General features: G+C 73.3%; 53 protein-coding genes, 1 tRNA gene and 1 pseudogene (1 of these 55 running past the window's edge). 45 read left to right on the top strand and 10 right to left on the bottom strand.

The genetic code is table 11. The features are described 5' to 3' along the window. The 11 genes from CRP30_RS18190 to CRP30_RS18140 all read left to right on the top strand — a co-directional run. Nucleotides 1-483: the end of a DUF4032 domain-containing protein gene (locus CRP30_RS18190; RefSeq protein ID WP_097185435.1), read on the top strand. The gene continues 756 nt to the left of window position 1, outside the view; the window shows 483 of its 1,239 coding nt (coding positions 757-1,239); the start codon falls outside the window, past its left edge; it ends in the stop codon at nucleotides 481-483. A 164-nt stretch (nucleotides 484-647) separates the two neighbouring features. Further along, entirely contained in the window at nucleotides 648-1,988 is a 1,341-nt protein-coding gene (locus tag CRP30_RS18185; RefSeq protein ID WP_097185434.1) for an extracellular solute-binding protein, read from the top strand. Continuing rightward, a complete protein-coding gene (locus CRP30_RS18180; RefSeq protein WP_097185433.1) occupies nucleotides 1,985-2,944 on the top strand; it encodes a carbohydrate ABC transporter permease in 960 nt (319 codons plus the stop codon). Before CRP30_RS18185 ends, CRP30_RS18180 begins: the two co-directional genes overlap by 4 nt. Before the next feature lie 3 nt (nucleotides 2,945-2,947). Further along, on the top strand, nucleotides 2,948-3,781 hold the full coding sequence (locus CRP30_RS18175) for a carbohydrate ABC transporter permease (protein WP_097185432.1): 834 nt from the start codon (nucleotides 2,948-2,950) through the stop codon (nucleotides 3,779-3,781). 67 nt (nucleotides 3,782-3,848) lie between these two features. Next, nucleotides 3,849-5,150, top strand: a complete 1,302-nt coding sequence (locus CRP30_RS18170) for an ABC transporter ATP-binding protein (RefSeq protein WP_097185431.1) — start codon at nucleotides 3,849-3,851, stop codon at nucleotides 5,148-5,150. An 18-nt stretch (nucleotides 5,151-5,168) separates the two neighbouring features. Next, a complete protein-coding gene (lspA, locus tag CRP30_RS18165; RefSeq protein ID WP_369406769.1) occupies nucleotides 5,169-5,819 on the top strand; it encodes a signal peptidase II in 651 nt (216 codons plus the stop codon). 67 nt (nucleotides 5,820-5,886) lie between these two features. After that, nucleotides 5,887-6,834, top strand: a complete 948-nt coding sequence (locus CRP30_RS18160) for an RluA family pseudouridine synthase (RefSeq protein ID WP_235003526.1) — start codon at nucleotides 5,887-5,889, stop codon at nucleotides 6,832-6,834. Nucleotides 6,835-6,844: 10 nt separating this feature from the next. Then, nucleotides 6,845-7,642 carry a CPBP family intramembrane glutamic endopeptidase gene (locus CRP30_RS18155; protein ID WP_097185429.1) on the top strand — a complete coding sequence of 266 codons (798 nt, stop codon included), beginning with the start codon at nucleotides 6,845-6,847 and terminating at the stop codon, nucleotides 7,640-7,642. Beyond that, nucleotides 7,639-8,073 (top strand): GNAT family N-acetyltransferase, encoded by a 435-nt coding sequence (locus CRP30_RS18150; RefSeq protein WP_235003525.1) that lies wholly within the window; start codon nucleotides 7,639-7,641, stop codon nucleotides 8,071-8,073. Before CRP30_RS18155 ends, CRP30_RS18150 begins: the two co-directional genes overlap by 4 nt. 206 nt (nucleotides 8,074-8,279) lie before the next feature. Further along, entirely contained in the window at nucleotides 8,280-11,837 is a 3,558-nt protein-coding gene (dnaE, locus tag CRP30_RS18145) for a DNA polymerase III subunit alpha (RefSeq protein WP_097185428.1), read from the top strand. A gap of 181 nt (nucleotides 11,838-12,018) precedes the next feature. Beyond that, nucleotides 12,019-12,654, top strand: coding sequence for a DUF2567 domain-containing protein (locus tag CRP30_RS18140; protein ID WP_159961793.1), 636 nt, complete (start codon nucleotides 12,019-12,021; stop codon nucleotides 12,652-12,654). Here the strand turns inward: CRP30_RS18140 and CRP30_RS18135 are convergent. Beyond that, on the bottom strand, nucleotides 12,647-13,504 hold the full coding sequence (locus CRP30_RS18135) for an LON peptidase substrate-binding domain-containing protein (RefSeq protein ID WP_097185426.1): 858 nt from the start codon (nucleotides 13,502-13,504) through the stop codon (nucleotides 12,647-12,649). The genes CRP30_RS18140 and CRP30_RS18135 overlap by 8 nt on opposite strands. Nucleotides 13,505-13,634: 130 nt before the next feature. Between CRP30_RS18135 and hisD the strand changes: the two genes are divergently transcribed. The 8 genes from hisD to CRP30_RS22835 are packed head-to-tail and all read left to right on the top strand — an operon-like array spanning nucleotide 13,635 to nucleotide 20,733. Then, nucleotides 13,635-14,939: a histidinol dehydrogenase gene (gene hisD, locus CRP30_RS18130; RefSeq protein WP_097185425.1), complete on the top strand. Its 1,305-nt coding sequence runs from the start codon at nucleotides 13,635-13,637 to the stop codon at nucleotides 14,937-14,939. Then, nucleotides 14,939-16,051 carry a histidinol-phosphate transaminase gene (locus tag CRP30_RS18125; RefSeq protein WP_097185424.1) on the top strand — a complete coding sequence of 371 codons (1,113 nt, stop codon included), beginning with the start codon at nucleotides 14,939-14,941 and terminating at the stop codon, nucleotides 16,049-16,051. Before hisD ends, CRP30_RS18125 begins: the two co-directional genes overlap by 1 nt. A 4-nt stretch (nucleotides 16,052-16,055) precedes the next feature. After that, a complete protein-coding gene (gene hisB, locus CRP30_RS18120) occupies nucleotides 16,056-16,664 on the top strand; it encodes an imidazoleglycerol-phosphate dehydratase HisB (protein ID WP_097185423.1) in 609 nt (202 codons plus the stop codon). A 3-nt stretch (nucleotides 16,665-16,667) separates the two neighbouring features. Next, nucleotides 16,668-16,844 carry a hypothetical protein gene (locus CRP30_RS22840; RefSeq protein WP_200814846.1) on the top strand — a complete coding sequence of 59 codons (177 nt, stop codon included), beginning with the start codon at nucleotides 16,668-16,670 and terminating at the stop codon, nucleotides 16,842-16,844. A gap of 4 nt (nucleotides 16,845-16,848) precedes the next feature. Further along, nucleotides 16,849-17,457 (top strand): nucleotidyltransferase family protein, encoded by a 609-nt coding sequence (locus CRP30_RS18115; protein ID WP_097185422.1) that lies wholly within the window; start codon nucleotides 16,849-16,851, stop codon nucleotides 17,455-17,457. A gap of 10 nt (nucleotides 17,458-17,467) precedes the next feature. Next, a complete protein-coding gene (gene hisH, locus CRP30_RS18110; protein ID WP_097185658.1) occupies nucleotides 17,468-18,106 on the top strand; it encodes an imidazole glycerol phosphate synthase subunit HisH in 639 nt (212 codons plus the stop codon). A 40-nt stretch (nucleotides 18,107-18,146) separates the two neighbouring features. Continuing rightward, on the top strand, nucleotides 18,147-20,477 hold the full coding sequence (locus tag CRP30_RS18105) for a M20/M25/M40 family metallo-hydrolase (protein WP_097185421.1): 2,331 nt from the start codon (nucleotides 18,147-18,149) through the stop codon (nucleotides 20,475-20,477). A gap of 13 nt (nucleotides 20,478-20,490) precedes the next feature. Then, nucleotides 20,491-20,733, top strand: a complete 243-nt coding sequence (locus tag CRP30_RS22835; protein ID WP_200814845.1) for a hypothetical protein — start codon at nucleotides 20,491-20,493, stop codon at nucleotides 20,731-20,733. Between the two features lie 35 nt (nucleotides 20,734-20,768). On the opposite strand, the gene CRP30_RS18095 is transcribed toward CRP30_RS22835, so the two are convergent. From CRP30_RS18095 to CRP30_RS18085, 3 genes are read right to left on the bottom strand one after another with little or no spacing between them, the layout of a single operon-like run. Then, complete coding sequence (locus tag CRP30_RS18095; protein WP_097185420.1) at nucleotides 20,769-21,530, bottom strand: SDR family NAD(P)-dependent oxidoreductase; 762 nt, start codon at nucleotides 21,528-21,530, stop codon at nucleotides 20,769-20,771. Next, the gene (locus CRP30_RS18090) at nucleotides 21,517-22,116 is read right to left on the bottom strand and encodes a nitroreductase family protein (RefSeq protein WP_097185419.1); all 600 of its coding nucleotides are present in this window, start codon (nucleotides 22,114-22,116) and stop codon (nucleotides 21,517-21,519) included. Before CRP30_RS18090 ends, CRP30_RS18095 begins: the two co-directional genes overlap by 14 nt. 43 nt (nucleotides 22,117-22,159) lie before the next feature. After that, nucleotides 22,160-22,708, bottom strand: a complete 549-nt coding sequence (locus CRP30_RS18085; protein ID WP_097185657.1) for a TIGR03086 family metal-binding protein — start codon at nucleotides 22,706-22,708, stop codon at nucleotides 22,160-22,162. Between the two features lie 37 nt (nucleotides 22,709-22,745). Here CRP30_RS18085 and CRP30_RS18080 point away from each other — a divergent pair, with 37 nt between their 5' ends. Genes CRP30_RS18080 through hisF form a run of 4 tightly spaced genes read left to right on the top strand, consistent with a single transcriptional unit; the run spans nucleotide 22,746 to nucleotide 25,564 of the window. Beyond that, complete coding sequence (locus tag CRP30_RS18080; protein WP_097185418.1) at nucleotides 22,746-23,585, top strand: helix-turn-helix domain-containing protein; 840 nt, start codon at nucleotides 22,746-22,748, stop codon at nucleotides 23,583-23,585. Between the two features lie 37 nt (nucleotides 23,586-23,622). After that, nucleotides 23,623-24,354: a bifunctional 1-(5-phosphoribosyl)-5-((5-phosphoribosylamino)methylideneamino)imidazole-4-carboxamide isomerase/phosphoribosylanthranilate isomerase PriA gene (priA, locus tag CRP30_RS18075; RefSeq protein WP_097185417.1), complete on the top strand. Its 732-nt coding sequence runs from the start codon at nucleotides 23,623-23,625 to the stop codon at nucleotides 24,352-24,354. Further along, complete coding sequence (locus CRP30_RS18070) at nucleotides 24,351-24,743, top strand: RidA family protein (RefSeq protein ID WP_097185416.1); 393 nt, start codon at nucleotides 24,351-24,353, stop codon at nucleotides 24,741-24,743. Before priA ends, CRP30_RS18070 begins: the two co-directional genes overlap by 4 nt. Continuing rightward, complete coding sequence (hisF, locus tag CRP30_RS18065) at nucleotides 24,740-25,564, top strand: imidazole glycerol phosphate synthase subunit HisF (protein WP_235003524.1); 825 nt, start codon at nucleotides 24,740-24,742, stop codon at nucleotides 25,562-25,564. The genes CRP30_RS18070 and hisF overlap by 4 nt, the downstream gene beginning before the upstream one ends. Here hisF and CRP30_RS18060 read toward each other — a convergent pair. The 3 genes from CRP30_RS18060 to CRP30_RS18050 all read right to left on the bottom strand — a co-directional run bounded on the left by CRP30_RS18060 (nucleotide 25,557) and on the right by CRP30_RS18050 (nucleotide 27,271). Beyond that, nucleotides 25,557-25,973: a hypothetical protein gene (locus CRP30_RS18060; protein ID WP_097185415.1), complete on the bottom strand. Its 417-nt coding sequence runs from the start codon at nucleotides 25,971-25,973 to the stop codon at nucleotides 25,557-25,559. The genes hisF and CRP30_RS18060 overlap by 8 nt on opposite strands. A 93-nt stretch (nucleotides 25,974-26,066) precedes the next feature. Then, on the bottom strand, nucleotides 26,067-26,579 hold the full coding sequence (locus CRP30_RS18055) for a hypothetical protein (RefSeq protein WP_097185414.1): 513 nt from the start codon (nucleotides 26,577-26,579) through the stop codon (nucleotides 26,067-26,069). An 80-nt stretch (nucleotides 26,580-26,659) separates the two neighbouring features. Continuing rightward, nucleotides 26,660-27,271, bottom strand: coding sequence for a TIGR03085 family metal-binding protein (locus CRP30_RS18050; RefSeq protein ID WP_097185413.1), 612 nt, complete (start codon nucleotides 27,269-27,271; stop codon nucleotides 26,660-26,662). Between the two features lie 102 nt (nucleotides 27,272-27,373). Here CRP30_RS18050 and CRP30_RS18045 point away from each other — a divergent pair, with 102 nt between their 5' ends. From CRP30_RS18045 to lgt, 15 genes and pseudogenes are all read left to right on the top strand, one after another. Continuing rightward, nucleotides 27,374-29,149: an ABC transporter ATP-binding protein gene (locus CRP30_RS18045; RefSeq protein WP_097185412.1), complete on the top strand. Its 1,776-nt coding sequence runs from the start codon at nucleotides 27,374-27,376 to the stop codon at nucleotides 29,147-29,149. Beyond that, nucleotides 29,146-30,990 (top strand): ABC transporter ATP-binding protein, encoded by a 1,845-nt coding sequence (locus tag CRP30_RS18040; RefSeq protein WP_097185411.1) that lies wholly within the window; start codon nucleotides 29,146-29,148, stop codon nucleotides 30,988-30,990. Before CRP30_RS18045 ends, CRP30_RS18040 begins: the two co-directional genes overlap by 4 nt. Nucleotides 30,991-31,006: 16 nt before the next feature. Then, complete coding sequence (locus CRP30_RS18035; protein WP_143278493.1) at nucleotides 31,007-31,435, top strand: hypothetical protein; 429 nt, start codon at nucleotides 31,007-31,009, stop codon at nucleotides 31,433-31,435. Nucleotides 31,436-31,586: 151 nt separating this feature from the next. Continuing rightward, nucleotides 31,587-31,667 (top strand): annotated as a pseudogene (locus CRP30_RS23130) (hypothetical protein); the annotation flags it as partial. A 320-nt stretch (nucleotides 31,668-31,987) separates the two neighbouring features. Continuing rightward, nucleotides 31,988-32,584: a hypothetical protein gene (locus CRP30_RS23125; RefSeq protein ID WP_235003564.1), complete on the top strand. Its 597-nt coding sequence runs from the start codon at nucleotides 31,988-31,990 to the stop codon at nucleotides 32,582-32,584. A 91-nt stretch (nucleotides 32,585-32,675) separates the two neighbouring features. Beyond that, complete coding sequence (locus CRP30_RS18025; RefSeq protein WP_097185409.1) at nucleotides 32,676-33,179, top strand: hypothetical protein; 504 nt, start codon at nucleotides 32,676-32,678, stop codon at nucleotides 33,177-33,179. A 10-nt stretch (nucleotides 33,180-33,189) separates the two neighbouring features. After that, nucleotides 33,190-34,848, top strand: a complete 1,659-nt coding sequence (locus CRP30_RS18020) for an FAD-binding dehydrogenase (RefSeq protein ID WP_097185655.1) — start codon at nucleotides 33,190-33,192, stop codon at nucleotides 34,846-34,848. Continuing rightward, the gene (locus CRP30_RS18015) at nucleotides 34,845-35,570 is read left to right on the top strand and encodes a DUF4064 domain-containing protein (protein ID WP_097185408.1); all 726 of its coding nucleotides are present in this window, start codon (nucleotides 34,845-34,847) and stop codon (nucleotides 35,568-35,570) included. Before CRP30_RS18020 ends, CRP30_RS18015 begins: the two co-directional genes overlap by 4 nt. A gap of 26 nt (nucleotides 35,571-35,596) precedes the next feature. Further along, entirely contained in the window at nucleotides 35,597-35,977 is a 381-nt protein-coding gene (hisI, locus tag CRP30_RS18010; RefSeq protein ID WP_097185407.1) for a phosphoribosyl-AMP cyclohydrolase, read from the top strand. Next, the gene (locus CRP30_RS18005) at nucleotides 35,974-37,482 is read left to right on the top strand and encodes an anthranilate synthase component I (protein WP_097185406.1); all 1,509 of its coding nucleotides are present in this window, start codon (nucleotides 35,974-35,976) and stop codon (nucleotides 37,480-37,482) included. Before hisI ends, CRP30_RS18005 begins: the two co-directional genes overlap by 4 nt. Nucleotides 37,483-37,502: 20 nt before the next feature. After that, nucleotides 37,503-38,078 carry a Trp biosynthesis-associated membrane protein gene (locus CRP30_RS18000; protein ID WP_097185405.1) on the top strand — a complete coding sequence of 192 codons (576 nt, stop codon included), beginning with the start codon at nucleotides 37,503-37,505 and terminating at the stop codon, nucleotides 38,076-38,078. Between the two features lie 155 nt (nucleotides 38,079-38,233). Then, nucleotides 38,234-39,043, top strand: coding sequence for an indole-3-glycerol phosphate synthase TrpC (gene trpC, locus CRP30_RS17995; RefSeq protein WP_097185404.1), 810 nt, complete (start codon nucleotides 38,234-38,236; stop codon nucleotides 39,041-39,043). A gap of 44 nt (nucleotides 39,044-39,087) precedes the next feature. Next, entirely contained in the window at nucleotides 39,088-40,440 is a 1,353-nt protein-coding gene (trpB, locus tag CRP30_RS17990; RefSeq protein WP_097185403.1) for a tryptophan synthase subunit beta, read from the top strand. 23 nt (nucleotides 40,441-40,463) lie between these two features. Beyond that, entirely contained in the window at nucleotides 40,464-41,318 is an 855-nt protein-coding gene (gene trpA / locus CRP30_RS17985; protein ID WP_235003523.1) for a tryptophan synthase subunit alpha, read from the top strand. Continuing rightward, the gene (gene lgt / locus CRP30_RS17980; protein ID WP_235003522.1) at nucleotides 41,315-42,262 is read left to right on the top strand and encodes a prolipoprotein diacylglyceryl transferase; all 948 of its coding nucleotides are present in this window, start codon (nucleotides 41,315-41,317) and stop codon (nucleotides 42,260-42,262) included. The genes trpA and lgt overlap by 4 nt, the downstream gene beginning before the upstream one ends. Nucleotides 42,263-42,355: 93 nt before the next feature. Here the strand turns inward: lgt and CRP30_RS17975 are convergent, their stop codons facing one another. Beyond that, nucleotides 42,356-42,745, bottom strand: coding sequence for a DUF1801 domain-containing protein (locus tag CRP30_RS17975; RefSeq protein ID WP_200814844.1), 390 nt, complete (start codon nucleotides 42,743-42,745; stop codon nucleotides 42,356-42,358). 487 nt (nucleotides 42,746-43,232) lie between these two features. Between CRP30_RS17975 and gltB the strand changes: the two genes are divergently transcribed. The 4 genes from gltB to CRP30_RS17955 all read left to right on the top strand — a co-directional run bounded on the left by gltB (nucleotide 43,233) and on the right by CRP30_RS17955 (nucleotide 51,839). Beyond that, entirely contained in the window at nucleotides 43,233-47,888 is a 4,656-nt protein-coding gene (gene gltB, locus CRP30_RS17970) for a glutamate synthase large subunit (protein WP_097185401.1), read from the top strand. After that, the gene (locus CRP30_RS17965) at nucleotides 47,881-49,371 is read left to right on the top strand and encodes a glutamate synthase subunit beta (protein WP_097185400.1); all 1,491 of its coding nucleotides are present in this window, start codon (nucleotides 47,881-47,883) and stop codon (nucleotides 49,369-49,371) included. Before gltB ends, CRP30_RS17965 begins: the two co-directional genes overlap by 8 nt. Before the next feature lie 168 nt (nucleotides 49,372-49,539). Beyond that, complete coding sequence (gene pyk, locus CRP30_RS17960) at nucleotides 49,540-50,955, top strand: pyruvate kinase (RefSeq protein ID WP_097185399.1); 1,416 nt, start codon at nucleotides 49,540-49,542, stop codon at nucleotides 50,953-50,955. Then, on the top strand, nucleotides 50,952-51,839 hold the full coding sequence (locus CRP30_RS17955; protein ID WP_235003521.1) for an acyl-CoA thioesterase: 888 nt from the start codon (nucleotides 50,952-50,954) through the stop codon (nucleotides 51,837-51,839). The genes pyk and CRP30_RS17955 overlap by 4 nt, the downstream gene beginning before the upstream one ends. Here the strand turns inward: CRP30_RS17955 and CRP30_RS17950 are convergent. Together CRP30_RS17950 and CRP30_RS17945 are read right to left on the bottom strand one after the other, a co-directional pair. Next, nucleotides 51,817-53,454, bottom strand: a complete 1,638-nt coding sequence (locus CRP30_RS17950; protein WP_235003520.1) for an aminotransferase class V-fold PLP-dependent enzyme — start codon at nucleotides 53,452-53,454, stop codon at nucleotides 51,817-51,819. The two genes, CRP30_RS17955 and CRP30_RS17950, sit on opposite strands and share 23 nt — an antisense overlap. Nucleotides 53,455-53,669: 215 nt before the next feature. After that, nucleotides 53,670-53,743: transfer RNA gene (locus CRP30_RS17945), tRNA-Leu, on the bottom strand. A gap of 74 nt (nucleotides 53,744-53,817) precedes the next feature. Here CRP30_RS17945 and CRP30_RS17940 point away from each other — a divergent pair. The 3 genes from CRP30_RS17940 to CRP30_RS17930 form a co-directional block, all read left to right on the top strand. After that, complete coding sequence (locus CRP30_RS17940; RefSeq protein ID WP_097185397.1) at nucleotides 53,818-54,441, top strand: ANTAR domain-containing response regulator; 624 nt, start codon at nucleotides 53,818-53,820, stop codon at nucleotides 54,439-54,441. 211 nt (nucleotides 54,442-54,652) lie between these two features. Then, nucleotides 54,653-55,981 (top strand): ABC transporter substrate-binding protein, encoded by a 1,329-nt coding sequence (locus CRP30_RS17935; protein ID WP_097185396.1) that lies wholly within the window; start codon nucleotides 54,653-54,655, stop codon nucleotides 55,979-55,981. A 255-nt stretch (nucleotides 55,982-56,236) separates the two neighbouring features. Beyond that, on the top strand, nucleotides 56,237-57,671 hold a 1,435-nt coding region (locus CRP30_RS17930), incomplete at its 3' end, for a 13E12 repeat family protein (RefSeq protein WP_143278492.1).

The raw sequence follows: 57,671 nt of genomic DNA, 5'->3' as shown, positions 1-57,671 counted from the left end.
CTCAACGACCTCGGGTTCGACGTCGGCGAGGTCGAGCTGATCACCTCGGCGGAGGGCGCCCGGCTGCGGGTGGAGACGCGGGTGGCCGAGCCGGGGCAGCACCGGCGGGAGCTGCTGCGGCTCACGGGGCTCGAGGTGCAGGAGCGCCAGGCACGGCGCCTGCTCAACGACATCGTGGCGTTCCGGGCGCATCTGGAGCAGAAGACGGGGCGGCCGGTGGCCGAGTCGCTGGCCGCACAGCGCTGGCTGGCGGAGGTGTACCAGCCGGTCGTGGAGGCCATCCCGCGCGAGCTCGCCGGTCGGCTGGCCCCGGCCGAGGTGTTCCACGAGGTCCTGGAGCACCGCTGGTTCCTGTCGGAGAAGGCCCGGCGCGACGTCGGGACGGCGGAGGCCGCCCGCTCCTACTTCGCCACCGTCCTGCCGCAGACACCCGCGGAGGTCACCACTCCGTCGGTGCGGGCGGGCCTCTCGCCGGACGCCTGAGCGGCCGTCCGGAGCGCCGATGTCACGGTCCGGTCGCGGGGCAGCGGATCCGTACCGGTTCGAATTGACACCCCTGGTGAGCTGCACCACGCTCCGATGACCGCGGTGATCACCCATCACCGTCGCGCCAACGGAGGCGATGCGCAGTGCCCTACGCGGCTGACATGGAAGAGCCCCAGACCCGGGCGACCACGGTCCGGCCGGCCGCGTGGGGGAGGTCCAGGAGAAGTCTCGCCGGGGCCGCCGCCCTGCTCGTGACCGCGGGGACGCTGGCCGCGTGCGGCTCCGACGGCGGGGGCGCGTCCTCCCTCACCTGGTACATCAATCCGGACGCCGGCGGCCAGGCGGAGATCGCCTCCCGCTGCACGGAGGCCTCCGGCGGCCGGTACACGATCGAGACGGCGGTCCTGCCCCGCGACGCGGCGTCGCAGCGGGAGCAGCTGATCCGGCGCCTGGCCGCGAACGACGCCTCGATCGACCTGATGAGCCTCGACCCGCCGTTCATCCCCGAGTTCGCGGAGGCGGGCTTCCTCGCCCCCGTGCCCGAGGACGTCGCCGAGCGGGTGACCGAGGACGTCGTCGAGAGCGCGATCGAGGGCTCGACGTGGCGGGACGAGCTGGTCGCCGTCCCGTTCTGGGCCAACACGCAGGTGCTCTGGTACCGGACGTCGGTCGCCGAGGCCGCGGGGCTGGACATGTCGCAGCCGGTGACCTGGGAGCAGATCGTCGAGGCGGCGGAGTCCCAGGGCAAGCTCGTCGGGGCGCAGGGCGCACGCGCGGAGTCGCTGACCGTGTGGTTCAACGCGCTCATCGAGTCCGCCGGGGGCTCGATCATCGCGGAGAACGCCGAGGACCCGGAGGACATCCAGCTCGGGCTGGACACCCCGGAGGGCCAGCGGGCCACCGAGATCATGCAGCTCGTGGCCGAGTCGGAGGCGGCCGGCGCGGCCTTCTCCACCTCGAACGAGGACTCCTCCGCCACCGGCTTCGAGAGCGAGAACGGCGGCTTCAACGTCAACTACCCGTTCGTCTACCCCCGCGCCCTCGGAGCGGTGGAGGCCGGGACGATGGACGCCTCGGTCCCGGAGGACTACGCCGCGGCGGTCTACCCCCGGGTCGACGAGGACACCGAGGCCGCGCCGCCCTACGGCGGCATCAACCTCGGTGTCGGCGCCTTCAGCGAGAGCCCGGAGCTCGCCTACGAGGCCGCCGAGTGCATCGTCGAGGACGAGAACCAGGCGTACTACTTCGTGACCAACGGCAACCCTGCCTCGGCCACGTCGGTCTACGACGACGAGGAGGTCCTGGAGGCCTTCCCGATGGCACCGGTGATCCGGGAGTCCCTCGAGCTGGCCGCCCCCCGGCCGCAGTCGCCCTACTACAACGAGATCTCCGTCGGCATCCAGCGCTCCTACCACCCGCCGTCCACCGTGGACCCGGGGAGCACGGGGGAGCAGGCCAACGAGCTGATCACCGCGGTTCTGGCGAAGGAGGACCTGCTGTGACGACGACGACGCTGCCTCCGGGCAAGAAGACCGAACCGGTCTCGGCACCGAAGGGCGGCATCAGCGACCGCGCCCGCAGCGAGCGCAAGCTCGGCTGGCTGCTGGCCGGCCCGGCGTTCCTGGTCATGCTGCTGGTGACCGCCTACCCGATCCTGCAGGCCACCTACGAGTCGCTGTTCGACTTCCGGCTCACCGACCCCGACAACCGCGCGTTCGTCGGGCTCGGCAACTACGGCGTGATCCTCAGCGACCCGCTGTGGTGGCAGTCGATCGGCGTCACGGCCTTCATCACGGTGGTCACCGTCGCCGTCGAGCTGGTGCTGGGCTTCGGCCTCGCGCTCGTGATGGTCAAGGCACTCCGGGCACTGCGGCCGGTCCTGCGCGCGGCCATCCTCATCCCGTACGCGGTCATCACCGTGGTGTCGGCGTTCGCCTGGCAGTTCGCCTTCGACATCAACTCCGGCTTCGTGAACTCCTGGTTCACCTGGCTGCCCGGGGTGGCCGCCGACACCGACTGGTTCGGCGACAAGTGGACGTCGCTGCTGGTCATCTGCCTCGCCGAGATCTGGAAGACCACGCCGTTCATCTCGCTGCTGCTGCTGGCGGGTCTGGCCCAGGTGCCCGAGGTGCTCCAGGAAGCGGCCAAGGTCGACGGGGCGACCCGGTGGCAGCGCATGTGGAAGGTGACGATCCCGAACATGAAGGCGGCGATCATGGTCGCCCTGCTGTTCCGCACCCTGGACGCGTTCCGCGTCTTCGACACCATCTTCATCATGACCAACGGCGCCAACGGCACCGAGTCGGTCTCGTTCCTGGCCTACCGCCAGACCATCGCGCGGCTGGAGATCGGCCTCGGGTCGGCGGTGTCGGTGCTGCTGTTCCTCGCCGTCGTGCTGATCGCCTTCACCTTCATCAAGTTGTTCAAGGTCGACCTGGCCCAGGCGCGGGGGGAGTAGTCCATGTCCACACGCAAGAAGGTTCTCTGGGGCGTCGCAGGGGCGGTCATCATCGTCTACTGCCTGTTCCCGATCGCCTGGATCGTCTCCGTCTCGTTCAAGGCCCCGAGCGACCTGGCCAACAAGAGCTTCCTGCCGAGCGAGCTGACCTGGCAGAACTACGAGCTGATCCTCACCGGCGGCGCTAGCGAGCTGTTCCTCCCCGCGCTGCGCAACTCGTTCGCCATCTGCCTGATCGCCACGGCGATCTCGTGCCTGCTGGCGATGTTCGCCGCCTACGCCATCGCGCGGCTGGACTTCCCCGGCAAGAAGCTGATCCTCTCCACCGCCCTGGTGGTCGCGATCTTCCCGGTCATCTCGATCGTCACGCCGCTGTTCAACCTGTGGCGGCAGATCGGCCTGTACGACACCTGGCCCGGGCTGATCATCCCGTACCTGTCGCTGACCCTGCCCATCTCGATCTGGACGATGTCGGCGTTCTTCCGGGAGATCCCGTGGGAGATGGAGCAGGCCGCACAGGTGGACGGCGCCACGACGTGGCAGGCGTTCCGCAAGGTGATCGTCCCGCTGGCGGCGCCGGGCGTGTTCACCACGGCGATCATCGCCTTCTTCATCGCCTGGAACGACTTCATCTACGGCATCTCGCTGACCTCCACGGAGGCGGCCCGACCGGTCCCCGCGGCCCTCGGTCTGTTCACCGGGGCCTCGCAGTTCGAGGAACCGACCGGCGCCATCTCCGCGGCGGCGGTCATCGTCACGATCCCCGTCGTCGTCCTGGTGCTGCTGTTCCAGCGCCGGATCGTCGCCGGCCTCACCAACGGTGCGGTGAAGGGATGACCCGCGCCCCCGGCACCGCCCTCCACACGAACCGCCTGGCACCCACCCACCGAGGGGACGAGATCTGATGGCCGCCATCGAGATGAAGAACATCGTCAAGCAGTACGGCGACGGGTTCCCGGCAGTGAACGACGTCAGCCTGGACATCGCCGACGGCGAGTTCATGATCCTCGTCGGCCCGTCCGGCTGCGGGAAGTCGACGCTGCTCCGGATGATCGTCGGGCTCGAGGACATCACCAGCGGCGACATGCTGATCGGTGGCAAGCGGGTCAACGACCTGGCCCCGCGCGACCGCAACCTGTCGATGGTGTTCCAGAACTACGCCCTGTACCCGCACATGACGGTGTACGAGAACATCGCCTTCCCGCTGCGGCTGTCGAAGACCCCGGACGACGAGGTGCGCCGTCGCGTGACCGAGGCCTCCGACGTCCTGGAGCTCAAGGACCACCTCGAGCGCAAGCCCGCCAACCTCTCCGGTGGCCAGCGCCAGCGCGTCGCGATGGGCCGCGCGATCGTCCGCCAGGCGGAGGCGTTCCTCTTCGACGAGCCCCTGTCGAACCTGGACGCCAAGCTGCGCGGGCAGATGCGCACCGAGATCTCCCGCCTGCAGCGGCGCCTGGGCATCACCACGGTCTACGTGACCCACGACCAGACCGAGGCCATGACCCTGGGCGACCGGGTCTGCGTGCTCCGCAAGGGCAAGATCCAGCAGGTCGCCTCGCCCCGGGAGCTGTACGAGCAGCCGGTCAACCTCTTCGTGGCCGGCTTCATCGGGTCGCCGCCGATGAACTTCCTGCCCGCCGTCCCCAAGGGGAACCGGCTCGAGACGCCGTTCGGCGACATCGAGATCGACCCCGCGCGGGCCGGCAAGCTGGCCGGCCACGACCTGCTGATGGTCGGCATCCGGCCGGAGTCCTTCGAGGACGCGACACTGGTCGAGGAGAGCAAGCGCCACCTGGGCTCCACCTTCCGGGCGCGCGTGGACGTGACGGAGTGGCTGGGCGACTCGCAGTTCGCCTACATCCCCTACGAGGCGCCCGAGGCGATCACGACCCAGCTGCGCGACCTCTCCCGCGAGCTCGACGCGGAGGATCTGCGGACCCAGGCGATCGTGTCGATCGACTCCACGAGCCGGATGCGGGAGGGGCGCGAGGCGGAGTTCTGGCTCGACAGCCGCAAGGTGCACGTCTTCGACCCGGAGACGGGGGAGAACCTGACCCGGGATGCCGAAGCCGGCGCCGAGCTCACCCGGCTGGCCACCCAGGACCGGGTGGAGCAGGTCGAGGAGTCCCAGCAGCGGGCGTCCGCCGACGGCGGGCAGCGGGACGGCGGCCGGCGAGGCGGCGCGACCGCGGTCGGCTCGGCCTAGCGACGGGGGCGCGCGGCTATCGTCGACGACGGTGGCCGCGCGGTCACCCGCCGTCCAGCCGAGGAGAACGTCCTGTCCGAGCAGTCGCATCCGGCCGACACCCCGGCGGAGCACCCGGGCGACGGCCCGGCCGCCGTCCCCGGGCGCCGGCCCCGGACCCGCCTGCTGCTCACCCTGGCGGCGGCCGTGCTCGCCGCCGACCTGGCGACGAAGCTGCTGGTGGTCGCCACCATCGAGCCGGGCGAGGACATCCGCGTCCTCGGTGGGGCGCTGTACCTGACGAACCTGCGCAACACCGGTGCCGCCTTCTCCTTCGCGGAGGGCTTCACCGTGCTGTTCACCCTGGTCGCTGCGGTCGTCGCCGTCGTCATCGTGCGGACCGCCCGGCGGCTGTTCTCCACCGGCTGGGCGGTGACGCTCGGCCTCGTCCTGGGCGGCGCGGTCGGCAACCTGATCGACCGGGTCTTCCGGGATCCCGGTTTCCTGCGCGGAGGAGTCGTCGACTTCCTGTCCGTGTTCGGCCCCGACGGCAGCGTCTTCCCGGTCTTCAACGTGGCGGACTCCGCGATCGTCTGCGGCGGCATCCTCGGCGCACTGCTGGCCCTGCGCGGCATCGAGTTCGACGGCTCGCGGCCGACGAAGGAGTCGTCGGCCCGCGACGTCGCCTGACGCCGGCCCCGTCCAGAGGCTCGCCGCGAGCGGGCGAGCGGTGAGGAGGACGGGGTCCTTCTGCACAATGGGTGCCGTGACCCCTCCTCCCGGCATGCACCGTGCCCTGCCGGTGCCCGACGGACTCGAGGGGCAACGGGTCGACCAGGCTCTCTCCCGGCTCTTCGGGTTGTCCCGGACGGCCGCGGCCGACGTCGCCGACGCCGGCAACGTGCTGGTCGACGGTCGCGTGCGCGGCAAGGGCGACCGGCTCTCCGGCGGCAGCTGGCTGGAGGTCGAGCTCCCGCCCCCGCCGGGCGAACCCGTCGCGCCCCGACCGGTCGTGGGCATGACGATCCTGCACGACGACGACGACCTGGTGGTGGTGGACAAGCCCGTCGGCGTCGCCGCCCATCCGAGCCCTGGCTGGGACGGTCCCACGGTCATCGGTGGGCTCGCCGCTGCCGGGTACCGCATCTCCACGTCCGGTGCTGCCGAGCGCCAGGGCGTGGTGCACCGGCTGGACGCAGCGACCACCGGCGTGATGGTCGTGGCGAAGAGCGAACGCGCCTACACCGCGCTCAAGGCCGCCTTCAAGGAACGCACCGTCGAGAAGGGCTACCACGCGCTGGTCCAGGGGCACCCGGATCCCTCGCGCGGCACCATCGACGCGCCCATCGACCGGCACCCGAAGCACGACTGGCGCTTCGCCGTGGTCCAGGGCGGCCGGCCGTCGGTGACCCACTACGAGGTGACGGAGGCGTTCCCGGCGGCCAGCCTCGTCGACATCCGGCTGGAGACCGGCCGCACGCACCAGATCCGGGTTCACTTCTCCGCGCTGCGGCACCCGTGCGTCGGCGACACGACCTACGGCGCCGATCCGACGCTGGCGGCGCGGCTGGGCGTGCAACGGCAGTGGCTGCACGCCGTCCGGCTCGGCTTCCCGCACCCCGCCGACGGGCGCTGGGTCGAGTACACGAGCGAGTACCCGGCCGACCTCGCCGGCGCTCTGGCGATCCTGCGCGCCGAGGCCTGAACGGCCGTCGATGACGGGGCTGCCGGGATCCCTGGACGACTTCGGTCCCGCGGCCCTGGCCGCGGTGGTGGTCGCGGGCTACCTGGTCGTCGGTGAGCCGCTGGTCGGGCACGTCCTGCACCGGCGGTTCGAGGGCCGGCTGCGCACCGACCCCGGCGCCCGGCGGTCGTTCTACCGCCGGCTGCTCGTCCTGGAATGGGGGCTGGCGGTGCTCGCCCTCGTGGTCTGGCTGTCGGCTCCGGGGGTGGAGGCCGGGCAGGTGGGGCTCCGCTGGCCGCAGCAGTGGCCGGGCCCGGTGACCGCGGTGATCGTCGTGCTCGTGCTGGTCTTCGTGGTGGCCTCCACCCGCGCGCTGCGCTCGGGAGCCCTGCTCGAGGCCGCCGCCCCGGTGCGCCGGCCGGGTTCCTCCCCGCCTGCCCACGGGCGCCATGCCGAGCCCCCCGGCCACGCCACCCTCGCGCTCCTGCCGCGCACGACCACGGAACGGCGGCTCTTCACGGTGGTGGGTGTGACCGCCGGCGTCTGCGAGGAATGGCTCTACCGGGGCTTCTTCCTCGCGGTGGTCGCCGCGCTGGCCGGGGGTCCGCCCACGGGGGTGCTCGTCGTCGTGGCGGCGCTGGCCTTCGGGCTGGCGCACGCCTACCAGGGGCTGGTCGGCGTCGTCACCACCGGGCTGCTGGGCGGGATCATGGCCGCCGTCTACCTGCAGACCGGCTCGCTCCTGCTTCCCGTCCTGCTGCACGCGGTCATCGACCTCCGGTTCCTGCTCGTCCCTGCGCGTGCGCTGCCCGCCGGGCACCCGGCGTGAGCGACGTGCGGGCCTCCGTGGCGGGGCCGGCCGACTGGCCCGAGGTGGTCGCCCTGCGCACCCGGGTGTTCGTCGACGAGCAGGGCGTCCCACCGGAGATCGAGCAGGACGACGCCGACGCGACGGCGGTGCACGGGATCGCCCGGGACGCGGCGGGGGCGGTCGTCGCCACCGGCCGGCTGCTGCTGCGCGGCGACGGCACCGCCACCATCGGTCGCATGGCCACCGACGCTGCCGCCCGCGGGCGGGGGCACGGCGCGGCCGTGCTCGCGGAACTCGAGCGCCAGGCAGCGGCGCGCGGGGTGGTCGCCGTCGAGCTGCACGCCCAGGTGACAGCGCGCAGGTTCTACGAGCGAGCCGGCTACGCGGCGGTCGGGGACGAGTACGTGGAGGCCGGCATCCGGCACGTGACGATGCGCCGCCGGCTGTGAGTGGCCCCCTGCAGGGCCCCGCGGCGAGCGTGCGAGTCGTGGGGGGCAGGGGGTCCCTACTGTGAGGAGACACGTCCTGTCAGACCCTCGGAGTAGACCTCCGGGAGTGCGAGGATCGAACCCGCCGGACCGTGTCTTCCCCGCCGGTCGCCTGCCGGAGAACTGCCGGCCGGGCACGCACGACCACTGAGGAGCACCGACCACCCGTGAGCAGCTCGTCCGATTCGTTCGCGCACCTGCACGTCCACACCGAGTACTCGATGCTGGACGGTGCGGCCAAGCTCCCCGAGGTCACCGCGGCCGCGGCCGCTCAGGGCATGCCGGCCCTGGCGATGACCGACCACGGCAACGTCTTCGGTGCCTACGACTTCTACAAGCAGGCGACGAACGCGGGCGTGAAGCCGATCATCGGCATGGAGGGCTACTACACGCCCGGCTCACGCTTCGACCGCGCCCCGTTCGACTTCGGCGACAAGCTCCTCGACGAGGAGGGCGACGGCGGGAACAACCGCGGCAAGGCCGCCTACACGCACATGACGCTGCTGGCCCGGACGACGGAGGGGATGCACAACCTCTTCCGCATCTCCTCGCTGGCCAGCCTCGAGGGCCAGTACCGCAAGCCCCGGTTCGACCGCGACCTGCTGGAGCGCTACGGGAAGGGCCTCATCGCGACGACCGGGTGCCCGTCGGGCGAGGTCAACATGTGGCTGCGGGCCGGCAAGGAGGACCGCGCCCGGCAGGCGGCCGCCGACTTCCAGGACATCTTCGGGCGGGAGAACTTCTACGCCGAGATCATGGATCACGGCCTGTCGATCGAGAAGAAGACCAAGCCGGCACTGCTGGCCATCGCCAAGGACCTCGGCATCCCGCTGCTGGCCACCAACGACCTGCACTACACGCACAAGGAGGACGCGCAGGCGCACGACGCGCTGCTGTGCATCCAGACCGGGTCGCGGCTCAACGAGACCAACCGCTTCCGCTTCAACGGCGACGGCTACTACCTCAAGAGCGCGGCCGAGATGCGCGCGCTGTTCGCCGACCTGCCCGAGGCCTGCGACAACACACTGCTGGTGGCCGAGCAGTGCGAGACCACCTTCACCGAGGGGGCGGACCTCATGCCGCGGTTCCCCCTGCCCCCGGGGGAGGACGAGACCTCCTGGTTCGTCAAGGAGGTCGAGCGCGGGCTGCACAAGCGCTGGCCCGGCGGCATCCCCGACCACGTGCGCAAGCAGGCCGACTACGAGACCGGGATCATCTGCCAGATGGGCTTCCCGGGGTACTTCCTCGTGGTCGCCGACTTCATCAACTGGGCCAAGGACCAGGGCATCCGGGTCGGGCCGGGCCGTGGCTCGGCCGCCGGTTCGCTCGCCGCCTACGCGATGGGCATCACCGACCTCGACCCGCTGGCCCACGGCCTGATCTTCGAGCGCTTCCTCAACCCCGAGCGCGTCTCCATGCCCGACGTCGACATCGACTTCGACGACCGCCGCCGCGGCGAGGTCATCCGGTACGTGTCGGAGAAGTACGGCGAGGAGCGGGTCAGCCAGATCGTCACCTACGGGACGATCAAGGCCAAGGCCGCGATCAAGGACGCCGCCCGGGTGCTCGACCGCCCGTACTCCGTCGGCGACGAGCTGACCAAGCTCATGCCGCCGGGCGTGATGGGCAAGGACATCCCGCTGTCGGGGATCTTCGACCCGGCCCACCCGCGGTACAAGGAGGCCACCGAGTTCCGGGCCCGCTACGAGTCCGACCCCGGCGCGGCAGAGGTCGTCGACCAGGCCCGCAAGCTCGAGGGGCTGAAGCGGCAGTGGGGCGTGCACGCCGCCGGCGTGATCATCGGCCGGCACCCGCTCATCGACAGCATCCCGATCATGCGCCGCGAGGCCGACGGCGCCGTCATCACGCAGTTCGACTACCCGACCTGCGAGACGCTCGGTCTGCTCAAGATGGACTTCCTGGGCCTGCGCAACCTGACCGTCCTCGACGACGCGCTGCGCAACATCGTGCTGAACGGCAAGGAGCCGATCGACCTCGACGAGCTCAGCAAGGACCTCACCGACAAGGCCACCTACGAGCTGCTGGGCCGCGGGGACACCCTGGGCGTCTTCCAGTTCGACGGCGGCCCGATGCGGTCGCTGCTGCGGCTGATGCGGCCGGACAACTTCGAGGACATCTCCGCCGTCGGCGCCCTGTACCGGCCCGGTCCGATGGGCGCGAACTCGCACACCAACTACGCGCTGCGCAAGAACGGCCAGCAGGAGATCACCCCGATCCACCCGGAGCTCGCCGAGCCGCTGGAGGAGATCCTCGGCCAGACCTACGGACTGATCGTCTACCAGGAGCAGGTCATGGCGATCGCGCAGAAGGTCGCCGGGTACTCCCTCGGCAAGGCCGACCTGCTGCGCCGCGCGATGGGCAAGAAGAAGAAGTCGGTCCTGGACGCGGAGTTCGTGGGCTTCGAGGCCGGCATGCAGGCCAACGGCTTCTCCGCCGCCGCGATCAAGACGCTCTGGGACATCCTCGTCCCGTTCGCCGACTACGCGTTCAACAAGGCGCACTCGGCGGCCTACGGGCTGATCTCCTACTGGACGGCCTACCTCAAGGCCAACTACCCGGCCGAGTACATGGCCGGGCTGCTCACCAGCGTCGGCGACGACAAGGACCGGCGGCCGATCTACCTGGCCGAATGCCGCCGGATGGGCATCAAGGTGCTGCCGCCGGACGTCAACGAGTCCTCCTGGGACTTCACCGCCGTCGGCACCGACATCCGTTTCGGCATGGCCTCGGTGCGCAACGTCGGGCACAACGTCGTCGACTCGATCGTGCGGGCGCGGGAGGAGAAGGGCGCGTTCAAGGACTTCGCGGACTTCATGCGCAAGATCGACACCGTGGCCTGCAACAAGAAGGTCATCGAGTCCCTGGCCAAGGCCGGTGCCTTCGACTCGCTCGGCCACTCCCGCCAGGGCATCGTCGCCATCCACGCCCAGGCCGTCGACTCCGCGATGGGGCTCAAGCGCAAGGAGGCCGAGGGTCAGTTCGACCTGTTCGGCAGCTTCGGTGACGGGCCGGCCGAGGACGACCCCTTCGGGAACGCCCTCGACATCACCATCCCCACGGCGGACTGGTCGAAGAGCGAGCGGCTGGTGTTCGAGCGGGACATGCTCGGCCTCTACGTGTCCGACCACCCGTTGCACGGCGTCGAGCACGTGCTCACCTCGCACGCCGACACCCCGATCGCGGAGATCAACGCCGGCGGGGTGGAGGACGGCGCGAACGTCACCATCGCGGGCATCCTCACCGCCGTCGGCCCGCGCACCAACAAGCAGGGCGCGCCCTGGGCGATCGCCACGCTGGAGGACCTCGAGTCGGGCATCGAGGTGCTGCTCTTCCCGAAGACCTGGGCCGAGTACTCCGACAAGGTGGTCCGCGACCAGATCGTCGTGATCAAGGGGCGGATCAGCCGCCGGGACGACCAGCCGTCGCTGTTCGCCTCCGAGGTGACCGTCCCCGAGATCTCCGAGGGGCCGCGCGGACCCGTTCTCGTGTCCATGCCCGCGGCGCGCTGCACGCCCCCGGTGGTGGAGCGGCTGCGCGAGGTGCTGGGCAGCCACCCCGGGACGACCGAGGTGCAGTTGAAGCTGATCAACGGCAGCCGCGAGACGGTGCTACGGCTCGACCAGGGCCTCCGGGTGCGGCCGAGCACCGCGCTCATGGGTGACATCAAGGCGCTGCTGGGGCCCACCAGCGTCGCCCTCCTGTGAGCACGGACCTCGACCCCCGCACCCCTCGCACCGTCGGGGCGGGCCGCGGGACGAGGCCGCGCTGACGACCGGCGCCGCGGGAGACGCGGCCCCGGGTCCGGCGCCTGCCAGGAAGCCGTTGTTCACTGAAGCGGTGAGCCACCCCGCACCGTCCGTCGATCCACCGGCTCCGCATCCGCCCGTGGCGGCACCGGACGCGCTCCCCGCGTCCTCCGGGCGTGGTCGCCGGACGGTCCCGACGGCATCGGCCTACTGGCGGGGCTGGCCGGAGGTCCGGGCGGACCTGCGCAGCTCGGCCGGCATCGTGCTCGGCCTGGCGCTCGCCGGGATCCCCGCCGGGCTGCTGTGGTTCTGGCTCGCGCCGCGCGCGGACTTCGAGGTGACCGAGGCCGGCCCCGTACCGGTCGGCAGACCGTCGGAGGAGCTGCTGGTCGCCGACGACGCCGTCTTCGCCTTCGTGGTGCTCGGCGTCGGCCTGCTGGCCGGTGCCGCCGCCTGGTTCCTGCGCCGCCGCCGTGGCGTCGCCACCGTGCTCGCCCTCGCGGTCGGGGCGTGTCTCACCGCCGTCGTCGCGTGGCAGCTCGGTGAGCTCCTCGGCCCCGGGCCGACGGAGCAGGAGCTCGCCGACGTCGGCAGCCGGGTGACCACGTCGCTCACCCTGGGCTCCTGGGCGGCCATGGCGCTGGCCCCGTTCGGCGCCCTGCTCTCCTACGTCGCGGCCGTGCTGTACGCACCGCACGACGACCTGGGGCGCATCCCGCCGCCGGCCCCGCCGGCGGCGGTCCTCGCCGGAACGGACGAGCCGCCGCTCAGTTGACCGTCATCGGGGTGGCGAACTGCTGCAACGGCACGGGAACGGCGCCCAGCGTCTGCAGCAGGGTCAGCTCCCGGCGGAGCAGGCGCGCCTCCAGCGCCAGCCGGCGTCGGGTCGCCGACTCGGCCAGCAGCGCCTGCCGGTCCTCCGTCGTCAGCAGCGCGGCCGACGCGACGAGGTAGGACAGCGCCGCGGGGTCGTCGCTGACCGCGTCGAGCAGGACGGTCGTCTCCGCGTCGACGGTCGGCTCTCCCGCACCTCCGCGGTCACCGCCTCCCCGGTCACCGTCCCCGCCGCTGCCCAAGTCGGACACCTCGGCCACGTAGCGGGTGAACAGGTCGCGGACTCCGCGGGTGAGCAGCTCCAGCGACCCGCGGGCCACGGAGGCGACGACGTCGTCGAGGCCGTCGTCGCACGGGGGGGCCGTTTCGGCGGTGCCGGGGACGGCGAGGCCGTCGGTGTCCCCGGCCGCCTCCTCGGCGGCCTCCTCGTCGGCCAGCCACTCGACCTCGGCCTGCAGGTACGGCGGGTCGTCCCCGACGACCACGTCCAGCACCCGGAACCTCTCGCCGCCCACCGTGACGATGCGGAAGCCCCCGTCGGACTGCGGCCGCACCGCCTGGACGCGCGCCGTGCAGCCGATGTCGTACAACGCCTCCGCCGGCGCCACCCGCTCCACCTCCCACCCCTGCCGGATGGCCACGACGCCGAAGAACCGCCGGTCGCCGGCCTCCGGATGGGCGAGCAGGTCGCGCATGAGTCGGCGGTAGCGCGGCTCGAAGATCTGCAACGGCAGGACGATGCCGGGGAACAGGGGTGTCCCGAGCGGGAACAGCGGGATGAGGTCACCCATGGGCCCCACCGTACGGGCGAAGCGGAGCGGTGGACCGGCGCTGGCTACCCTGGAACCTCAGTCGGGCCCCGCGCCCGGCTCCGCCCACCGTGCTCTGCCTGCCACCCACCCACCATCCCGGAGGCAACCCGTGCTCGCCCGCATCGACCTGCGCGGATCCGCGCTGCCGGGCTTCCGTGACCTGGTCGGCCTGCTGCCGCGTGCCGGCACGGACATCGACTCGGTCATGGCCACCGTCCGCCCGCTGTGCGAGGACGTCCGCATCCGGGGGGCCCAGGCCGTCCGCGAGATCACCGCCCGCCTCGACGGCGTGGACAACGAGGACTTCGCCGTTCCGCAGGACGCCCTCGACCGCGCGCTGGCCCAGTGCGATCCGACGCTGCGCGCCGCCCTCGAGGACGCGATCGCCCGGGTGCGCAAGGTGCACGCAGACCAGCGTCGCACCGACGTCACGACCGAGGTCGTCCCCGGCGGGACGGTGACCGAGCGCTGGGTGCCGGTGCGCCGCGTCGGCCTCTATGTGCCCGGCGGTCTGGCCCCGCTGCTGTCGAGCGTGGTCATGAACGTCGTCCCCGCGCAGATCGCCGGCGTGGAGTCGATCGCCGTCGCCTCCCCGCCGCAGCGCGACCACGGCGGGCTGCCCGACCCCGGCGTCCTGGCCGCCTGCGCCCTGCTCGGCATCACCGAGGTGTACGCCGTCGGCGGCGCCCAGGCGGTCGCGGTGTTCGGCTACGGCGCCGGTTCCTGCGAGCCGGTCGACATGGTCACCGGCCCAGGGAACGTCTACGTCACGGCGGCCAAGCGCCTGCTGCGCGGCATCATCGGCATCGACTCGGAGGCGGGCCCGACCGAGGTCGCGATCCTGGCCGACGACACGGCCGACCCCGCCCACGTCGCGGCCGACCTGATCAGCCAGGCCGAGCACGACCCGCTCGCCGGAGCGGTCCTCGTGACCACCAGCGAGGCGCTCGCCGACGCCGTCCTCGCGCTCGTCCCGGGGCAGGTCTCGGCCACCAAGCACTCCGACCGCATCACCACCGCGCTGAACGGCACCCAGTCGGGCATCGTGCTGGTCGACGACATCGACGCGGGCCTCCGCGTGGTCGACGCCTACGCCGCCGAGCACCTGGAGATCCAGACTCGGCGACCGCGCGAGGTGGCCGCACGGGTGCGGAACGCCGGCGCGATCTTCGTCGGCGCGTGGTCGCCGGTCTCCCTCGGCGACTACGCCGCCGGCTCCAACCACGTGCTGCCCACCGGTGGCTGTGCTCGCTTCTCCAGCGGGCTGTCGGTGCAGTCGTTCCTGCGCGGGATCCACGTCGTCGAGTACGACGAGCAGGCCCTGGCCGGGGTCGCCGGGCACATCGACGCACTCGCCGGCGCCGAGGACCTGCCGGCCCACGCAGCCGCGGTCAGGATCCGGCAGACCCGCTGATGTCCGGTATCGAGGAGCTCCCGCTGCGGCCGGAGCTGCGGGGCCGCACGCCCTACGGCGCCCCGCAGGTGCCTGCCACCCACCGGCTCAACACCAACGAGAACCCCCACCCGCTGCCGGCGGAGCTGCTGGCCGACCTCGGCGCGGCGCTGGGCTCCGCGGCCCTGGAACTCAACCGCTACCCCGACCGGGACGCGGTCGCGCTGCGCACCGACCTGGCGGTCTACCTGTCCCGCACCAGCGGGACGCAGGTCGTGCCGGAGCAGGTCTGGGCGGCCAACGGGTCCAACGAGGTCCTCCAGCAGATCCTGCAGGCCTTCGGCGGGGCCGGCCGGACGGCGCTGGGCTTCACGCCGTCCTACTCGATGCACCCGATCATCTCCGCGGGCACCGGCACGGCCTGGGTCGACGGCCACCGGCGGGCCGACTTCACCATCGATGCCGCCGCGGCCGCGGAGCAGATCCGCGAGGTCGATCCGGCTGTCGTCTTCGTGACCAGCCCCAACAACCCGACCGGCACCGCCGTCGCGCTGGAGACCATCGAGGCGCTCTACGCGGCCACCACCGGCGTGCTCGTCGTCGACGAGGCCTACACCGAGTTCGCGCGCACCGGGACGGCGTCGGCGCTCACCCTGCTGCCCGGCCGTCCCCGGCTGATCGTCAGCCGCACGATGAGCAAGGCCTTCGGCATGGCCGGGCTGCGGCTGGGCTACCTGGCCGCCGATCCCGCGGTCGTCGACGCACTGCAACTCGTCCGGCTGCCCTACCACCTGAGCTCGCTGACCCAGGCCGCCGCCCGCACCGCCCTGGCGCACACCGACGCGCTGCTGGCCACCGTCGACGCGGTGAAGGCGCAGCGCGACCGCATCGTCGATGCGCTGCCCGCCCTCGGGCTGACCAGCGTGCCGAGCGACGCCAACTTCGTCCTGTTCGGCCACTTCGCCGACGCACCCGCCGCCTGGCAGGCGCTGCTCGACCGCGGTGTCCTCGTGCGCGACGTCGGGCTGCCCGGCTGGCTGCGGGTGACGGCGGGGACGACCGCGGAGACCGACGCCTTCCTCACCGCGCTGGGTGAGATCGCGCCGGATCACCGCACCACTCTGGGAGACTGACCGCATGAGCCTGACCGCACGCCGTACCGCCCGGGTGGAGCGCGAGACCAGCGAGACGAAGCTGGTCGTCGAGCTCGACCTCGACGGCACCGGCACCAGCTCGATCAGCACGGGCGTGGGGTTCTACGACCACATGCTCACCGCGCTGTCCAAGCACAGCGGCATCGACCTCACCGTCCGGGCCGACGGCGACCTGCACATCGACGCCCACCACACGGTCGAGGACGTCGCGATCGCGCTGGGCCAGGCGTTCGCGCAGGCGCTGGGCGACAAGCGCGGCATCACCCGTTACGGCGACGCGACCATCCCCATGGACGAGGTGCTCGCCCAGGCGGCCGTCGACCTGTCCGGCCGGCCGTACTTCGTGCACGCCGAGCCCGAGAACATGACGCCGATGATCGGGCCCGACTACCCGACCAGCCTGACCAAGCACGTGCTGGAGACCTTCGCCTTCAACGCGAAGATCAGCCTGCACGTGCGGGTGCTGTACGCCGGCCGGGACGCCCACCACATCGTCGAGGGGCAGTTCAAGGCGCTGGCCCGGGCGCTGCGTCAGGCGGTGGCCCTCGACCCGCGGGTTACCGACGTGCCCTCCACCAAGGGCGCCCTGTAACCGGTGGACTTCGGCCTGGTCCTGCTGCTCCTGGGCGGCTTCCTGCTCGGCGGCGCCTGGAGCATCTGGCGGTCGGACGACGACGAGAAGGGTCGCACGGGTCCGCAGGTGGTCTTCGCCGTCATCCTGCTGGTCGCGGCCCTGCTCGCCAGCGCCTCGGGCCTGCTCCGGCTCGTCTGACCCGGTGCGGGACCGGGCAGAGGAGCGGTTCCTCGGCATCGTGCTGGCCGACTCGACGGTGCGGGCGGTGCTGGAGCGCGCGCCCGCGCTCGGCGTCGGAGACTGGTGGCTCACCGCCGGGGTGCTGTTCCAGACGGTGTGGAACGACCTCACCGGCCGCCCAGCGGGCACCGGCATCCGCGACGCGGACCTCTTCTACTTCGACCCGGACACCTCCTGGGACGCCGAGGACGCCGTCATCCGGGCCGGTGCGGAGCTGTTCGCCGACCTCCCCGTGCCGGTGGAGATCCGCAACGAGGCCCGGGTGCACCTCTGGTACGCCGACCGGTTCGGGACGCCGGCGCCGCCCTTCCGGGACTGCGCGGACGCGATCGACTCCTTCGCGGCGGTGTGCTGCTGCTACGGCCTGACCGTGGACGCCGAGGGGGTGCCGCACGTCTACGCACCGCACGGCTACGACGACCTGTTCTCGATGACCGTGCGTCCGAACGGGCGGCTGGCCCCACGGCACGTCTACGAGAGCAAGGCGGCGCGCTGGCTGGGGGAGTGGCCCGAGCTCACGGTGCTGCCCTGGGACGGGAACAGACCGGGGCCCGATCTCGCTGCTGGGTAGCGTGGGAGACGTGAAGAAGGTGGCGATCCTCGACTACGGGTCGGGGAACCTCCGGTCGGCCGAGCGGGCGCTCGCCCGGGTAGGCGCGGACGTGACGGTGACCGCCGATCCGCAGACGGTGCTGGACGCCGACGGACTCGTCGTCCCCGGTGTCGGGGCGTTCGCGGCCTGCATGGACGGACTGCGCGCCGTCGACGGCCCTCGGATGATCGGCCGCCGTCTCGCCGGCGGCCGGCCGGTGCTGGGCATCTGCGTCGGCATGCAGGTCCTCTTCGACCGCGGCGTCGAGCACGGGCACGACGCCGAGGGCTGCGGGGAGTGGCCGGGTGTGGTGGAGCAGCTCGAGGCGCCGGTCCTCCCGCACATGGGCTGGAACACCGTCGAGGCTCCCGAGGGCACCGTGCTGTTCGACGGCCTGGCCGACGAGCGCTTCTACTTCGTGCACTCCTACGGCGTGCGCGACTTCCCGCTGGCGGCCGACGGCCCGCCCTCGCCGCTGGCCAAGCCGAAGGTCACCTGGGCCGAGCACGGTGACCGCTTCGTCGCCGGCGTCGAGAACGGCGCCCTCTCCGCGACGCAGTTCCACCCGGAGAAGAGCGGGGACGCCGGGGCGCAGCTCCTCACCAACTGGCTGCAGACACTCGACTGACCTGCGGGGCGGTGACCTGCCGCGCACCTAGGGTGACGCGGTGCCTGCCGACCGGTCGCGCCCGCCACGGCGCCCGAGCCGGGTCGCCGGATTCGTCGTGGTCGCGGTGCTGCTCGGTCTCGCCGGCTGGATCGCCGCCGACCTGAGGCCTCCGGAGCCGCTCGCGGTGGACGCGCCCGCGGAGCAGTTTAGCGCCGGCCGGGCGTTCGCCCACGTGGAGGAGATCGCCACGGGGGTGCGCGTACCGGGCAGCGCCGCCACCGACCGCGTCGTCGACGATCTGGTCGACACCCTCAGCGCGCTGGGGCTGGACACCCGGGTCCAGAACGCCGTCGGCGCCGTCCGCACGGCGTCCGGCGAGACGCGGATGGCGCGCGTCCAGAACGTCGTGGGGGTGCTGCCCGGCGCGGACAGCACAGGCCGGATCTTCCTCACCGCCCACCACGACTCCGTGGAGACCGGGCCCGGCGCTGCCGACGACGCGGCCGGGGTGGCCGCCGTCCTGGAGTCGGTGCGGGCGCTGACCGCGGGCCCGCTGCTGCGCAACGACGTCGTGGTGGTGCTGACCGACGCCGAGGAGGCGTGCTCCTGCGGGGCCGAGGCGTTCGTCGACTCCCACCCCCTCGCCGCGGCCGGAGGCGTCGTCCTCAACCTCGAGGCCCGCGGCACCAGAGGACCGCCGATCATGTTCGAGACCTCCAGCGGGAACGCCGGACTGGCCGAGGCCTACGCCGCGGCAGCCCCGCACCCGGTGGCGACCAGCTTCGCCGTCGAGGTCTACCGCGCGATGCCCAACTTCACCGACTTCAGCGTCTTCCTCGCCGACGGCGGCTTCACCGGCCTGAACACCGCCTTCATCGACGGCGCGGCCGGGTACCACACGCCGCAGGACGTGCCGGAGCGCCTGGACCGCGGGTCGCTGCAGGCCATGGGCGACAACGCGCTCGCGACGGCGCGGGCCCTTGGGAACGCCGACCTGACGGCGCTCGCCCGGCCGGAGGCCGACGACGCCACCTACTTCCCGGTCCTCGGCGAGCTGGTGCGCTACCCGGGCCGGCTGGTGTGGCCGGTGGCCGGCGGGGCCCTGGCCGCCGTCGCACTCCTGGTGCTCGTGGTCGCCCGCCGGGGCATCAGCTCCCTCCGGCGGACGATCGTGGGCACCCTGCTCGCCGCTGTCCCGCTCGTGCTCGCCCCACTGGCGGCGCAGGGCACCTGGCTGCTGCTGGTCGCGATCCGCCCCGGCTACGGGCAACTGCTCGACCCGTGGCGTCCCGGCTGGTTCCGGCTCGCCTGCGTCGCGGTGGTGGCCACCGTGGTGCTGACCTGGTTCGCGCTGCTGCGCCGCCGGGTGGGTGCCGTGCCGCTCGTCGTCGGTGGGCTGGTCTGGCTGGCGGCCCTCGCGGGTGTGCTGGCCGCCGTCGCGCCCGGTGGGTCCTACCTCGCGGCCTGGCCGGCGCTGGCCGGGGCGCTGACCGGACTGCTCGCCGCCGCCACCCCGTCGCGGGTCGTGCGGCTCCTCGCGGCGCTGGTCGGGGGCGCGGTGGCCGTCGCGGTCCTCGCCCCGACCGTCGTCCTCTTCCTCCCGGCGCTCGGACTCAGCTCGGCGGCCGCCCCGGCGGCGGTCGCGGCGCTGCTGCTGGTCGCACTGCTGCCGGCCCTCGACCTGCTCTTCCCGGACGAGACGGAGCACCGGCCCCGGGCGGTGGCGGCGGTGCCCGCGGCGGTGCTGGGTCTCGCGGTCGCCTGCACCGGTGCCGGGCTGGCCGTCGACCGCTTCGACGCGACGCATCCGGTGCCCAGCCGGCTGGCCTACGTCCTCGACGCCGGGACCGGCCAGGCCTCGTGGGTGAGCACCGAGGGCTCGCCCGGGGACTGGACCGCGGGCTACGTCGGGTCCCGGTTCGAGCTGCCGGTCGACTACCCCTACCTCGGCGGCGACGTGTGGTCGGGTCGCGCCGAGGCGGCCGACCTCGCCCCAGCCGACGTCGAGACGGTGTCGGACACCCTGGTCGGGGGCCGGCGCGAGCTCACCGTCCGGGTGACCCCCCAGCGCAGCGGCGTCCGAGTCGTGGTGCTGGACCTGCGGGTCGACGGCGGGACCGTGGTGGGTGCGCGGATCGGCGGGCGGGCCGTGCCGGAGGAGGAACTGGGCGGCGACCGGGTCTGGATCGTGTTCCACGCACCGCCCGAGGACGGGCTGCAGGCGTCCGTCAGCCTCGAGGGCGGGGGCGCCGCGGAGCTCCGGGTGATCGACGTGAGCGACGGTCTGGCAGGCCTGCCAGGCTTCGAGCCCCGGCCGGACGGCGTCGACGCAGCCGGTGCCCACAGCACGGACGTCGTCCTCGTCGCCGGAACCACACCGCTCGGCTGAAGGGAGCCAGGAGATGGACGAAGAGGTATTGCTCGTCGTGGCCGCGGTCGCGGTCACGCTGACCGCGCTCGCCGTCTCCGGGGCGCGCGGGAACCGGAGGCCGGACCGCGACCAGGGAGGCGGCGACGGCAGCGCCGGTGCCTACGGCAGCCATCACGGCGGCGACGGCGGCCGGAATGACAGCGACGGCGGTGGCAGCGATGGTGGCGGCGACGGCGGCGGGGGCGACGGCGGCGGTGGTGGCGGAGGCGACTGACCGCCGTCGCCGCGTCGGACGTCCCGGGCCGGGGTTCAGCTGCGGAGGTAGGAGGCGCCGTTGACGTCGACGATGGTGCCGCTGGAAAACCTGGCTGCCGGCGAGGCGAGCCAGAGCACCGCAGCCGCGACCTCGTCGGCCCGGGCGACCCGGCCGAACGGCGACTGCGCCCGCACGGCATCGCCGCCGGGCCCGTCCAGCACCTCGCGGGCCATCTCCGTCTGCACGAAGCCCGGCGCCACGCAGGTGACCGAGATGCCGTGCGGCGCCAGGGCCAGCGCCATCGACTGGGCGAAGGCGTTGAGCCCCGCCTTGGAGGCGCCGTACGCGGGATTGTTCGGCTCGCCCCGGAAGGCGCCGCGGCTGGACACGTTGACCACCGCACCGCCACCGGCGGCGATCAGGTGCGGTACGGCTCGGAACGTGGCGTTCGCGGCACCGACGAGATTGGTCGCCAGCGTCTGCGCCCACGCTGCCTGCCAGTCGGCGTAGGACGTCTCCAGCGGCGGGTGCGCGGTGAACACGCCGGCGTTGTTGACCAGCACGTCCAGGCCGCCGAGGTCCTCTGCCGCCCGGTCGACCATCGCGCCGACCGCCTCGGCGTCGGTCATGTCCGCCTGCACGAGCAGGTGCCCCTCGCCGGGCAGCTCGGCCAGCACCTGCTGGGCCCGATCGCGCGAGCTGCCCCAGTGCACCGCGACGCGGTCGCCCTGCTCGGCGAAGGAACGGGCGATCGCGCGGCCGATGCCGCGCGACCCGCCGGTCACCAGAACCCGCCGACCCTCACCAGCTGCCACGGTGCACCACCTCCTCCACGGGGCGACGGCCCCGCCGCAGCGAGGGGGAGCGACGGTCGTCGTCCCCCGGGTAGCCGACCGACACGCAGCCGACCGGCCGGTACTCGGCCGGCACACCGAAGGCCGCCCGGACGGCTGCCACGCGGTCGGGCGGGACGCCGAAGAAGCAGGCGCCCAGGCCCTCGTCGACGGCCGTCAGCAGCATCAGCAGCGAGGCCATGCCGGCGTCGACGTCCCAGTAGGGGACCGGCCAGCGCGCCTCGTCCCGGTCGGTCCAGCCCTTGTCGGGCTCGGCGTAGCGCTCGAGGTAGGCGCTCTTGTTGGCCAGCGGGACGATCAGCAGCGGCGCCCGCCGCATCCGGGTGAGCCAGCCGTCGGGCGTGCCCTCTCCGGTGGTCGCCGTCCAGAACCGGTCCCGCTCCTCGGGCGTCTCCAGGACGAGGAACGCCCAGCCCTGGCTGAATCCCGCCGACGGCGCCCGGATCGCGTGCTCGAGCAGCCGCTCCCGGACCTCGGCCGGCACCGGCCGGTCGGGGTCGTAGTCGCGGACCATGCGACGGCGGCGCACGACGTCGGCGAACTCCACGCCCTCACCCTGTCATCCGCCTACCTGGGCCGGCGGACCGCGGTCAGGCGACGCGGCCCAGCCGGGCCAGCACCCGGGTCTCGCGGGGAGCGGTCTCGGGGGCGTCGACGGCGGCGCCGCAGACGCCGTCCGTGTACAGCGCCGGGCCGAAGCTCTCGGCGCCCTCCTCGATGCGGTCCAGCTCGTCGGCGGTCAGCCCGGCGTCCACCCCGGCGGCGCGGGCGATGTCCCAGCGGTGCACGAGCATGTCCCACACGTAGAACTGCAGGAACGTCGCGCCCACCGTCGTCGGCCCGAAGAAGCCCTCGAACTCCCGGTCGGGGACGGCGTCGTCGGTCAGGGCCGCCGCGACCGCCGCGGCGTGCGCGCGCCAGGCCGCGGCCGGATCGGGGGCGAGGTCGGGCGCCGCGCCCAGATCCACGCCGTGGGTGCCCAGGAACTCGCGCTGGGTCGTGATGAGGTGGCCGACCACGTCCGCGGCCGACCACCCCTCGCACGGCGAGGGGGCGCTCCAGGCGGCCGCCGGCACGCCGGCGAGGAGGACGGTGAGGGCGTGGTCGGCCGCTGCGTACTGCGTCGCTGTCCGGTTCATGGGCCGACCGTAGGGACGTGCGGCAGGCTCGGTCTTGATGAAACCCGACAGCAGCCGGCCGATGGACTCCATCGAGCGGGCCCACCTCAAGGACCCGGACGACGCCTCGCACGTCATGTACCGGTATCCGGCCGACCCGGAGTTCGACGGCTTCCTGCAGCGGTTCTGGATCCCGGTCTGGTCGGTGCCTCCCGGGATGGAGGCGCCGCAGCGGGTCCTGCAGTACCCCGTCTCGCTGGTGGTCGTGGCAGCGGACTACGCGCGCTTCTACGGCGTCGTGTCCGGGCTGTCGACCACGACGCTGTCCGGCGAGGGCTGGGCGGTGGGGGTCATGTGCGCGCCGGCCGCGGGGGCCCTGATCGCCGGCGGGCCGATGACCGACCTCACCGACCGGTTCGTGGACGTCGCCGAGGTCCTCGGGGCAGCGGGGGAGCGGCTGACGGCGGAGGTGCGCGGTGCCATGGCCACGGACCCGCACTCCGCCGACGCCCATGCCCTCGCCATGGCCTCGTTCGGGGCGGTGCTGCGCCCGTTCCTGCCGGTCGACGACGACGGCCTGCTGGTCAACCGGGTGGTCGACTTCGTCGAGAGCGACCGCGAGGTGACCCGCGTGGCGCAGGTGTGCCAGCAGTTCGGGCTGTCCGAGCGGGCGCTGCAGCGCCTGGTCGGCCGCCGGCTGGGGCTGACGCCGAAGTGGCTCATCCAGCGCCGGCGGCTGCAGGAGGCGGCCGAACGGCTCCGCGGCGATCCACAGCGGCTGGGCGACGTGGCAGCTCTGCTGGGCTACGCGGACCAGGCCCACTTCACCCGCGACTTCGCCGCGGTGACCGCGATGACGCCGGGGCAGTTCGCCGCCCGGCACGCCGCCGGGAGCTGACGACGGCCGCCCGCGGGGGCGTCCCTAGGCTGTCGGGGTGCCGAAGCTGCAGCTGCTCCCCGCCGTCGACGTCGCCGACGGCCAGGCCGTCCGCCTGGTCCAGGGGGAGGCCGGGAGCGAGACCTCCTACGGCGACCCGCTCGACGCGGCGATGCAGTGGCAGCGCGACGGCGCCGAATGGGTGCACCTGGTCGACCTCGACGCCGCCTTCGGCCGGGGCAGCAACCGCGAGCTGCTGGCGCGCGTGGTGGGCGAGCTCGACGTCGACGTGGAGCTCTCGGGCGGCATCCGCGACGACGAGTCGCTGGCCGCGGCCCTGGCCACGGGCTGCCGCCGGGTCAACCTCGGAACGGCTGCGCTGGAGTCGCCGGAGTGGTGCGCCCGCGCCATCGCCGAGCACGGCGACCGGATCGCCGTCGGCCTCGACGTGCGTGGCACCCGCCTGGCCGCCCGCGGCTGGACCAAGGAGGGCGGGGAGCTGTACGAGACCCTCGCCCGCCTGGACGCCGAGGGCTGCGCCCGCTACGTGGTCACCGACATCACCAAGGACGGCACGCTCCGCGGCCCGAACCTCGAGCTGCTCCGCGAGGTCTGCGCCGCGACCCCGCGGCCGGTGGTCGCCTCCGGCGGCGTGAGCTCGCTCGAGGACATCCGCGCGCTGGCCGGGCTGACCGCCGTCGGCGTGGAAGGCGCGATCGTCGGCAAGGCGCTGTACGCCGGGCAGTTCACGCTGCCCGAGGCGCTGCGGGTGACGGAGGACCTGGCGTGAGCGTCATCCGGCTGGGCTCGGGTGCGCCGTGGGAGGGGGTCGTCGGCTACAGCCGCGTCGTCGTCCGCGGAGAGGCGGCCTGGGTGAGCGGGACGACGGCGGTCGTCGACGGGACGGTCGTGCACCCCGGGGACGCGGGCGCGCAGGCCCGGCATTGCCTGGCGACGATCGAGCAGTCCCTGGAGCGGGCCGGGTTCACGATCAACGACGTCGTCCGGACCCGGATGTTCGTCACCGACATCTCCCGCTGGGAGGAGGTCGGCCGCGCGCACGGCGAGTTCTTCGGCGACGTCCGCCCGGCGACGACGATGGTGCAGGTCGCCGCCCTCATCGACCCGGCGATGCTGGTGGAGATCGAGGCGGATGCCGTCCGCGGGGTGCCGGCGTGAGTGCCGGGGGCGGCGGAGCCGGGAAGAAGGGCTTGGCCGTCCGCGTGATCCCGTGCCTGGACGTCGACGCGGGGCGGGTGGTGAAGGGCGTCAACTTCGTCGACCTGCGCGACGCCGGTGACCCGGTGGAGATGGCGCGGGTCTACGACGCCGAGGGCGCCGACGAGCTCACGTTCCTGGACATCACCGCCAGCTCGGGCGACCGCGCCACGACCTACGACGTGGTGAGCCGGACGGCGGAGAGCGTCTTCATCCCGCTGACCGTCGGTGGCGGCGTGCGCAGCCCGGAGGACGTGAACCGGCTCCTGCGCGCGGGCGCCGACAAGGTCGCGGTGAACACGGCGGCGGTCGCCCGGCCGGAGCTGATCGCCGAGATCGCCGACCGGTTCGGCAACCAGGTGCTGGTGCTGTCGCTGGACGCCCGACGGTGCCAGGACGGAGCGCAGACGCAGTCGGGCTTCGAGATCACCACGCACGGCGGACGGCGGGGGACCGGTCAGGACGCCGTCGAGTGGTGCATCCGGGCCGCGGAGCTGGGTGCCGGGGAGATCCTGCTGAACTCGATGGATGCCGACGGCACCCGCGCGGGCTTCGACACCGACCTGATCCGGCAGGTGCGCCGGGAAGTGACGGTGCCGCTGATCGCCAGCGGGGGGGCGGGCGCTCCCGAGCACTTCCCGCCCGCCGTCGAGGCCGGCGCCGACGCCGTCCTGGCCGCCAGCGTCTTCCACTTCGGCGTGCTGCGGGTCGGCGACGTCAAGGACGCCCTCGCCGCCGCGGGAGTCCCGGTCCGACACGAGGCGGACACGCCGCTCACCTGACGGCCGCGCCGGCGTCTCCCCGCGTGCCTGCGAGGAAGAGGGCTGCGCCCGAGAGCAGGTTGAGGGCGACGGTTGCCCGAGCCGCCGGCGACCGCGGCCGGAGCCCCCACGACGCGGGCTCGGCGATGGTCCCCACGAGCACCACGGCGCCGAGGACCGCACACGTCCGCGCGGGCCACCGGTCGCCGGTCCCGGAACGCGCGGCGGCGATCAACGCGATGACCGGCATGGGCCAGGGGGCCGCGACGCCGGAACCGAGCCCGAGCGCCAGGTGGACCGGGACGCGTCCGGGGAACCGGATGCCGAACGGCTCGTCCGGCAGCAGCGGTTGGCGCAGCGCCACGGCCGTGGTGAACGTCGTCGCGGCCGCGAAGAAGGATCCCGCGGCGAGCATCGCCCGGTCGGCCATGAGGTCTCCGCTCCCACGTCGCGGGTCCGTCGTGGACGAGTGAAGCGCCCGCTCGGGTCGCCCGGCAAGAGCCGCCGCGACGCCGGTGGACGGTCAGGCGGGCCGGTACCGGTGCAGCACGGCGCTCGTGGCCATCACGGCCAGCGAGAGCCCGGTCTGCACCCAGGTCCACCAGCCCACGGGGGTGTGGCCCGCGAGGGGGCACACCATGGTCATGACAGCCATCAGGGCCCCGGCGGCGAGGCCGTAGCGCGCCGAGTTCCGGTTGCCCCGCCACAGCGCGACCACCGCGGCGACGATCGTGCCCAGCGCCGCGAGTTCGATCGGCAGCTGCCACAGCGGGTAGTCCACGTGGTGGGTCGGCATGGGCTCGATCGCCGGGCACAGGATCCATGCCAGGGCGAAGCCGATCGCGAGCAGCCTCCCGGAGTCCCGTCCGAGGCCGTCCGCGCGGAGGGCGGGGCGGCGCTGCGCCGGCAGGTTCCAGGGCGCCGCGGGTTCCGGGGGCTGCGCCGCGTGCGCCGGGCGGGCCGGCGGAGCTTCCGGGGCGGGTTGCGGCGCCGCTCGTTCAACGGTCGGCGGCTGCGGGGCGTCGGCGACGGACATGGGGGCACGGTAGGGGTGCGCGGCCCGCGAGGCACGCACATCGGACGGGTCCCACCCGCGAGAAGGAAGCCGCGGAGTCGTCAGTCGACCGTCACCCGGGCGAGGTCGCGGCGACCCGACGCCCAGAGGACCAGCTCCAGCGGCTCCCCGGTGACCGTGCGCCCGCCGGCGCCGTACCGCTTCTCCTCGCCCGGCACGTCGCTGCGGCGGAGGACCAGCCCGCGGCGGCCGGCGGCCTTGCGCGCGAACAGCCCGGCGGCCGTCCACAGCTGGTCCTGGGCCGCTGACGGCAGGGCGCGGGGCTCCCATCCGGACCGGGCGCGGCGCACGTCCTCGTGGTGGATCGCGTACTCGGTCGTGTTGAGGATCCGGGAGACCGGCGGCCACGCGAGGGGCGACCAGGGCGCGGGTCCCGACCGCACCCGGTCGACGACCTGTGCGTAGGGGGTCGACTCCCGCAGCCGGTCCTCCAGCCGGTGGGACCAGGCCGTGAGGGGCTTGGCCACGCCGAGTTGCTCGACGCCGTAGCCCGGCATCGCGTCGGGTCGGCTGTCCCGGACGACGAGATGTGCGGCCAGGTGGGCGGTGGTCCACCCCGCGCAGCACGTCGGAGCGTCCGGGCCCACCTCCAGGAACAGGTCGGCGAGGTCGGCGCGCTCGTTCTCGACGAAGGAGCGGGAAGAGGCAGCCACCGGCGGAGGTTACCGAGATGATCGCCGGAGGGCTTCCCGACATCGGTTAGCCGTCCTCAGCAGCCACGTACCATCCGAAGCTTGCCCACCCCGAGGAGAACAGTGGCCCGCCGCCGAGACGCCGTCGTGCGGCGCGGGCTCCGACACGTGCTGCGCGGCATCGTCGAGCAGCCCGGCATGTTCACCCTCGCCGTCGTCGCCAGCAGCATCTACGGCGCGATGACCGTCGCCAGCGCCTACGTCATCGGTGAGGTCACCGACCGGGTCCTGCTCCCGTCGTTCGCCGACGGCGTGACGACCGCGGCCGCGCTGTCGCTGGCCGCGGCCGCCATCATCGGCGTGGCCCTGCTCAAGATCGTCGGCATCCTGGGGCGCCGGCTGTTCGCCGGTATAATGAGCTACCGGCTGCAGGCCGACTACCGGCGCCGGGTCACCCGCCAGTACCTGCGGCTCCCGCTCTCCTGGCACCAGCGCCATCCCACGGGGCAGCTGCTGTCCAACGCCAACTCCGACGTCGAGGCGTCCTGGTTCTTCGTCGCGCCGCTGCCCTTTGCCGTCGGCGCGCTGGTGATGATCGCGATCACCGTCGTGGCCCTGTTCCTCACCGATCCGCTGATCGCGCTGGTCGGCCTGGTCGTCTTCCCGCTGGTCTTCCTGGTCAACGTCGTCTACTCGCAGATGATGAGCCCGCGCATGCAGCGGGCGCAGCAGCTGCGCGCCGAGGTCAGCGAGATCGCGCACGAGAGCTTCGACGCCGCGCTCGTGGTGAAGACCCTCGGCCGCGAGGCGGCGGAGACCGAGCGCTTCGGCGCCCGCGCGGCGGAGCTGCGCGACGGCCTGGTCGCGGTCGGCCGCGTGCGCGGCCTGTTCGACCCGATGATGGAGGCGCTGCCCAACCTGGGCACGCTCGCCGTCCTGCTGATCGGCGCCGGACGGGTGGCCGACGGCAGCACCGACGCCGGCAGCCTGGTGTCCATCGCCTACCTGTTCACCCTGCTGGCGCTGCCCATCCGCGCCATCGGCTGGGTGCTCGCCGACCTGCCCCGCGCCCTGGCCGGCTTCGACCGCGTCACGCCGGTCCTCGAGGCGACGGGGGAGACCCCGTACGGGCCCGAGTCGGCCGCGACGACCACCGGCGGCGCCGCTGTCGCTGTGGCCGGCGTGGACTTCACCTTCGGCGACGCCGCTACCCCCACGTTGCGCGACGTCACCTTCGACGTCCGCGCCGGGACGACGGTGGCCGTGGTCGGGCCCACCGGCTCGGGCAAGTCCACCCTCGCCGGGCTGCTGGTGCGGCTGGTCGACCCGGCCGACGGCACGGTGCTCCTCGACGGGGTGGACGTCCGCCGGCTCAGGGAGGGCCAGGTGAGCGCGCAGGCGGCCTTCGTCGCCCAAGGCACGTTCCTCTTCGACGACACGGTGCGGGGCAACATCACCCTCGACGAGCCGTTCTCCGACGACGACGTGCGGGCCGCCCTGCGGATCGCCGCGGCCGACGAGTTCGTCGCGGCGCTGCCCGAGGGGCTCGACACCCGGGTCGGCGAGCGCGGCGCGACCCTGTCCGGCGGCCAGCGCCAGCGCCTCGCCCTGGCGCGTGCCGTCGTCCGCCGCCCTCGGCTGCTCGTCCTCGACGACGCCACGAGCGCCGTCGACCCGTCGGTCGAGGCGCGCATCCTCGACGCGCTGCGGGACAGCGACGAGCCCTCCACCGTCGTCGTGATCGCCTACCGGCAGGCGACCATCGCCCTCGCCGACGAGGTCGTCTGGCTGGAGGACGGCCAGGTGCTGGCACGCGGCACGCACGAGCAGCTGCTCGACGAGGTCCCCGGCTACGCCGCGCTGGTCCGCGCCTACTCGCAGACGGAGGTGCCGGTATGACCGCGCCCGCCGACGCGCCCCTGCTGCCGGCCGACCAGCGCCGCGAGGGCGCGTTGGCCACCCTGCGCCGCGGCCTGAGGATGATGCCGGAGTTCCGTCGCGGGCTCCCCGTGACGTTCGCGCTGGCCCTGCTCGCCACCGCCGGCCGGGTGGTCGTCCCGATCGCCGTCCAGCAGGTCATCGACCGCGGGCTGGCCGGCGGCGACCCCGACCTCGACGTCGTCACCCGGCTGGTGCTGCTGTGCGCGGTCGTCGTGCTCATCACCGCCGTCGCCGTCTACCGGATGAACGTCCGCCTCTTCCGGACCACGGAGACGGCGCTGGCCGGCCTGCGGGTGCGCGCCTTCCGCCACGTGCACGACCTGTCGGTGCTGCACCAGCAGGGCGAGCGCCGCGGCTCCCTGGTCTCCCGCGTCACCAGCGACGTCGACCAGCTTTCCACGTTCATGCAGTGGGGCGGGGTGCTGGGGCTGATCAGCGTCGGCCAGCTGGTGGTGGCCACGGTGGTCATGTTCGTCTACTCCTGGCAGCTCACCCTGCTGGTCCTGGTCTGCTTCATCCCGCTGGCGATCGCGGTCCGCTGGTTCGCCCAGCGCCTGGCGACCGCGTACGGCGTCGTCCGCGAGCGGGTGGGCGACGTGCTCGGCGCCGTGGCCGAGTCCGTCGTCGGCGCCCCGACCGTGCGCGCCTACGGCGTGGGCGGCCGGACGGCGGCCCGGATCGACGCCGCCATCGACCGGCAGTACCGCGCCCAGGTCGACGCGCAGAAGGTGACCGCCGCGGTGTTCGTCAGCGGCGAGTTCGTGGCGGCGCTGGCCAATGCGGCCGTCGTCGTCGTCGGCGTGCTCCTCGGCCTCGCCGGCGACATCACCGCCGGCACGCTGGTGGCCTTCCTCTTCCTGGTCACCCTCTTCGTGGCCCCGGTGCAGACCGCCAGCGAGGTCCTCAACGAGGCGCAGAACGCCGTGGCCGGCTTCCGGCGGGTGCTCGACGTCATCGACACCGCTCCCGACGTCCGCGACCCGGCCATCGCCGCCCCCGCCACGGTGCGCGAGCTGCCGCCGGGCCCGCTGGGCGTCCGCTTCGACCGGGTCGCCTTCCGCTACGCGCCCGGTGCGCCGCTGGCCCTCGACGGCGTCGAGCTCACGATCGAGCCGCGGCAGCGGGTCGCGATCGTCGGGGAGACCGGCTCGGGGAAGACGACCTTCGCCAAACTGGTCACCCGGCTCATGGACCCGGTCGACGGGCGGGTGCTGCTCGGCTCGGACGCCGAGGGCTGGGTGCCGCTGGACGAGGTGGCGTTCTCCTCGCTGCGCGCGCGGGTGGTGATGGTGCCGCAGGACGGGTTCCTCTTCGACGCGACGGTGGCCGACAACGTCCGGTACGGGCGGCCCGGCATGACCGACGACGACGTGGCCACCGCCTTCGAGGAGCTGGAGCTCGGTGCCTGGGTGGCCGGGCTCGAGGACGGCGTCCGGACGCCGGTCGGCCAGCGCGGTGAGTCGCTGTCCTCGGGGGAGCGGCAGCTGGTCGCGGTCGCGCGTGCCTACGTCGCCGACCCCGACCTCCTGGTGCTCGACGAGGCGACCAGCGCCGTCGACCCCGCCACCGAGCAGCGCCTGACCCGGGCACTGGACCGGCTGACCGACGGGCGGACCACGCTCACCATCGCCCACCGGCTCTCCACCGCCGAGCGGGCCGACGAGGTGCTCGTGGTCGACGCCGGCCACGTCGTGCAGCGCGGCACGCACGCGGAGCTGGTCGACGCCGACGGCCCGTACGCGCGACTGCACTCGTCGTGGCGGCGGTCCTCCACCGGCGCTCCCGCGGCCACCGGCTGACCCTTACGCTCCGCGCGTGCACCCTCCTGCCGGTCCGGTCGACCGCATGCCGCCCGTCCCGGCGATCGCGGCCGCCGTGCTGGGGCTGATCGCCGCGTTCGTCCCGGCGATCTTCGCCATGGCGGCCTTCGCGTTCTCGGGGGGTCAGCTGGAGGGCAGCGCCTGGCTGCTGCTCGCGGTGCCGGTGATCCTCGCCCTCGGGCTCCTGGTCGGCGCCGCGATGCTCCTGGCCGGACGGTCCTGGCTCGTGCTGGCGCTGCCTGCCGCCCTGCTCACCCTGCTCCTGGTCTACGGGTACGTCACCGGGGGCTGGGGGGCCGGCTTCTTCGGCGTCTTCACCGTGCTGGTGCCGCTGCTCACCGCCGTCCTGGCGGTGCTGCCCCCCGTGCGCTCGTGGGTGGCCGCCCGGCGGCGGCCCACGAGCAGCCTCCGGCCTCCCGGCTGAACCCGCGGTCCTCACTGTCCGGCCGCCGACCTCGTGCTGGAGCACGAGGGTGGAGGCGCCCCGGTGAGGACCGCGATGCACAGGAGGCCGCACCGTCCACAGAACCTGAGGCGCATCCCGCGCCGAGCGACCTGCACCGCAGCATCGGCGCATGCATCCCGCACTCCGCGCCGCTGCCGAGCGCCGACTCGGGCTCTTCACCACGGCAGAAGCCCTCCGCGCCGGCTACGCGCCGTCCGAGATCCGCGCCCTGTGCCGCTCCGGCACCTGGGTCCGGCTCCGACGCGGCGTCCTCGCCGGCGCAGCGTCCATCGCCGAAGCGGAGACGACGGGACGCCGCCACGACGTCGACTGCCTGGCCGTCCTGCTGGGCCTGGACCGTCCGTCCGCGCTGGTGAGCCACGTCTCGGCCGCCCGACTGTGGCAGTTCCCCACGCCGCGGACGGTCTCGCCGGTCATCAGGCTCACCGACCCGTTGCAGTGGCGGCGCGGCAGCGACTACCTCATGACCTGCGCACCGGTGACGGCACAGGAGCGCTGGCGGACGGGCCCGTGCCGCTCACCTCGGCGGCGCGGACCCTCGTCGACTGCGCGCGGGAGTGGGCGCTGGAGGACGCCGTCGTCGCGATGGACGCCGCCCTGCTGGCCGATCACACGACGCCGGACGACCTCCGCCGCGCCACCGTCGCCGTCCGTCACTGGCCCGGGGCAGGCCGGGCGGCACGGGCCACCGCTCACGCTGACGGGCGCGCCGAATCGCCACTGGAGACCCGAGGCAGGCTGCGCATCGTGGGGGCCGGCCTCGTTCTCCCCGACCTGCAGGTCGAGATCCGCGCCGGTGGGCGGCTCGTGGGCGTGGTCGATGCCTGGTTCGACGAGGCCGCCGTCGCGATCGAGTTCGACGGCCGGGTCAAGTACACCGACCCGTGGCGCGGGCGCAGCCCGGAACGGGTGTTGTGGGAGGAGAAGCGGCGCGAGGACGAGCTTCGAGCACTGGACATCCGCGTCGTCCGGCTGGCCGACACGGACGTCGGGCCGGGTTGGTCGCGCGCGGAGCGGCGTCTGCGCGGACTGCTGGCCGTGCCCGGTCCTGCGGTGCGGCAGTTCACCGCCACAGCGCGGGTCAAGGGCGTGCGCCGGGTCTCCTGAGCCCGCCGACCTCACCGACGGGTCGCCGTCCTCGCCCTGCACCGCGAGGACGGCGGGCACAGGGCGAGGTCGGCCTCCTACCCTCCGAGCCATGCCGTCGTCCTCCTCGCGCAGCCGCGCGCCCGCGCGGCGGTCCCCGAGGTCCGCGCCACGGCCGGGTGCGCGCCCCGCGGCCGAGCCGGATCCGGAGCGCCCGCTCGTCGTCCCGTTCGCCGCCTTCTTCGGTCTGCTGGTGGCCGCCGAGGACGGCTACCTCGCCTGGCTGCTGTACACGCCGGAAGTCGGCTGGGACTGGTTCATGGTCGGTCCGCTCGTGCTTGCCGCCCTCGCGCTCGCGGGCGCGGCGCTGGTCTGGTCCGGCCGGGCGCGGGGCTGGGCCGTCCTCGCCGGGACGGCGGTGCTGACGCTGGTTGGGCTGCTGGTCCTCGCGGCGTTCTTCGCGGTGCTGGGCGGCGAGCAGGCGGTCCTGTCCACCGTGCTGCTGCTCGTGGGTCCGGTGACCTGCCTGGTCCTCGCGCTGCAGCGGCCCGTCCGGGAGTGGACACGGGGGCGTCGCCCGCCGGGGGGACGGCGCACGGCCACGGCGGCCCGCTAGCGTCGTGACCGTGAGCACAGTCGAGGCAGATGCAGTCGTCGTGGGCGCCGGCCTGGCCGGCCTGGTCGCCACCGCGGAGCTGGCCGACGCCGGCAAGCGGGTGATCCTCGTGGACCAGGAGCCGGAGGGATCCCTGGGTGGGCAGGCCTTCTGGAGCTTCGGTGGCCTCTTCCTCGTCGACTCCCCGGAGCAGCGCCGGCTGCGGGTGCACGACTCCCTGGAGCTGGCCCGCCAGGACTGGTTCGGCACCGCCGGGTTCGACCGCGACTCCGACCACTGGCCACGCCAGTGGGCCGAGGCGTACCTGCAGTTCGCCGCGGGGGAGAAGCGGTCCTGGCTCAAGGAGCAGGGCATCGGGTTCTTCCCGGTGGTCGGCTGGGCCGAGCGCGGGGGATACACGGCCACCGGGCACGGCAACTCGGTGCCGCGCTTCCACATCGTCTGGGGCACCGGTCCGGCCATCGTCGAGGCGTTCGCCAAGCGCGTGCGGGCGGCCGTCGCGGCCGGCCGGGTCGAGTTGCGTTTCCGGCACCGGGTGTCCGGGCTGGTCGTCACCGGGGGCGCCGTCACCGGCGTCCGGGGTGCGGTCCTGGAGCCGAGCTCCATCGCCCGCGGCGAGGCGAGCTCGCGCACCGAGACCGGCGACTTCGAGATCACCGCACAGGCCGTGCTCGTCACCGCCGGCGGCATCGGGGGGAACCACGAGCTGGTCCGCAAGAACTGGCCGGCCCGACTGGGCCCCGCCCCGCGGCGGATGCTGTCCGGCGTCCCGGCCCACGTCGACGGCCGCATGCTGCAGGCCACCCAGGACGCCGGCGCCAGCGTCGTCAACGGCGACCGCATGTGGCACTACACCGAGGGGATCGCCAACCACTCACCGATCTGGGCGGACCACGGGATCCGGATCCTGCCCGGGCCGTCGTCGCTGTGGTTCGACGCGACGGGCAAGCGGCTGCCCGTGCCGCTGTTCCCCGGTTTCGACACGCTGGGCACCCTCGCCCACATCGGGACCACCGGATACGAGCACACCTGGTTCATCGCCACCTCCAAGATCGTCGAGAAGGAGTTCGGGCTGTCGGGCTCCGAGCAGAACCCCGACCTCACCGGCAAGGACGTCCGCCTGCTGGCCACCCGGGTGAAGGCCGGCATGGCCCCGCCGGTGCAGGCCTTCCTCGACAAGGGGGAGGACTTCGTCGTCGCCGACACCCTGCCCGAGCTCGTGGCCGGGATGAACCGCATCACCGGGGGGACGCCGGAACTGGACCTCGGCACGATCGAGCGGGAGATCGTCAGCCGTGACCGGGAGATCGCCCACGAGTTCGGCAAGGACATGCAGATCAACGCGATGCGGGCGGCACGCAACTACCTGGGGGACAAACTCATCCGGGTGGCGCAGCCGCACCGGATCCTCGACCCCGAGGCGGGTCCGCTCATCGCGGTCCGGCTCAACATCATCACCCGCAAGACGCTGGGCGGGCTCGAGACCGACCTGTCGGCCCGGGTCCTGCGCCCCGGTGGCGACGTCTTCCCCGGCCTGTACGCGGCGGGGGAGGTCGCCGGGTTCGGCGGAGGCGGCATGCACGGCTACCGGTCGCTGGAGGGCACGTTCCTCGGCGGCTGCATCTTCTCGGGCCGGGTAGCCGGCCGGGCCGCGGCGGCAGCGCTGTGACGTCGGGATACGGGGGTCCGGGATCGAGCCCGTGGGCCGATCCGGCCACCCCGACCGAGCCGGGCCTCCCGTACGCCGGGCCGCCGCAGACCGCACCCCAGCAGTACGCCACCCAGCAGTACCCCGCCCAGCCCTACGCCGGCCAGCCCTACGGTCAGCCGCCGGCATACGGCTACCCGGCCCAGCCGTGGGGCGCCCCCGCGTGGGGGCCGGCGGCCTACGGCTACCCGCTCCCGCCGCGCCCACCGCAGCGCCCGGGACAGCTGATCACCGCGGCGGTGCTGGCCTTCGCGCAGTCCCTGGTGGTGATCATCGCCTCGGTGTACCTGTGGTTCTTCGCCTCCATCGCCGACGTCGCCGTCGCGGCGACCGACGAGCTCCCCTCGTCGACGCTGGACTCCCTCGCCACGGAGGGCACGGCGCTCGCGATCGTCCAGCTGATCTCGGCGGTGCTGCTGATCGGCGCCGGCGTGTGGGCGCTCAACAGCCGGCGCCGCGCGGCCGGGCTGCTGCTCCTGGCCGCGCTGGCCGTCCAGGTGGTGCTGGCCGTCTACTGGGCCGTGCGGCTGAACTCCGAGATCGGGGGCTACGACACGGAGGGGACGATCACGGCGCTCGCGCTGTTCTTCGCCGCCGGCCCGCTGGTGGGCCTCGGCATGCTGCTGTTCGGCCCGGGCCGCCGCTGGTTCGACGGCGTCGTCCCGCCCTCCGGGCAGGTCTGACCGCCCGGCACGGCAGACTGGACGGCATGTCCGCCGTCCCGCCCGCTCCCGGAACCGTGCTCGACCCGGAGGTCGCCGCGCTGCTGCGCCGCGACCCGGCCGGCCTCGTGGCCGCCGTCGTGCAGCAGCACGACACCGGCGAGGTGCTGATGGTCGCCTGGATGGACGACGAGGCGCTGCGCCGCACCCTCACCACCGGCCGGGCCACCTACTGGTCCCGCAGCCGGGGGGAGTACTGGGTCAAGGGCGAGACCTCGGGCAACCGGCAGTGGGTGCGCGAGGTGCGGCTCGACTGCGACGGCGACGCCCTGCTGCTCCTCGTCGACCAGGAGGGCGCCGCCTGCCACACCGGCGAGCGCAGCTGCTTCTTCCGGCCCCTCCCGGCCGTCGTGGGCGGTACGGCATGAGGTTCGGCGTCACCAGCCCCTCGGCCGAGGAGTTCGCGGCACTGGACCAGGCGGTCGTCCCGGTCACCCGCAAGTTGCTGGCCGACAGCGAGACCGCTGTCGGCGTCTACCGGAAGCTCGCCGGCAACCGTCCGGGCACCGTGCTGCTCGAGTCGGCCGAGCAGGGCAAGCGTTGGGCCAGGTACAGCTTCGTCGGGGTCCGCAGCGCAGGTGTCCTCACCGAGCGCGACGGCGTCACCGAGTGGCTGGGCGACGACGTCCCGGGGCTGACCGACGACCTGCCGACCGACCCGCTGGCCGCGGTCCGCACGCTGGCGCGCCGGCTCCGGTCCCCGCGGGGCGAGGGCCTGCCGCCGCTGACCGGCGGGCTGGTGGGCTACCTCGGCTACGACGTGGTCCGCCGGCTCGAGCGCCTGCCGTCGACCAGCGCCGACGACCTCGGCATGCCCGAGCTGGCCATGATGCTGGTGACCGACCTCGCGGTCCTCGACCACACCGACGGCTCGGTGCTGCTGATCGCCAACGCACTGCGGGCCGGCGGAGGCTACGAGGACGCGGTCGCCCGGCTGGACGCCATGGCTGCCGACCTGGCGAAGGCGGTCCCGCCCGCGCTGTCGGTGCTCGAGCGGGCTGACGCCCCTCCGGTGCGGAGCAACCTGCGCCCCGGGGCCTTCGAGGAGGGCGTCGAGCGGATCCGCGAACACGTCCGGGCCGGGGACGCCTTCCAGGTGGTGCTGGCCCAGCGCTTCGAGCTGGCCACCGACGTCGACGCGCTGGACCTCTACCGGGTGCTGCGGGCCACCAACCCCTCGCCGTACATGTACCTGCTGCGCTTCGCCGGTCGGGAGAGCCCGTTCGACGTCGTCGGTTCCTCGCCGGAGGCGCTGGTCACGGTCACCGGTGACGGGTCCGGGAACACCGCCGTCGTGCACCCGCCGGCGGGCACCCGGCCACGGGGCGCCACCGAGGAGGAGGACGTCCGGCTGGCCGAGGGGCTGCTGGCCGATCCCAAGGAGCGCGCCGAGCACGTGATGCTCGTCGACCTGGCGCGCAACGACCTGGGCCGGGTCAGCGTGCCGGGCAGCGTCGAGGTCCCCGACTTCATGCGCGTCGAGCTCTACAGCCACGTCATGCACATGGTCTCCACGGTGGCCGGGGTCGTCGCGCCGGAGTTCGACGCGCTCGACGTGTTCGACGCCACCTTCCCGGCGGGCACCGTCTCGGGAGCGCCCAAGCCGCGGGCCATGGAGATCATCGAGTCGATCGAACCGACCCGCCGGGCCCTGTACGCGGGCACCGTCGGCTACCTCGACGCGGGCGGGGACATGGACATGGCGATCGCGATCCGCACCGCCGTCCTGCACCGGGGACGTGCCTACGTCCAGGCCGGCGCAGGCATCGTGGCCGACAGCGATCCCGCCACCGAGGAGGCGGAGACCCGGCACAAGGCGCGGGCCGTGCTCTCGGCGATCGCCGCGGCGGAGGGGCTGCGGGAGCTGCGGTGAGCGCCGCGGGGGAGCGGACTGTGGACGCGCGCCGCGAGCTGGCGGCCGCCGTGCTCGGTGCCGCCGTCGCCGGTGCGCTGGCGCTCGTCTCCGGCGGGCAGAGATGGGCGGAGGCGACGACGGAACGGCAGCCGCCGCTGCCGCCCGTCGTGGAGGTGCTGTCCGGCGCGGACACCGCCCCGCTGGTGCCGGCCACCGGTCTGGTGCTGCTGGCCGCGGCCGTGGCGCTGCTGGCCGTCCGCTCCGCGGGCCGGGTGGCGGTCGGTCTGCTGATGGCGGTGGCGGGCGGGGTGCTGGCGTGGTCGGGGGTCCGGGTGCTGACCGGGGGCCTGGAGGACGCCGTCCGGACCGTCGACCTCAGCCCCGCGTGGCCGGTGCTCGCGGCGGTGGCCGGCCTGCTCGGAGCGGCCGCCGGGCTCCTCGTCGTGCTGCGGGGCCGGAGCTGGCCCGGCATGGGGCGGCGCTACGAGCGGACCGCCGAGGGGACGGACCCGCGGACGGACGCGACGCCGGTTCCCGCCCGGCCCCAGACCGACGAGGACCGTGCCCAGGCCGCGTGGAAGGCGCTGGACCGCGGCGAGGACCCCACCGCGTAGCGGAACTGGCGGAGGCCGGTGGACCGGCCCCCCGGCCGGGGTGGCACGGGCCGCCTCTAGAGTGGCTGTGCCGATCCGACTGGTGAGGGGACGTCCGTGCGAGTTCTGGAGGACCGCGTGAGCAGCCGCGCAGCGGTGTCGACAGGTGCGCAGCCGTGAACGTCCTCGACGAGATCGTGGCCGGCGTCCGCGAGGACCTGGCCGCCCGTGAGGCGCTGACCCCGCTGGCCGAGGTCAAGGCGGCCGCCCTCGACGCCCGCCCGGCGCTGGACGCGCTGGCTGCGCTCCGCGCCCCCGGTGTGGGCGTGATCGCGGAGGTGAAGCGCCGCAGCCCCTCCAAGGGCGACCTGGCCGACATCCCCGACCCCGCGCAGCTCGCCGTCCAGTACGCCGCCGGTGGCGCGCGCGTGATCAGCGTCCTGACCGAGCGGCGGCGCTTCGGCGGCTCGCAGGCCGACCTGGACGCCGTCCGCGCCGTCGTCGACGTGCCGGTGCTGTGCAAGGACTTCGTCGTCAGCAGCTACCAGGTGCACGAGGCCCGGGCCCACGGCGCCGACGTGGTCCTGCTGATCGTCGCCGCGCTCGAGCAGAACGCGCTGGTGGGGCTGCTGGAGCGGGTCGAGTCGCTGGGCATGACGGCGCTGGTCGAGGTGCACACCGAGGCCGAGGCCGACCGCGCCATGGACGCCGGCGCCTCCGTGATCGGCGTCAACGCCCGTGACCTCACCACGCTCGAGGTGGACCGCTCGACCTTCGAGAAGATCGCCCCCGGCCTGCCGTCCGGGGTGGTCAAGGTGGCCGAGTCCGGGGTCCGGGGGCCGCACGACCTGATCGGCTACGCCGCCGCCGGGGCCGACGCGGTGCTGGTCGGCGAGGGCCTGGTCACCGCCGGCGATGCCCGCCAGGCGGTCGCCGACCTGGTCACGGCCGGGGCCCATCCCGCCACGCCTCGAACCACCCGCTAGACCCCCTGCGCCGCGGCCGGGCCCCGGCGCGGGACACTGGGCGCATGACGACGACCAGCCCACCGACGCAGCCCGGGGAACGTCTCCTGCCGGCGCGCCCGGGCTGGCCCGACGAGACCGGCCACTTCGGCGTCTTCGGCGGGCGGTTCGTGCCCGAGGCCCTCATCGCCGCGCTCGACGAGCTGACCGACGCCTACGAGGCCATGCGGGTCGACCCAGCCTTCCTCGCCGAGTTCCACCGGCTGCAGCGCGACTACACCGGGCGGCCGAGCCCGGTCACCGAGGTGCCGAAGTTCGCCGAGCACTGCGGCGGCGCCCGCGTCCTGCTCAAGCGCGAGGACCTCAACCACACCGGGTCGCACAAGATCAACAACGTGCTCGGCCAGGCGCTGCTGACCAAGCGCATCGGCAAGTCCCGGGTCATCGCCGAGACCGGCGCCGGACAGCACGGGGTCGCGACGGCCACGGCCGCCGCCCTCATGGGGCTGTCCTGCACGGTCTACATGGGCGAGGAGGACACCCGCCGGCAGGCGCTCAACGTCGCCCGCATGCGGCTGCTCGGCGCCGAGGTCATCCCGGTGACCACCGGTTCCCGCACGCTCAAGGACGCCATCAACGAGGCGTTCCGCGACTGGGTGACCAACGTGGAGACGACGAACTACGTCTTCGGCACCGTCGCCGGCCCGCACCCCTTCCCGGCCATGGTCCGCGACTTCCAGCGGGTGATCGGCGACGAGGCGCGCGAGCAGGTGCTCGAGCGGGAGGGGCGCCGCCCCGACGCGGTGCTGGCCTGCGTCGGCGGCGGGTCCAACGCGATCGGCATCTTCACCGCCTTCGTGCCCGACGACGGCGTCCGCCTGGTCGGGCTCGAGGCCGGGGGTGACGGCGTGGACAGCGGCCGGCACGCGGCCACGATCACCGGAGGGACGCCGGGCGTGCTGCACGGCGCGCGGTCCTACCTGCTCCAGGACGACAACGGGCAGACGATCGAGTCGCACTCGATCAGTGCCGGCCTGGACTACCCGGGCGTCGGTCCCGAGCATTCGTACCTGCACGACATCGGCCGGGCGGAGTACCGGGCCGTCACCGACGCCGAGGCGATGGAGGCGTTCGCGCTGCTCTGCCGGACCGAGGGCATCATCCCGGCGATCGAGTCGGCGCACGCCCTGGCGGGCGCGATGACGCTCGGCCGGGAACTCGGGCCGGACGCTCTCCTCCTGGTGAACCTCTCCGGGCGGGGGGACAAGGACGTGGAGACCGCGTCGCAGTGGTTCGGCCTCGGTGACCGCGAGGAGGTCGACCCCGGCCCCGGTCTGGACACCGACCAGCAGCCGACCGAGGGTGCGGTCAGCAACGACGAGGCCGTCGCCGGCCCGGACGCGGGAGAGGAGCTGTGAGCCCTTCCGAGAACGACGCGGGAGTGAGCATCGCAGCGACCGCGGAGGCGACCGATGTTGCGGAGCGAGGAGCGGAGCGAGTCCGGAGTCGAGGCAGTCAACTGGCCGACCGGATCGCCGCGGCGAAGGCCGAGGACCGTGCTGCGCTGATCGCCTACCTCCCGGTGGGCTATCCCGACGTGGACACGTCGATCGCCGCGATGGTCGCCGCCGTCGAGGGCGGCGCCGACGCGATCGAGATCGGCGTCCCGTACAGCGACCCGGGCATCGACGGGCCGGTCATCCAGGAGGCGGTGGACGTCGCGGTCCGGGCGGGCGTCGGCATGGCCGACGTGCTGCGGGCGGTGACCGCGGTCGCCGAGGCCGGCGCCGTGCCGGTGGTGATGAGCTACTGGAACCCGATCGAGCGCTACGGCGTCGCGCGGTTCGCCGCCGACCTGGCCGCGGCCGGGGGAGCCGGCGCGATCACCCCTGACCTGATCCCCGACGAGGCGGCCGAGTGGCTGACCGCGTCGGAGGAGCACGGCCTCGACCGGGTCTTCCTCGTGGCGCCGTCGTCCACCGACGCCCGGCTGCGCTCCACCACGGCCGCCTGCCGGGGCTTCGTCTACGCGGCCTCCACCATGGGCGTCACCGGCACCCGGGCGACGGTCGGGGACGCCGCCGAGCGCCTGGTGGCCCGGACCCGCGAGGTCGCGGACGGCCTTCCGGTCTGCGTCGGGCTCGGCGTGTCCAACGGCAGCCAGGCCGCCGAGGTCGCCGCCTTCGCCGACGGTGTCATCGTCGGCTCCGCCTACGTCCGCGAGATGCTGGAGGGGCGCGGCGCCGACGGCGTCCGCGCGCTGTCGAAGGAGCTCGCGAAGGGAGTGCGGTCGTGACCGTCGTCGACCACCTGGCTGCCATCCCCAGCCCCACCCAGGGCGTCTGGGAGCTGGGTCCGCTGCCGATCCGCGCGTACGCCCTGTGCATCGTGGCGGGCATCGTCGCGGCCGTCCTGCTCACCGAGCGCCGCTGGGTCGCTCGTGGTGGCGCGCCCGGCGACGTGCTGGACATCGCCGTCTGGGCGGTGCCGTTCGGGATCATCGGTGGCCGCATCTACCACGTGATCTCCAGCCCCCGCGCCTACTTCGGCGAGGGCGGCGACCCCATGCGGGCGTTCGCCATCTGGGAGGGGGGCCTCGGCATCTGGGGGGCCATCGCCCTGGGCGGCGTGGGCGCCTGGATCGCCTGCCGCCGGCGGGGGATCCCGCTGCCGGCGTTCGCCGACGCGCTGGCACCGGGGCTCCTGGTCGCGCAGGCGATCGGTCGGCTGGGCAACTGGTTCAACAACGAACTCTACGGCGGCCCGACGGACCTGCCCTGGGCGCTCACCATCCACGAGTGGAGTGGCGGCCGGGCCGTCGTCGACCCCGACGGCGCCCCGGTGGTCCTGGGCACGTTCCACCCCACCTTCCTCTACGAGCTGCTGTGGAACCTCGCGGCGGCGGCCTTCGTCATCTGGGCCGACCGGCGCTTCCGGCTGGGGCACGGCCGGGCGTTCGCGGTGTACGTCGTCTCCTACTGCGTGGGCCGGTTGTGGATCGAGCTGATGCGCACCGATCCGGCGGAGACCCTGTTCGGGGTCCGGATCAACGTCTTCACCGCGATCATCGTCGGGCTGCTGGCGCTGGCCTACTTCGTCTGGCAGCGCGGGCGCCCGCGCGAGGTGATCACCCGGGGCGGACAGGCGGGTGCGCCCGGGACGGCCGCGCCGGTCGAGGAGCCGGCGACCGACCCGGGTCTCGTCCGCCAGGAGGAGCACCGCCCCGCCGAACCCGGCTGACGGCGGCGGACCTCAGCGGACGGCCTTCCTGACCAGCTCGGCGATCGCCTTCTCCCCGGCGGCGTCCAGCCCGGCCAGCGCCCAGGACGTCGGTCACATGCCGCCGTCCTCGTCGAGGTTCGCCTCCTCGTTGAACCCGAAGACCGAGTAGCGCGTCCTGTCGGCCTGCCCGCTGCGGAAGAAGCAGACGACCTTGCCGTCCTTGGCCCAGGCCGGCTGCCCGTACCAGAGCTTCGGCGCCAGCTCGGGAGCTGCGGCGGTCACGACGGCGTGCACGCGCTCCGCGAGTGCCCGGTCCGGCTCGGGCATCGCGGCGATCTTCGCCAGCAGGTCCGCCTCCTCGGCCGCCGCCTTCTTCGACCCACCGTCCCGGCGACCCGCTGCCTTCAGCTCGGCCGCGCGCTCCTTCATCGCGGCCCGTTCCTCCGCGGAGAAACCCTCCGCCGGCGTGGGCCTGCTCTTCTCGGTCTTCGCTGTGCTCACGGCTGTCCTCTCGCCCGTCGCGTGGTGGGAGTCGGACGCTAACGACGCCCGGGACCGTGGTGCTTCTCGATTCCTGATCGAGGTGCGCCACCGGGATGCCGGACGCCGGCCGATCGGTGAGGATGGTCACGGGCTGTCGACCTCCGGGCGGGCCGGACACGGACAACTTCCGCCGTGTTCCTGCCGCCACGCCGTGCAGCGTGATTTTCGCCGCTGAGCCCCGTGTTACGGCTGTGTACCCTTCGCAGCGGACCCGCCGGCGATCCCGGCCGGGCCCTACCGTCGGACCGGGCCAGCGTCGCCCCGCGGACGACAGCCCGTCGGAGACCACCCGAGGGGCTCCAGCCTGCCGCACCCGGGGCCGACGTCCCTCCCGGGCAGCCGGCCCTCCGCAGTGCCGTCCGCCAACCCTTGACCCCCGGCCCGGGCTCCAGCCCCGTCCGCTCCTCCCTCCGAGGACGCGGGCGTCGCCGACGACGGGAGTGACATGCCCGACCTCACCGCCCCCGCCGCTCCGAAGTCAGCCGTTCCGTTCTCCGCGGTCCCCGCTGCCTCCGGCCTCTACGACCCGGCGAACGACAAGGACGCCTGCGGTGTCGCCTTCGTGGCCGACGCCCGCGGTCGGCGCTCGCGCGCCATCGTCGCCCAGGGACTGACGGCCCTGCACAACCTCGATCACCGGGGCGCAGCCGGCTCCGAGCCGAACTCCGGCGACGGTGCGGGCATCCTGACCCAGCTGCCCGACGCGCTGCTGCGCGCCAGCGTCGACTTCGACCTGCCGCCGATGGGCGAGTACTCGGTCGGCATCGCCTTCCTCCCCACCGACGACGCCGAGCGGGCCGCCCGCTACGAGCAGGTCGCCGGGCTCGCGGAGGAGGAGGGGCTCACCGTCCTCGGCTGGCGCGACGTCCCGGTCGACCCGGACGGCGCGGACCTGGGGCCGACGGCCCGCGCGGTCATGCCGCACTTCGCCCAGCTGTTCGTGGCCGAGACCATGGGCGGCCGGGCCGACGCGAAGGCCTTCGGCGGGAACGTCGCCCCCAACGGCGTCACCCGGCTCGAGCGGCGCTCGTTCGTGCTGCGCAAGCGGGCCGAGCGGGCCGCGGTCGAGGCCGGCAGCTCGCTGTACATCGCCTCGCTGTCGTCGCGGACCATCACGTACAAGGGCATGCTCACCACCGACCAGCTGCCGCTGTTCTTCCCCGACCTCCGCGACGAGCGCTACGAGTCGGCGATCGCACTGGTGCACAGCCGGTTCTCGACCAACACCTTCCCCAGCTGGCCGCTGGCGCACCCGTTCCGGTTCATCGCGCACAACGGCGAGATCAACACCATCAAGGGCAACCGCAACCGCATGCGGGCCCGCGAGGCGAAGCTGGACACCCAGCTCTTCGACGGCCCGGCCGGCCCCGCGTCGGAGCTGGGACTGGAGCGCATCTTCCCGGTCACCGCCAGCGACTTCAGCGACTCGGCCACCTTCGACGAGGTGCTCGAGCTGCTGCACCTGTCCGGCCGCTCGCTCCCGCACGCCGTGCTGATGATGATCCCGGAGGCGTGGGAGAACCACGACGAGATGGACCCGGCCCGCCGGGCCTTCTACCGGTTCCACTCCTCGATCATGGAGCCGTGGGACGGGCCCGCCGCGGTCTGCTTCACCGACGGCACCCTGATCGGCGCCGTGCTCGACCGGAACGGGCTGCGCCCCGGCCGCTGGTGGCGCACGAAGGACGACGTCGTCGTGCTCGCCAGCGAGGTCGGCGTCCTGGACATCCCGGCCGCCGACGTCGTCGCGAAGGGCCGGCTGCAGCCGGGCCGGATGTTCCTGGTCGACACCTCGTCGGGGAAGATCGTCTCCGACGAGGACGTCAAGGGGGCGCTGGCCGCCGAGCACCCCTACGAGGACTGGCTGCACGCCGGCCTGGTGCACCTGCCCTCGCTGCCCGAGCGCCGCCGCTCGCGGCCCAGCCACGAGTCCGTCGTCCGCCGGCAGATGCTGTTCGGCTACACGGAGGAGGAGCTGCGCGTCCTGGTGACGCCGATGGCGTCCTCCGGCGCCGAGCCCATCGGCTCCATGGGCACCGACACCCCCGTCGCGGCGCTGTCGGACCGCTCGCGACTGCTCTACGACTACTTCGGCCAGCTGTTCGCGCAGGTCACGAACCCGCCGCTGGACGCCATCCGCGAGGAGCTGGTGACCAGCCTCGGGCGCACCTTCGGCCCGGAGCAGAACCTGCTCGCGGCGTCGCCCGCGTCCTGTCGCCAGGTGCACCTGCCGTTCCCCGTCATCGACAACGACGAGCTGGCCAAGATCCTGCACATCGACGACGACGGCGACCTGCCCGGCTTCGCGGCCGTCCGGATCACCGGCCACTTCGACGTCACCGGCGGGGGAGCGGCGCTCGCCGAGGCGATCGAGCAGCTGCGGACCAAGGTGTCCAAGGCGATCTCGGCCGGCGCGCGCATCATCGTGCTGTCCGACCGCGACTGCGACGAGAAGCGCGCTCCCATCCCGTCGCTGCTGATGACCGCCGCGGTGCACCACCACCTGGTGCGCGAGAAGACGCGCATGGAGGTCGGCCTCGTCGTCGAGTCCGGCGACTGCCGCGAGGTCCACCACGTGGCCCTGCTGCTGGGCTACGGCGCGGCCGCGGTCAACCCCTACCTGGCGTTCGAGTCGATCGAGGACCTCATCCGCGACGGCGCGCTCACCGGCGTGGAGCCGGCGCAGGCCGTCCGCAACATGGTCAAGGCGCTCGGCAAGGGCGTCCTCAAGGTCATGAGCAAGATGGGGATCAGCACCGTCGGCTCGTACACGATGGCGCAGATCTTCGAGGCCGTCGGGCTCTCCCAGGACCTCGTCGACGAGTACTTCACCGGCACCTCCTGTCCGCTGGGCGGCGTCGGCATCGACGTGCTCGCCGAGGAGGTGGCCATGCGCCACCGCCGGGCCTACCCGGAGAACCCCACCGAGCGGGCGCACCGCCGGCTCGAGACCGGTGGCGAGTACCAGTGGCGCCGCGAGGGCGAGGTGCACCTGTTCAACCCCGAGACGGTGTTCCTCCTCCAGCACGCCACCCGGTCGCGGCAGTTCGACGTCTTCGAGAAGTACACGCGGACGGTCGACCAGCTGTCGGAGGAGGCCGCCACCCTGCGCGGGCTCTTCGCGCTGCGGACCGGCGTGCGCCCGCCCGTGCCGATCGACGAGGTGGAGCCGGCGAGCGAGATCGTCAAGCGGTTCAACACCGGGGCGATGAGCTACGGCTCCATCTCGGCGGAGGCCCACCAGACCCTCGCCATCGCGATGAACCGGCTGGGTGGCCGCTCCAACACCGGGGAGGGCGGCGAGGACCCCGACCGCTTCACCCCCGACGAGAACGGCGACCTGCGCCGCTCGGCGATCAAGCAGGTGGCGTCCGGCCGGTTCGGCGTCACCAGCGAGTACCTGGTCAACGCCGACGACATCCAGATCAAGATGGCGCAGGGCGCCAAGCCCGGCGAGGGCGGCCAGCTACCGGGCAGCAAGGTCTACCCGTGGGTGGCGCGCACCCGGCACTCGACGCCGGGTGTCGGCCTGATCAGCCCGCCGCCGCACCACGACATCTACTCGATCGAGGACCTCAAGCAGCTCATCCACGACCTCAAGAACGCCAACAACGACGCGCGCGTGCACGTCAAGCTGGTGGCCGAGGTCGGGGTCGGCACGGTCGCGGCCGGGGTGAGCAAGGCGCACGCCGACGTCGTCCTGATCTCCGGGCACGACGGCGGGACGGGTGCCGCGCCGCTGACCTCGCTGAAGCACGCCGGCTCCCCGTGGGAGCTGGGTCTGGCCGAGACGCAGCAGACGTTGCTGGCCAACGGGCTGCGCGACCGGATCACCGTGCAGGTCGACGGGCAGATGAAGACCGGCCGCGACGTCATCATCGCGGCGCTGCTGGGTGCCGAGGAGTTCGGTTTCGCGACGGCGCCGCTGGTGGTGTCCGGCTGCATCATGATGCGGGTCTGCCACCTGGACACCTGCCCGGTGGGCGTGGCCACGCAGAACCCGGAGCTGCGCAAGCGGTTCACCGGGCAGCCGGAGTTCGTCGTCACCTTCTTCGAGTTCCTCGCCGAGCAGGTGCGCAGCTACCTCGCCGAGCTCGGCTTCCGGTCGATCGACGAGGCCGTGGGCCACGCCGAGCTGCTGGACACCCGCAAGGCCGTCGGCCACTGGAAGGCGCAGGGGCTCGACCTCTCGCCGATGCTGGTCGTGCCGGAGCTGCCGGAGGGCGCGCCGCTGCGCCGGGTGAAGTCGCAGGACCACGGCCTCGACGTCGCCCTGGACCAGACGCTCATCCAGCTGTGCGAGGGCGCGCTGCTCGACGCGCGGCCGGTCAGCCTCGAGCTGCCGGTGCGCAACGTCAACCGGACCGTGGGCACGATGCTGGGCTCGATGGTCACCCGCCGCTTCGGGGGCGAGGGGCTGCCCGACGGGACGATCGACCTGACCTTCGGCGGCTCGGCCGGGCAGTCGTTCGGGGCCTTCGTGCCGCGCGGGATCACGATGCGGCTCTTCGGCGACGCCAACGACTACGTCGGCAAGGGCCTGTCGGGTGGCCGGATCGTCGTCCGCCCGTCCCGTGAGGCGTCCTTCGCCGCCGAGGACAACGTCATCGCCGGCAACGTCATCGGCTACGGCGCGACGGGTGGGGAGATCTTCCTGCGCGGTCGGGTGGGCGAGCGGTTCTGCGTGCGCAACTCCGGCGCGCTGGCCGTCGTCGAAGGGGTCGGCGACCACGCGCTGGAGTACATGACCGGCGGCCGTGCGGTGATCCTCGGGGCGACCGGGCGCAACATCGCGGCCGGCATGTCCGGCGGCATCGGCTACGTGCTCGACCTCGCCCGGCACCGCGTCAACAGCGAGATGGTCGACGTCGAGCCGTTGGACGGGGAGTCCGCGCAGTGGCTGCGCGACGTGCTGATCCGCTACGCCGCCGACACCGAGTCGACCGTGGCGCACGCGCTGCTGGCCGACTGGGGCCGGTGGTCGGAGCAGTTCAGCGTGATCATGCCGCGGGACTACCGCCGTGCCCTCGAGGCGCAGCGGATGGCCGAGGCGAACGGGACCGATGTTGATCTTGCGGTGATGGAGGCGGCTCGTGGCTGACTCGACGGGTTTCCTGAAGTACGACCGGGCGCTGCCGACGCGCCGTCCGGTCGAGGTCCGGATCCGGGACTGGAAGGACGTCTACGTCGCCCGGCAGAACGGCGAGGACCCGCTGTTCCCGACGGCGGAGGTCCGCAAGCAGGCGGCGCGCTGCATGGACTGCGGCATCCCGTTCTGCCACCACGCCTGTCCGGTGGCCAACCTGATCCCGGAGTGGAACGACCTCGCCCGCCGGGACGACTGGCACGACGCGATCGAGCGGCTGCACGCGACCAACAACTTCCCGGAGTTCACCGGGAAGCTCTGTCCGGCTCCGTGCGAGGGCTCCTGCGTGCTCAACCTCCAGGAGTCGCCGGTCACGATCAAGCAGATCGAGTGGGAGATCATCGACCGGGCCTTCGAGGAGGGCTGGGTCCAGCCGCAGGCTCCGGCGGAGCGGACGGGCAAGAAGGTCGCCGTCATCGGCTCGGGCCCCGCGGGCCTCGCCGCCGCCCAGCAGCTCACCCGCGCCGGCCACGACGTGACCGTCTTCGAGCGGGCCGACCGCGTCGGGGGCCTGCTCCGCTACGGCATCCCCGAGTTCAAGATGGAGAAGGCCGTGCTCGACCGGCGGCTGGACCAGATGCGCGCCGAGGGCACCCGCTTCGTCACCGGCGTCGAGGTCGGCGGCTCGGGGGAGGACGACCTGTCCACCGAGCAGCTGCGGGCGGAGTTCGAGGCCGTCGTCCTCGCCGGTGGAGCCACCATCGGTCGTGACCTGCCGGCCCCCGGCCGGGAGCTCGCCGGTATCCACCTGGCCATGGAGTACCTGCCGTACGGCAACCTGCAGGCGCTGGGCGAGCTCGAGGCCCCGCCGATCGACGCGCACGGCAAGCACGTGGTGATCATCGGTGGCGGCGACACGGGCGCGGACTGCCTCGGCACGGCGCACCGCCAGGGGGCCGCGTCGGTGACCCAGCTCGAGATCATGCCGGCGCCGCCGGACCGCCGGGACACCGGCGCCAACCCGTGGCCCACGTACCCGATGGTCATGCGCGTCTCCAGCGCGCACGAGGAGGGCGGCGAGCGGCTCTACTCGGTCAACACCGAGCGCTTCGTCGACGACGGCGACGGCAACGTGCGGGCGCTGCTGCTGCACGAGGTCGAGCGGGTCGACGGCCGCTTCCAGAAGGTCGAGGGCACCGAGCGCGAACTCCCGGCGGACCTCGTCTTCCTGGCCATGGGGTTCACCGGTGCCCAGCGCGAGGGGCTCGTCGACGCCCTCGGTGTCGAGGTCGACGGGCGCGGCAACGTGGCCCGCGACGAGGCGTTCATGTCCACCGAACCCGGCGTGTTCGTCGCGGGGGACATGGGACGTGGCCAGTCGCTCATCGTGTGGGCGATCGCCGAGGGGCGGGCCGCCGCCGCGGCCGCGGACACCTGGCTCACCGGGAACTCCATGCTCCCGGCGCCGGTGGCCCCCACGACCGTCGCGCTCCGGTGACATCGCGCTCCTCCGGACCGCACCGCGGTCAGCAGCCGTACCCCGGTCCGGAGGAGCGTGTCAGTCCCTCCTGCGCGGAGCCCTCCGGGCCCCACTCGGCGGGGCACCCGACACGCGGTCGCCGGGCCGCGGGCGAGATCATTTCGTCTAGCCACTAGCGTTATCGCCATGTCCCGCCGCGCCAAGATCGTCTGCACCCTCGGACCTGCGACCAGCTCCCTGGAGCAGATCACCGCCCTCGTCGAGGCCGGCATGGACGTCGCCCGGCTCAACTTCAGCCACGGGGCGCACGAGCACCACGCCACCGCCTATCGGCTGGTCCGCGAGGCATCGGACGCCACCGGCCACGCCGTCGCCGTCCTCGCCGACCTCCAGGGCCCGAAGATCCGGCTGGGCACCTTCGCCGACGGTCCGGTGAACTGGCCCACCGGCTCGCAGGTCTGCATCACCACCGAGGACGTCCAGGGCACCGCCGAGCGGGTCTCGACCACGTACAAGAACCTCTCCGACGACGTGCGGGTGGGCGACCGGCTCCTCGTCGACGACGGCAAGCTCGCCCTCACGGTGGTGCGGACCCAGGGGCCGGACGTCTTCTGCCTCGTCGTCGAGGGCGGCGAGGTGTCCAACAACAAGGGCCTGTCCCTGCCCGGCGTGGCGGTGAGCGTCCCCGCGCTGTCGGACAAGGACGAGGAGGATCTCCGCTTCGCCCTGCACCTAGGCGTCGACTTCATCGCCCTGTCGTTCGTCCGGTCACCGGCGGACTTCGAGCTCGTGCGCGACATCATGCGGCAGGAGGACGTCACCGTCCCCGTCATCGCGAAGCTCGAGAAGCCGGAGGCGGTCGAGAACCTCGAAGCGATCGTCGAGGCATTCGACGGGATCATGGTGGCCCGCGGCGACCTCGGCGTGGAGCTTGCGCTGGAGCAGGTACCGCTCGTGCAGAAGCGCGCCGTCCAGGCCGCCCGGGAGCGCAACAAGCCGGTCATCGTGGCCACGCAGATGCTCGAGTCGATGATCACCAACTCGCGCCCCACCCGCGCCGAGGCCTCGGACGTCGCCAACGCCGTCCTCGACGGTGCGGACGCGGTGATGCTGTCGGGGGAGACCTCCGTGGGGGCGCACCCGATCGGGGCGGTGCGCACGATGGAGCGCATCATCGACGCCGTCGAGAGCGACACCCTGTGGGTGCCCGACGTGGCCCGCCGCTCCCGGTCGCGTTCCGGGGCGATCGTCCGCGCGGCGAAGGACATCGCGGAGAGCCTGGACGTGAAGGCCCTCGCCACCTTCACGCAGACCGGGGAGACCGCGCGCCGTCTGGCGGCGCTGCACCCGCGGCAGCCGCTGCTCGCCTTCACCGTCGACGCGCGGGTGCGCAGCCAGCTGGCCCTGTCCTGGGGCGTGGAGACCTTCCTGGTGCCGATGGTCGAGCACACCGACGACATGGTCGCCCAGGTGGACTTCTCGCTGCTGTCGATCGGGCGGCTCAAGGTCGGCGACCGCGTCGTCGTCGTCGCCGGCAGCCCGCCGAACACCGTGGGCTCCACCAACCTGATCCGTGTGCACGAGGTGGGCACCGACTCGTGAGCTCACGCGGGGGCGGTGCGGGGGAGAGCCAGGCCGCGGCGCTCATGTCCGTGCTGGGCCTCGAGGAGCGCGACACGGACGTCTTCGTCGGCCTGACCCCGAGCACGGAGCGGCAGCGGATCTTCGGCGGTCAGGTCGCCGGCCAGGCGCTGATGGCCGCGGAGCACACGGCGCCTGCCGACCGCGCCGTGCACTCGCTGCACTCGTACTTCCTCCGGCCCGGAGATCCCTTCGAGGAGATCCGCTACGAGGTCGACCGGATCCGTGACGGCCGGTCGTTCACGACGCGGCGGGTCGTCGCCCGCCAGCACCGCAAGGGCGAGGACGTCGCCATCTTCGCGTTGACCGCCGACTTCCACGCCGGTGAGCAGGCGGTCGCCGAGCACTGCCTGCCCATGCCCGACGTACCGGCGCCGCAGACCCTGCCGGGGACGGCCGAGATCGTCGCCCGGCACGGGGACAAGGCGGCGTGGATGGCCGCCATGGGGTCGGTCGTGGAGCAGCGGTTCCTCGAGGACCCGTTCGCGGCTCCGCCCAAGTCGCCGCCGGACACGAAGACCCGCACCTGGCTCCGGGTGGCCGGCGAGCTGCCCGACGAGTCCGCCGTCCACGCGGCCGCACTGACGTTCGTGAGCGACCTGACGCTCCTGTCGGCGGGCTTCGCCCGCCTCGGGGGAGGGTGGCCCGACTTCATCGGCGCGAGCCTGGACCACGCTGTGTGGTTCCACCAGCCGGTGCGGGCCGACGACTGGTTCCTCTACGAGACCGACAGTCCTGCGGCCTCCTACGGGCGGGCGCTGTGCTTCGGGCAGATCTGGGCGGCCGACGGCACGCACGTCGCCACCGTCGCCCAGGAGGGCCTCATCCGGTCGCTGAAGGACTGAACGACTCCTCGGCGGGTTCGACGTCGGCGGGTTCGACGTCGGCGGGCTCGGCGGCGGCCGTCTCGGCCTCCGCCTCGCTGATGGTTCGCTCCGCGGCCTCGCGCGCGGCGGTGCGCTGGGCTTCCCGCTCGGCCTCCAGCTCCGCGGCCGCGGCGGCGAAGTCGGTGGCGAGGAACTCGTGGTTCTCGCGCAGGAGGGCCCACATCCGCTCCACGTGGGCGGGAGTGGTCGCCGGTGAGCCGATGGCGACCCGCAGCACCGCCCGGCCACCGACGTTGGTGTGGGTCAGGAACACCTCGCCGCCGTCGTTGAGCCGTTCCAGCAGGGTCATGGTGGCGACGTCGGCGTCGACCTCGTCGCTCCAGCGCGGCCGGAGGCAGACCAGCGCGAGCGGGTGCGGGGCGACCACGTCGAAGCGCTCGTCCGCGTCGGCCCAGGCGGCCAGCTGCTGGGCCATGGCGACGTGCGAGCGGATGTGCGCCCGGAGGCCCTCGGCGCCGTACCAGCGGAGCACGAACCACAGCTTGAGGGCGCGGAAGCGGCGGCCCAGCGGGACCTGCCAGTCGCGGAAGTCCACGACTGCCCCGGCGTCGGTGGCGGCGTTGCGGAGGTACTCCGGGAGGATCGCGAGCGCACCCGTGAGAGCCGCGCGGTCGGCGACCCAGAAGAGCGTCGCGTCGAAGCCGGTGAGCAGCCACTTGTGGGCGTCGGTCGTGTAGCTGTCGGCCCATTCGACGCCGGCCTGCAGCTCGCGCAGCTCCGGGACGATGCCGCTGACGCCGGCGTACGCGGCGTCGACGTGCAGCCAGACGCCGTACTTCTGGCAGATCGGACCGAGCTCGGCGAGCGGGTCGATCGCCGTCGTCGAGGTGGTCCCGACCGTGGCGCAGACGAGCACCGGGGTGAAGCCACGGGCGACGTCCCGCTCGAGCCGGGCGGCCAGGGCGGCCGGCCGCATGGCCAGGTCGCCGTCGACCTCCACGATGCGGACGGCGTCGCTGCCGAGACCGGCGATCCGCACGGCCTTCTCCATGGAGGAGTGCGTCTCGGCGGAGACGTACACGGTGGCGCGGTCGGGGTCGACGCCGTGGCGGACCGTGGCGCCGGTGCTCGCGCGGTGGAGCGCGGCCAGGAGGGCGACCAGGTTGGCGCCGGAGCTGGAGTCCTGGACCACGCCGCCACCGGTGCCGGTGGACCGGAAGGACGCGGGCAGTCCCAGGAGGTCGGCGAACCAGTCCATGACGTGCTGCTCGAGCTCGGTGGCGGCGGGGCTGGTCACCCACGACATGCCCTGGACGCCGAGGCCGGCGGACACCAGGTCGCCCAGCACGGACGGACCCGAGGTGTTCGCGGGGAAGTAGCCGAAGAAGCCTGGGTGCTGCCAGTGCGTCGTGCCCGGGAGGACGACGCGCTCCAGGTCGGCGAGGACGGCGGAGAACGGCTCGCCCTGCTCGGGGGCCTGGGTTGGGAGGGTGGCGCGCACGTCGCCGGGGGAGACCTGGGAGCGGACCGGGAACTCGCCGATCCGCGACCAGTAGTCGGCGATCCAGTCGACGACCTCGTGGCCGTGCTGCCGGAACTGCTCGGGAGTCATGTGCGGCGCAGGCTCGGTCACGGGCCGAGGGTATTCGGCACGACGAGTGGGCCCCGGAGGGGTCCGCGAGGAGCGTCGGACAGGGGACGAGGACGCTGGGACAGGAGCCGCTCTGCGAGACGGTGCGAGGAGCGGGGCCCGAAGGGTCCCCGACGAACACCGGAGATGAGCTCAGCGCAGGGAGGGGACGGCACCTGGCCGCGGTGCCGATCCGAAGGATCGGCGATTCGACAGAGTGCCCCCGGTGCGACTCGAACGCACACTGCGCGGGTTTTGAATCCGCTCCCTCTGCCGATTGGGGTACGGGGGCGTGCCGGGATGCCCGGCGGGCCAGGGAAGCCTATCGGTGACGCCGTCGACACCTGACGTGGCTAGGCTCCATCCGTGAGCAGCGAGACGATCCGGGTCATCATCGCCGAGGACGAGGCACTCATCCGCCTCGACCTCAAGGAGATGTTGGAGGAAGAGGGCTACTCCGTCGTCGCCGAGGTCGGGGACGGGCAGCAGGCCGTGGACCGGGCCCTCGAGCTGCGGCCCGACCTGGTCATCCTCGACATCCAGATGCCCGTGCTGGACGGCCTGTCGGCGGCCGAGCAGATCGCCCAGGCCCGGGTCGCGCCGGTCATCGTGCTCACCGCGTTCAGCCAGCGGGAGCTCGTCGAGCGGGCGCGCGACGCCGGTGCGATGGCCTACCTGGTGAAGCCCTTCTCCAAGAACGACCTGGTCCCCGCCATCGAGGTGGCGCGCGCACGGTTCTCGGAGATGACGGCGCTGGACGGCGAGGTCCGCACCCTCGAGGAGCGGCTGGAGACGCGCAAGGTCGTCGAGAAGGCGAAGGGTCTGCTCATGTCCGAGCAGGGGATCACCGAGGCGGAGGCCTTCCGGTGGATCCAGCGGACGGCCATGAACCAGCGGACGTCGATGAAGGCTCTGGCGCAGACCATCGTCGACGCCGGCGCCGTGGCCGACGCGACCCCCGGCACCGCCGCGGGCGACGCTCCCGCCTGACCGACGGCGCCGTCTGCGCCCCTGTGTCACCCGTGTGACGCAAGGTTCCGGCGTGTTGTCGGCGTGACACGCCGAGATCACGACCTCATCACGGTCCGTGTGAGGCCGGGTGCATCGCTCCCCGTGGCAGTTAGGTTCTCCGCACCGATCGGCGTCCATGCGCGGATTTCCGCTCACCGACGCAGAGAACGATGACACTGGGAGTTCCTTGATGCGCACTGGCACCACTGCCCGCAGCATCGCCGTCACTGGTGCCGCCCTCCTCGCCATCTCCGCCTGTGGCGGCGGTAGCGAGGACGAGGGCGGCGACACCGGCGCTGACAGCGGTGAGAAGCAGGTCAACATCTACGGCACCGACGGCAACATGGGTAACGCCCTCGGCGAGGACTTCTCCGAGGAGGGTTCCCTCGCCGGGATGCGCGGGACCACGCCGCTCACCGACCTGTCCTCGGACTTCGTGGACCGCCTGAAGGAGGTCGACCCCGAGCTCCAGGACCTCAACTACGCGGGTGAGACCTACGACGCGATCGTCCTGGCGGCGCTGGCGGCCCAGGCTGCCGGCACCAACCAGGCCACGGCCTTCGCGCCCTACGTCAACGGACTGACCTTCGGTGGCGAGGCCTGCACCGACTTCGCCGCCTGCGCGGAGATCCTGGCCGGCGGCGGCAACGTCGACTACGACGGTGCCTCCGGTCCCCTGAGCTTCGCCGAGGCCGGTGAGCCGGCCGAGGCCAGCTTCGGCATCCTGCAGTTCGGTGACGACAACGCCCTCGACGACGACGCCACGGAGTTCGTGCTCGCCGGCGACGAGGCCAACGCCGCCACCGACGAGGGCCCCGACCCCGTCCCGACCGCCACGGGCGGCGCGCCGCTGGTCGTCGGGACCCTGCTCCCGCTGACCGGGAACCTCGCGTTCCTCGGCCCGCCGGAGGTCGCCGGCGCCAAGCTCGCCATCCAGGACATCAACGAGGCCGGTGGCGTCTTCGGTCAGCCGGTCCAGCTCGTCGAGGGTGACTCCGGCGACGCCTCCACCGACACCGCGACGCAGACGGTCGACCGTCTCCTCCAGTCGGGCGTCAACGTGATCGTCGGCGCTGCGTCCTCGGGCGTGAGCCTCACCGTCATCGACGCCATCACGCAGGCCGGCGTCATGCAGATCTCGCCGGCGAACACGTCGGACCAGTTCACGACCTACAACGACAACGGCCTGTACTTCCGTACGGCGCCGCCGGACACGCTGCAGGCTCGCGCCCTGGCCGACCTGATCATCGAGGACGGCAACAACACCGTCGGGATCCTGGCCCTCAACGACCCGTACGGCACCGGTCTCGCGGAGAACACCCTGCAGAACCTGGTCGACGCGGGTCTCTCCGAGGACGACATCCAGAGCATCACCTACGACCCGCAGGCTGCGAACTTCGACTCCGAGGTCCAGCAGATGGTCGACTTCAACCCCGACGCCATCGTGGTCATCGGGTTCGAGGAGTCCTCGCGGATCCTCGAGGGTCTCAACTCGAACGGCGTCGGCCCGCAGCGCTGATGCACCTCGCCGGATGCTGATCCGGTAGCGCCACCGCAGTGGCCCGGCACCGTCTCGGTGCCGGGCCACTGTGCTGTTCCGGGCCTGTCCTGCCGGCGCTCGTCCACACCCTCTGCTGATCGTCCACAGGCGCTCCTTCTGCTGGTCGCGCGGCTGGCCGACCGCTAGGATCGAACGCATGTTCGATGATGCGCATGCCGTTCCGGAGGGCCGCTGGTCGGCGCTGGAGGAGCGGCTGCGGCCGGGCTGGTGGCCGTGTTGCCGCTGCGCGTGGAACTCATCGAGCAGCGCCGCCCGGTCGTCCTCGCGTCCGCCTCGCACGGGAACGGGCGGACGCTGCGCTCGGTGGTGGACGGCGCTGCGCTGACCGGCGGGGTCGAGCCCGAAGGTCTGCCGCTGGCCCGGTTGCTGGAGCGCGGCGCGGGTCATCTGCGGGCGGCGGCGGAGGCGCAGCGGGTGCAGTCGGAGGCGGCCGCGCAGCAGGCCCGCGCGCTGGCCGGGTTCGCCGCGGCCCGCCCGGCGTCGGTGTTGGACCGCGCCGACCCCGAGGTGGGTGCGGCGGCGGCCTCCTCCCGGGCGGCCCGGCCGGCGGCGCTGACGGCGGTGAGTGAGTGGGCGGTCGATGAGGTGATGGTCGGGTTGAGCCTGTCGGCGCCGGCGGCCGCGGCGCTGCTGGCCGACTCGATCACCCTGGTGCAGCAGCTGCCGGCCACGCTGGCCGCACTCGAGGTCGGGGACCTGTCGTGGGCGCACGCCCGGATGCTGTGCGAGGTGCTCGCCCCGATCGCCGAGGACACGGTCCGCGGACAGGTGGAGGCCCGGGTGCTGGCCCGGGCGGGCGGGAAGAACGTGTCCGCGCTGCGGGTCGCGGCCAAGCGGGCGGTGCTGCGCGCGGACGCGTCGGCGGCCGCCCGGCGGCTGGCCGCCGCGGTGCGGGACCGGTCGGTGCGGGTGCACCCCGGTGAGGACGGAATGGCGTCGCTGACCGCGACGCTGCCGGTGCCGGTCGCCCGGGCCTGCTACCGGATGCTGGAGGCCTACGCGCTGGAGTGCGCGACGCCCGGGGACGGGCGGACCAAAGATCAGCGGATGGTCGACTGCCTGGTCGATCTGCTGCTGCGCCCCGACGCCGACGGGCGGCCACCGGTGCGCGCGCAGCTGACCGTGGTCGCCGGCGTGGGCACCCTCACCGGCGGCGACGAGCCCGGTGAGGTCGACGGCCAGCCGGTTCCCGCCGAGCTGGTCCGCGCCCTGGCCACCGCCCTCGGCCTGCTCCCGCCGACCCCACCCGACAACCACGCAGCCACCCACCCCGACACCGACCCCGACACGGCCGCCGACACCGACACCGACGCCGACACGGCCGCCGGGACGGACCCCGCCGACTCAGACAGCGACGCGACAGAGACCGACACCGAAACCAGCACCGAAACCAGCACCGAAGGCAGCACCGGCACGGGCACGGGCGGGCAGGGGTCGGCGTTGGCCGACCTGCTGAACCTGCGGTCGGTCGCCGGAACCGGGCTGGCCGAACTGCCCCGGATCGCGGTCATCGACGAACTGTCCGGGCAGCTGCGCGCCCTCACCTTCCCCACCGAGATCCGCCGCACCGCCACCACCGGACAGAGCCTCCGGCCACCGCCACCGACCGCCGGCTACCAGCCGAGTGCGGCCCTGCAGCGGTTCGTGC

This window comes from Blastococcus haudaquaticus, assembly GCF_900230285.1.
Lineage (GTDB): Bacteria > Actinomycetota > Actinomycetes > Mycobacteriales > Geodermatophilaceae > Blastococcus_B > Blastococcus_B haudaquaticus.
Note: the sequence above shows the minus strand (reverse complement) of the source record. Positions and strands in the feature narration are given on the sequence as shown.

Coding starts and splice junctions, on each gene's coding strand:
- CRP30_RS18185 (WP_097185434.1), top strand. CDS start 648: ATGGAAGAGCCCCAGACCCGGGCGACCACGGTCCGGCCGGCCGCGTGG.
- CRP30_RS18175 (WP_097185432.1), top strand. CDS start 2,948: ATGTCCACACGCAAGAAGGTTCTCTGGGGCGTCGCAGGGGCGGTCATC.
- CRP30_RS18170 (WP_097185431.1), top strand. CDS start 3,849: ATGGCCGCCATCGAGATGAAGAACATCGTCAAGCAGTACGGCGACGGG.
- CRP30_RS18160 (WP_235003526.1), top strand. CDS start 5,887: ATGGGTGCCGTGACCCCTCCTCCCGGCATGCACCGTGCCCTGCCGGTG.
- CRP30_RS18155 (WP_097185429.1), top strand. CDS start 6,845: ATGACGGGGCTGCCGGGATCCCTGGACGACTTCGGTCCCGCGGCCCTG.
- CRP30_RS18135 (WP_097185426.1), bottom strand. CDS start 13,504: ATGGGTGACCTCATCCCGCTGTTCCCGCTCGGGACACCCCTGTTCCCC.
- CRP30_RS18125 (WP_097185424.1), top strand. CDS start 14,939: ATGTCCGGTATCGAGGAGCTCCCGCTGCGGCCGGAGCTGCGGGGCCGC.
- hisB (WP_097185423.1), top strand. CDS start 16,056: ATGAGCCTGACCGCACGCCGTACCGCCCGGGTGGAGCGCGAGACCAGC.
- CRP30_RS22835 (WP_200814845.1), top strand. CDS start 20,491: ATGGACGAAGAGGTATTGCTCGTCGTGGCCGCGGTCGCGGTCACGCTG.
- CRP30_RS18085 (WP_097185657.1), bottom strand. CDS start 22,708: ATGAACCGGACAGCGACGCAGTACGCAGCGGCCGACCACGCCCTCACC.
- CRP30_RS18080 (WP_097185418.1), top strand. CDS start 22,746: ATGAAACCCGACAGCAGCCGGCCGATGGACTCCATCGAGCGGGCCCAC.
- CRP30_RS18060 (WP_097185415.1), bottom strand. CDS start 25,973: ATGGCCGACCGGGCGATGCTCGCCGCGGGATCCTTCTTCGCGGCCGCG.
- CRP30_RS18055 (WP_097185414.1), bottom strand. CDS start 26,579: ATGTCCGTCGCCGACGCCCCGCAGCCGCCGACCGTTGAACGAGCGGCG.
- CRP30_RS18040 (WP_097185411.1), top strand. CDS start 29,146: ATGACCGCGCCCGCCGACGCGCCCCTGCTGCCGGCCGACCAGCGCCGC.
- CRP30_RS18025 (WP_097185409.1), top strand. CDS start 32,676: ATGCCGTCGTCCTCCTCGCGCAGCCGCGCGCCCGCGCGGCGGTCCCCG.
- hisI (WP_097185407.1), top strand. CDS start 35,597: ATGTCCGCCGTCCCGCCCGCTCCCGGAACCGTGCTCGACCCGGAGGTC.
- CRP30_RS18005 (WP_097185406.1), top strand. CDS start 35,974: ATGAGGTTCGGCGTCACCAGCCCCTCGGCCGAGGAGTTCGCGGCACTG.
- trpB (WP_097185403.1), top strand. CDS start 39,088: ATGACGACGACCAGCCCACCGACGCAGCCCGGGGAACGTCTCCTGCCG.
- gltB (WP_097185401.1), top strand. CDS start 43,233: ATGCCCGACCTCACCGCCCCCGCCGCTCCGAAGTCAGCCGTTCCGTTC.
- pyk (WP_097185399.1), top strand. CDS start 49,540: ATGTCCCGCCGCGCCAAGATCGTCTGCACCCTCGGACCTGCGACCAGC.
- CRP30_RS17935 (WP_097185396.1), top strand. CDS start 54,653: ATGCGCACTGGCACCACTGCCCGCAGCATCGCCGTCACTGGTGCCGCC.